This window comes from Pseudoalteromonas umbrosa (assembly GCF_030125375.1).
Lineage (GTDB): Bacteria > Pseudomonadota > Gammaproteobacteria > Enterobacterales > Alteromonadaceae > Pseudoalteromonas > Pseudoalteromonas umbrosa.
The window spans coordinates 115344-173014 of record NZ_JASJUU010000001.1 but is presented as its reverse complement, the minus strand read 5'-3'; the positions used below and the strand labels follow the sequence as shown (position 1 = coordinate 173014).

General features: G+C 40.3%; 55 protein-coding genes and 1 other RNA gene (1 of these 56 only partly in view). 16 read left to right on the top strand and 40 right to left on the bottom strand.

The window, feature by feature from the left end:
- The 8 genes from QNM16_RS00840 to QNM16_RS00805 all read left to right on the top strand — a co-directional run.
- A protein-coding gene (locus QNM16_RS00840; RefSeq protein WP_284018706.1) for a hypothetical protein crosses the window boundary here: on the top strand, nucleotides 1-538 show its 3' portion. The gene continues 83 nt to the left of window position 1, outside the view; 538 of the gene's 621 nt are visible here — the last part of the coding sequence; the start codon falls outside the window, past its left edge; it ends in the stop codon at nucleotides 536-538.
- A gap of 15 nt (nucleotides 539-553) precedes the next feature.
- A complete protein-coding gene (locus tag QNM16_RS00835; protein WP_284018705.1) occupies nucleotides 554-1174 on the top strand; it encodes a hypothetical protein in 621 nt (206 codons plus the stop codon).
- 250 nt (nucleotides 1175-1424) lie between these two features.
- A complete protein-coding gene (locus QNM16_RS00830; protein WP_284018704.1) occupies nucleotides 1425-1928 on the top strand; it encodes a hypothetical protein in 504 nt (167 codons plus the stop codon).
- A 45-nt stretch (nucleotides 1929-1973) separates the two neighbouring features.
- Nucleotides 1974-2594, top strand: coding sequence for a hypothetical protein (locus QNM16_RS00825; protein ID WP_284018703.1), 621 nt, complete (start codon nucleotides 1974-1976; stop codon nucleotides 2592-2594).
- A gap of 219 nt (nucleotides 2595-2813) precedes the next feature.
- On the top strand, nucleotides 2814-3059 hold the full coding sequence (locus tag QNM16_RS00820) for a hypothetical protein (protein WP_284018702.1): 246 nt from the start codon (nucleotides 2814-2816) through the stop codon (nucleotides 3057-3059).
- Nucleotides 3060-3403: 344 nt separating this feature from the next.
- Nucleotides 3404-4108, top strand: coding sequence for a chitinase (locus QNM16_RS00815; RefSeq protein WP_284018701.1), 705 nt, complete (start codon nucleotides 3404-3406; stop codon nucleotides 4106-4108).
- A 193-nt stretch (nucleotides 4109-4301) separates the two neighbouring features.
- Nucleotides 4302-4973, top strand: a complete 672-nt coding sequence (locus QNM16_RS00810; RefSeq protein ID WP_284018700.1) for an EAL domain-containing protein — start codon at nucleotides 4302-4304, stop codon at nucleotides 4971-4973.
- A 306-nt stretch (nucleotides 4974-5279) separates the two neighbouring features.
- Nucleotides 5280-6062 carry a hypothetical protein gene (locus tag QNM16_RS00805; RefSeq protein ID WP_284018699.1) on the top strand — a complete coding sequence of 261 codons (783 nt, stop codon included), beginning with the start codon at nucleotides 5280-5282 and terminating at the stop codon, nucleotides 6060-6062.
- Between the two features lie 216 nt (nucleotides 6063-6278).
- Here QNM16_RS00805 and QNM16_RS00800 read toward each other — a convergent pair whose 3' ends face one another.
- Nucleotides 6279-6413 (bottom strand): hypothetical protein, encoded by a 135-nt coding sequence (locus QNM16_RS00800; RefSeq protein ID WP_284018698.1) that lies wholly within the window; start codon nucleotides 6411-6413, stop codon nucleotides 6279-6281.
- A 127-nt stretch (nucleotides 6414-6540) separates the two neighbouring features.
- Between QNM16_RS00800 and QNM16_RS00795 the strand changes: the two genes are divergently transcribed.
- Nucleotides 6541-7161 carry a hypothetical protein gene (locus QNM16_RS00795; protein ID WP_284018697.1) on the top strand — a complete coding sequence of 207 codons (621 nt, stop codon included), beginning with the start codon at nucleotides 6541-6543 and terminating at the stop codon, nucleotides 7159-7161.
- Between the two features lie 790 nt (nucleotides 7162-7951).
- Nucleotides 7952-9403: a glycosyl hydrolase family 18 protein gene (locus QNM16_RS00790; RefSeq protein ID WP_284018696.1), complete on the top strand. Its 1452-nt coding sequence runs from the start codon at nucleotides 7952-7954 to the stop codon at nucleotides 9401-9403.
- 108 nt (nucleotides 9404-9511) lie between these two features.
- Here the strand turns inward: QNM16_RS00790 and QNM16_RS00785 are convergent, their stop codons facing one another.
- The 6 genes from QNM16_RS00785 to QNM16_RS00760 all read right to left on the bottom strand — a co-directional run bounded on the left by QNM16_RS00785 (nucleotide 9512) and on the right by QNM16_RS00760 (nucleotide 17349).
- Entirely contained in the window at nucleotides 9512-11053 is a 1542-nt protein-coding gene (locus QNM16_RS00785) for a mannan-binding protein (protein WP_284018695.1), read from the bottom strand.
- Nucleotides 11054-11397: 344 nt separating this feature from the next.
- On the bottom strand, nucleotides 11398-12597 hold the full coding sequence (locus QNM16_RS00780) for a DUF642 domain-containing protein (RefSeq protein WP_284018694.1): 1200 nt from the start codon (nucleotides 12595-12597) through the stop codon (nucleotides 11398-11400).
- 422 nt (nucleotides 12598-13019) lie between these two features.
- A complete protein-coding gene (locus QNM16_RS00775) occupies nucleotides 13020-13844 on the bottom strand; it encodes a sulfite exporter TauE/SafE family protein (protein WP_417709103.1) in 825 nt (274 codons plus the stop codon).
- A gap of 88 nt (nucleotides 13845-13932) precedes the next feature.
- Nucleotides 13933-14961, bottom strand: a complete 1029-nt coding sequence (locus tag QNM16_RS00770; protein WP_284018693.1) for a methionine synthase — start codon at nucleotides 14959-14961, stop codon at nucleotides 13933-13935.
- A gap of 24 nt (nucleotides 14962-14985) precedes the next feature.
- Nucleotides 14986-15972 (bottom strand): DUF1852 domain-containing protein, encoded by a 987-nt coding sequence (locus QNM16_RS00765; protein WP_284018692.1) that lies wholly within the window; start codon nucleotides 15970-15972, stop codon nucleotides 14986-14988.
- 468 nt (nucleotides 15973-16440) lie between these two features.
- Entirely contained in the window at nucleotides 16441-17349 is a 909-nt protein-coding gene (locus QNM16_RS00760; protein WP_284018691.1) for a LysR family transcriptional regulator, read from the bottom strand.
- A 117-nt stretch (nucleotides 17350-17466) separates the two neighbouring features.
- Between QNM16_RS00760 and QNM16_RS00755 the strand changes: the two genes are divergently transcribed.
- The gene (locus QNM16_RS00755) at nucleotides 17467-18249 is read left to right on the top strand and encodes a ferredoxin reductase domain-containing protein (protein WP_284018690.1); all 783 of its coding nucleotides are present in this window, start codon (nucleotides 17467-17469) and stop codon (nucleotides 18247-18249) included.
- A 128-nt stretch (nucleotides 18250-18377) separates the two neighbouring features.
- Here the strand turns inward: QNM16_RS00755 and QNM16_RS00750 are convergent, their stop codons facing one another.
- From QNM16_RS00750 to QNM16_RS00740, 3 genes are all read right to left on the bottom strand, one after another.
- A complete protein-coding gene (locus QNM16_RS00750) occupies nucleotides 18378-19502 on the bottom strand; it encodes a serine hydrolase domain-containing protein (protein WP_284018689.1) in 1125 nt (374 codons plus the stop codon).
- Between the two features lie 420 nt (nucleotides 19503-19922).
- On the bottom strand, nucleotides 19923-20447 hold the full coding sequence (locus tag QNM16_RS00745; protein ID WP_284018688.1) for a hypothetical protein: 525 nt from the start codon (nucleotides 20445-20447) through the stop codon (nucleotides 19923-19925).
- 110 nt (nucleotides 20448-20557) lie between these two features.
- Nucleotides 20558-20998 carry a hypothetical protein gene (locus QNM16_RS00740; protein ID WP_284018687.1) on the bottom strand — a complete coding sequence of 147 codons (441 nt, stop codon included), beginning with the start codon at nucleotides 20996-20998 and terminating at the stop codon, nucleotides 20558-20560.
- A gap of 620 nt (nucleotides 20999-21618) precedes the next feature.
- Here QNM16_RS00740 and QNM16_RS00735 point away from each other — a divergent pair.
- Nucleotides 21619-22836 carry an alpha/beta hydrolase family protein gene (locus QNM16_RS00735; protein ID WP_284018686.1) on the top strand — a complete coding sequence of 406 codons (1218 nt, stop codon included), beginning with the start codon at nucleotides 21619-21621 and terminating at the stop codon, nucleotides 22834-22836.
- A 204-nt stretch (nucleotides 22837-23040) separates the two neighbouring features.
- Here the strand turns inward: QNM16_RS00735 and QNM16_RS00730 are convergent, their stop codons facing one another.
- The 12 genes from QNM16_RS00730 to QNM16_RS00675 all read right to left on the bottom strand — a co-directional run bounded on the left by QNM16_RS00730 (nucleotide 23041) and on the right by QNM16_RS00675 (nucleotide 31668).
- Complete coding sequence (locus QNM16_RS00730) at nucleotides 23041-23385, bottom strand: hypothetical protein (RefSeq protein WP_284018685.1); 345 nt, start codon at nucleotides 23383-23385, stop codon at nucleotides 23041-23043.
- Nucleotides 23386-23478: 93 nt separating this feature from the next.
- Nucleotides 23479-24093: a hypothetical protein gene (locus QNM16_RS00725; RefSeq protein WP_284018684.1), complete on the bottom strand. Its 615-nt coding sequence runs from the start codon at nucleotides 24091-24093 to the stop codon at nucleotides 23479-23481.
- Nucleotides 24094-24215: 122 nt separating this feature from the next.
- Nucleotides 24216-24623: a GNAT family N-acetyltransferase gene (locus QNM16_RS00720; RefSeq protein ID WP_284018683.1), complete on the bottom strand. Its 408-nt coding sequence runs from the start codon at nucleotides 24621-24623 to the stop codon at nucleotides 24216-24218.
- Between the two features lie 767 nt (nucleotides 24624-25390).
- Nucleotides 25391-25870 (bottom strand): DUF1203 domain-containing protein, encoded by a 480-nt coding sequence (locus QNM16_RS00715; protein ID WP_284018682.1) that lies wholly within the window; start codon nucleotides 25868-25870, stop codon nucleotides 25391-25393.
- 134 nt (nucleotides 25871-26004) lie between these two features.
- Nucleotides 26005-26253, bottom strand: coding sequence for a hypothetical protein (locus QNM16_RS00710; RefSeq protein WP_284018681.1), 249 nt, complete (start codon nucleotides 26251-26253; stop codon nucleotides 26005-26007).
- Nucleotides 26254-26755: 502 nt separating this feature from the next.
- Nucleotides 26756-27700, bottom strand: a complete 945-nt coding sequence (locus tag QNM16_RS00705) for an ion transporter (protein WP_284018680.1) — start codon at nucleotides 27698-27700, stop codon at nucleotides 26756-26758.
- 45 nt (nucleotides 27701-27745) lie between these two features.
- On the bottom strand, nucleotides 27746-28951 hold the full coding sequence (locus QNM16_RS00700; protein WP_284018679.1) for a low temperature requirement protein A: 1206 nt from the start codon (nucleotides 28949-28951) through the stop codon (nucleotides 27746-27748).
- Nucleotide 28952: 1 nt separating this feature from the next.
- Nucleotides 28953-29507, bottom strand: coding sequence for a carboxymuconolactone decarboxylase family protein (locus QNM16_RS00695; RefSeq protein WP_284018678.1), 555 nt, complete (start codon nucleotides 29505-29507; stop codon nucleotides 28953-28955).
- Between the two features lie 12 nt (nucleotides 29508-29519).
- The gene (locus tag QNM16_RS00690) at nucleotides 29520-30164 is read right to left on the bottom strand and encodes a DsbA family oxidoreductase (RefSeq protein ID WP_284018677.1); all 645 of its coding nucleotides are present in this window, start codon (nucleotides 30162-30164) and stop codon (nucleotides 29520-29522) included.
- Nucleotides 30161-30526 (bottom strand): hypothetical protein, encoded by a 366-nt coding sequence (locus QNM16_RS00685; RefSeq protein ID WP_284018676.1) that lies wholly within the window; start codon nucleotides 30524-30526, stop codon nucleotides 30161-30163. The genes QNM16_RS00690 and QNM16_RS00685 overlap by 4 nt, the downstream gene beginning before the upstream one ends.
- An 8-nt stretch (nucleotides 30527-30534) precedes the next feature.
- The gene (locus QNM16_RS00680) at nucleotides 30535-31077 is read right to left on the bottom strand and encodes a peroxiredoxin-like family protein (protein ID WP_138566649.1); all 543 of its coding nucleotides are present in this window, start codon (nucleotides 31075-31077) and stop codon (nucleotides 30535-30537) included.
- 9 nt (nucleotides 31078-31086) lie between these two features.
- Nucleotides 31087-31668: an NAD(P)H-dependent oxidoreductase gene (locus tag QNM16_RS00675; RefSeq protein ID WP_284018675.1), complete on the bottom strand. Its 582-nt coding sequence runs from the start codon at nucleotides 31666-31668 to the stop codon at nucleotides 31087-31089.
- Nucleotides 31669-31788: 120 nt separating this feature from the next.
- Between QNM16_RS00675 and QNM16_RS00670 the strand changes: the two genes are divergently transcribed.
- Nucleotides 31789-32157 (top strand): winged helix-turn-helix transcriptional regulator, encoded by a 369-nt coding sequence (locus tag QNM16_RS00670; protein WP_138566647.1) that lies wholly within the window; start codon nucleotides 31789-31791, stop codon nucleotides 32155-32157.
- A gap of 588 nt (nucleotides 32158-32745) precedes the next feature.
- On the opposite strand, the gene ffs is transcribed toward QNM16_RS00670, so the two are convergent.
- An RNA gene (gene ffs / locus QNM16_RS00665) (signal recognition particle sRNA small type) lies at nucleotides 32746-32842 on the bottom strand.
- Nucleotides 32843-32989: 147 nt separating this feature from the next.
- Nucleotides 32990-33910 (bottom strand): DUF3014 domain-containing protein, encoded by a 921-nt coding sequence (locus QNM16_RS00660; RefSeq protein WP_284018674.1) that lies wholly within the window; start codon nucleotides 33908-33910, stop codon nucleotides 32990-32992.
- Nucleotides 33911-34272: 362 nt separating this feature from the next.
- Between QNM16_RS00660 and QNM16_RS00655 the strand changes: the two genes are divergently transcribed.
- Nucleotides 34273-35418, top strand: coding sequence for a patatin-like phospholipase family protein (locus QNM16_RS00655; protein WP_284018673.1), 1146 nt, complete (start codon nucleotides 34273-34275; stop codon nucleotides 35416-35418).
- On the opposite strand, the gene QNM16_RS00650 is transcribed toward QNM16_RS00655, so the two are convergent.
- Nucleotides 35415-37418: a monovalent cation:proton antiporter family protein gene (locus QNM16_RS00650; RefSeq protein ID WP_284019878.1), complete on the bottom strand. Its 2004-nt coding sequence runs from the start codon at nucleotides 37416-37418 to the stop codon at nucleotides 35415-35417. The genes QNM16_RS00655 and QNM16_RS00650 overlap by 4 nt on opposite strands.
- Nucleotides 37419-37614: 196 nt before the next feature.
- Here QNM16_RS00650 and QNM16_RS00645 point away from each other — a divergent pair, with 196 nt between their 5' ends.
- Entirely contained in the window at nucleotides 37615-38511 is an 897-nt protein-coding gene (locus QNM16_RS00645) for a GGDEF domain-containing protein (protein ID WP_284018672.1), read from the top strand.
- Nucleotides 38512-38553: 42 nt separating this feature from the next.
- On the opposite strand, the gene QNM16_RS00640 is transcribed toward QNM16_RS00645, so the two are convergent.
- Both QNM16_RS00640 and tilS read right to left on the bottom strand, forming a co-directional pair.
- Complete coding sequence (locus tag QNM16_RS00640) at nucleotides 38554-38895, bottom strand: hypothetical protein (RefSeq protein ID WP_284018671.1); 342 nt, start codon at nucleotides 38893-38895, stop codon at nucleotides 38554-38556.
- Nucleotides 38885-40207, bottom strand: a complete 1323-nt coding sequence (tilS, locus tag QNM16_RS00635; protein ID WP_284018670.1) for a tRNA lysidine(34) synthetase TilS — start codon at nucleotides 40205-40207, stop codon at nucleotides 38885-38887. The genes QNM16_RS00640 and tilS overlap by 11 nt, the downstream gene beginning before the upstream one ends.
- 668 nt (nucleotides 40208-40875) lie before the next feature.
- Between tilS and accA the strand changes: the two genes are divergently transcribed.
- Nucleotides 40876-41835 carry an acetyl-CoA carboxylase carboxyl transferase subunit alpha gene (gene accA / locus QNM16_RS00630; RefSeq protein ID WP_284018669.1) on the top strand — a complete coding sequence of 320 codons (960 nt, stop codon included), beginning with the start codon at nucleotides 40876-40878 and terminating at the stop codon, nucleotides 41833-41835.
- Between the two features lie 61 nt (nucleotides 41836-41896).
- Here accA and dnaE read toward each other — a convergent pair whose 3' ends face one another.
- The 13 genes from dnaE to frr all read right to left on the bottom strand — a co-directional run bounded on the left by dnaE (nucleotide 41897) and on the right by frr (nucleotide 57587).
- On the bottom strand, nucleotides 41897-45388 hold the full coding sequence (dnaE, locus tag QNM16_RS00625; RefSeq protein ID WP_284018668.1) for a DNA polymerase III subunit alpha: 3492 nt from the start codon (nucleotides 45386-45388) through the stop codon (nucleotides 41897-41899).
- A gap of 2 nt (nucleotides 45389-45390) precedes the next feature.
- A complete protein-coding gene (rnhB, locus tag QNM16_RS00620; RefSeq protein ID WP_284018667.1) occupies nucleotides 45391-45984 on the bottom strand; it encodes a ribonuclease HII in 594 nt (197 codons plus the stop codon).
- The gene (gene lpxB, locus QNM16_RS00615) at nucleotides 45974-47128 is read right to left on the bottom strand and encodes a lipid-A-disaccharide synthase (RefSeq protein WP_284018666.1); all 1155 of its coding nucleotides are present in this window, start codon (nucleotides 47126-47128) and stop codon (nucleotides 45974-45976) included. The genes rnhB and lpxB overlap by 11 nt, the downstream gene beginning before the upstream one ends.
- Nucleotides 47129-47241: 113 nt before the next feature.
- Nucleotides 47242-48012, bottom strand: a complete 771-nt coding sequence (gene lpxA / locus QNM16_RS00610) for an acyl-ACP--UDP-N-acetylglucosamine O-acyltransferase (RefSeq protein ID WP_237137295.1) — start codon at nucleotides 48010-48012, stop codon at nucleotides 47242-47244.
- 2 nt (nucleotides 48013-48014) lie between these two features.
- Nucleotides 48015-48467: a 3-hydroxyacyl-ACP dehydratase FabZ gene (fabZ, locus tag QNM16_RS00605; protein WP_284018665.1), complete on the bottom strand. Its 453-nt coding sequence runs from the start codon at nucleotides 48465-48467 to the stop codon at nucleotides 48015-48017.
- 11 nt (nucleotides 48468-48478) lie between these two features.
- Nucleotides 48479-49519: a UDP-3-O-(3-hydroxymyristoyl)glucosamine N-acyltransferase gene (lpxD, locus tag QNM16_RS00600; RefSeq protein WP_284018664.1), complete on the bottom strand. Its 1041-nt coding sequence runs from the start codon at nucleotides 49517-49519 to the stop codon at nucleotides 48479-48481.
- Nucleotides 49519-50037 carry an OmpH/Skp family outer membrane protein gene (locus QNM16_RS00595; RefSeq protein ID WP_063362929.1) on the bottom strand — a complete coding sequence of 173 codons (519 nt, stop codon included), beginning with the start codon at nucleotides 50035-50037 and terminating at the stop codon, nucleotides 49519-49521. The genes lpxD and QNM16_RS00595 overlap by 1 nt, the downstream gene beginning before the upstream one ends.
- Before the next feature lie 10 nt (nucleotides 50038-50047).
- Nucleotides 50048-52519, bottom strand: a complete 2472-nt coding sequence (gene bamA / locus QNM16_RS00590; RefSeq protein WP_284018663.1) for an outer membrane protein assembly factor BamA — start codon at nucleotides 52517-52519, stop codon at nucleotides 50048-50050.
- Between the two features lie 72 nt (nucleotides 52520-52591).
- Nucleotides 52592-53944, bottom strand: a complete 1353-nt coding sequence (gene rseP / locus QNM16_RS00585) for a sigma E protease regulator RseP (RefSeq protein WP_284018662.1) — start codon at nucleotides 53942-53944, stop codon at nucleotides 52592-52594.
- The gene (gene ispC, locus QNM16_RS00580) at nucleotides 53944-55152 is read right to left on the bottom strand and encodes a 1-deoxy-D-xylulose-5-phosphate reductoisomerase (RefSeq protein ID WP_284018661.1); all 1209 of its coding nucleotides are present in this window, start codon (nucleotides 55150-55152) and stop codon (nucleotides 53944-53946) included. The genes rseP and ispC overlap by 1 nt, the downstream gene beginning before the upstream one ends.
- Nucleotides 55149-56015, bottom strand: a complete 867-nt coding sequence (locus tag QNM16_RS00575; RefSeq protein WP_284018660.1) for a phosphatidate cytidylyltransferase — start codon at nucleotides 56013-56015, stop codon at nucleotides 55149-55151. The genes ispC and QNM16_RS00575 overlap by 4 nt, the downstream gene beginning before the upstream one ends.
- 11 nt (nucleotides 56016-56026) lie before the next feature.
- The gene (locus tag QNM16_RS00570) at nucleotides 56027-56800 is read right to left on the bottom strand and encodes an isoprenyl transferase (RefSeq protein WP_284018659.1); all 774 of its coding nucleotides are present in this window, start codon (nucleotides 56798-56800) and stop codon (nucleotides 56027-56029) included.
- 229 nt (nucleotides 56801-57029) lie between these two features.
- Nucleotides 57030-57587, bottom strand: coding sequence for a ribosome recycling factor (gene frr, locus QNM16_RS00565; RefSeq protein ID WP_023401853.1), 558 nt, complete (start codon nucleotides 57585-57587; stop codon nucleotides 57030-57032).
- Nucleotides 57588-57671 lie beyond the last annotated feature (84 nt).

Genomic DNA, 57671 nt, shown 5'->3' with positions numbered 1-57671 from the left:
AATCCCATCATTTAGCGCTTTACAGCATGGGATTGCTTGGAAAGTGATTGAAAATATTGGTCAAGACTCGATTTGTCGATTCGAATACCCTGTCGAAACACAAGTTTTCGCATCTTGGGATAATGACTGTAATCGAACAAAAACCCTTAACTGCTCAGTAGGTAAACGTTACACCGTAACAGAAAACAATTCTGGTATTGTGTTAATTGAAAACGGTAACGCACTTAAAAAAGATGAAATAGAGCTCACTAACAACATTAAAGTACAAAATGGTGTTAGTGCTTACCTTAGTAAAAACGGTAACAACCTAGTTAAGAAAAATACAGTCGCATATGGGCAAAAAGCCTCATTCAAAATACAACGAAAGCTATATTGGGGCATAGCATCTGAAATTGAACAGTCAGAAGCAATTAGCTCTGCGGTTCTGGATTCAGAATCATTTTTTGTACAGAACTTGGACAGTGTCTCCGCCGCGACAGTCTCTTTGAATGGCAACCCTAAAGAAGGCTACATGTTCAAAATTGAAGAACAAGAGTAACTTAAAGGACAAAAGATGACGACACGAATCAAATTTATCAACCGATCGATGAATTACAATTTACCTCAAATTTTTATCACTGCTGAAAATGGAATGTCTGCCATCGATACGATTACTGATGGCATTGCATGGCGAGTCATAAAAGGGATAGGTTGTGGCTCTGTATCACAATTTAACTTTAATTCTAGTTTTAGCATTAGGGCAAGTTGGGATAAAGGTAAAAGTTTAACTAAGACCTTACCAGCTCAATTCGAAGGGCAATATGCTGTAATGCAGAACAGCACGGGGATCATACTAGAAAAGGTTGGTAATGCAGCTACTCAAGGTTGTATTGAGCTAATCAATCACATTCATGAAGATAATGGCGTGTTAGCCCAGCTTTATAATGATGGCAAGCTAATTATGGGGAAAAAGAATGTTGGTTACAAACAGAGTGCCCTATTTAAGCCCAGCCAGAAACTTTACTGGGGCCTAGCGTCTGAAATAAAAGAAGGTAAATCACTGACCTCTAAGTCCGCTGTTTTAAACACTAACAGTCTGTTTGAATTGGACTTATCTGGCGTATCTGATGTCTTAGTATCCCTCAATGGCAATGCGAAGGAGGGTTACTACTTTCAAGTTGAAGAACAAAGATAAACTTGGCTTCAATTTACATGAACAGCTTAGAATTATGTGGCATTAAACTCAGCCAAATTAACCGGCTATGCCCCCAAAGTGGTGTCTGGTATTACAGTTTACTCAAAAATGGAAATATACAAATAAGCTCTGGACTTGCAGAGCTGAGCCAAACTGACATTAATACCATAAAAAAAAAGCAGCCCAATTAGGTGGCAAAGCCCGCCCTCTCTTTAAACAGAAACTCCAACAAAACCTAAGGAAACATCAAATGAGTAACTCAATCGTGATCAGCTCTAAGTATGTAGTAACAGATCCTGATAGCTTTAAAGCATCATTAACTGAAAGCCTAGGCTCAGAGGCCAATTTACAAAAAAGTATCAAATCTAAGTTAGAGCAAGTTGCACAAGAAGCCAAAGAATCCATGCCCCAAGGTGGTAAAGTCTCCATTGATTCAATGATTAAAACTGAGGCTAGTAATGGCAACGAACCTATTCAACTAGACGTCAAAGATAATGTATCCACTCTGACAGTCTCGGAGTCTTTCAATTTAACGCTTGAAGTAATAGTAACAGACGCATTGACGCTAGATAGCGATGTTAATACTAAGGTGTCTTACACCAAAAGCTACCCACTTAGTGGCCAATCAGTATCAGGCATCGCCAACGTGATTACCGCGTTAAATACATTCCCCGAAGGCAAGAAGTTTGACAACGAACTTATTTCGGTGGAGTTAAAACCTAGCGATACAAACAATAGCCAAACTAACCAATAACCTTATATTTATCAATATCCCAACTCAACACAAAAAGGAAATATTATGCCTTCAAATATTGAAATCACTTATATCAATAAATCTATGAACAAAGATCTACCTAAAATTTTTGTTTTCACTAAAAATGAAACTCCTACTTTTGATGCCTTGAAAGAAGGTGTTGCTTGGCGTGTTATACCTGATATTGGCCGTGCATCATCTAGCACATTTGTATTCCCAGTAGACACCAGCGTTGGTGCAACTTGGCAAAATGGTCAAAACAAAACGCAAAAGCTAGAGTCAATTATTGGTAAGCGGTATACCGTGAGTAAAGACGATACAGGTGTCGTACTTGCCGCCAATGGTAATGCATCAGATACTAAGTCAATTGATGTAAACAACGATGTCAATGTACCAAACGGTATCAGTGCTCAGCTATATAAAGATGGCAAGCTGATGATGGAAAAGAAAATCGTAGGCTTTGGTCAAAAAGCCACTTTTGTCCTCAAGCCTAAGCTCTACTGGGGTGTTGCCTCTGAAATCGAAGAAAGCCAATTACTTAATTCCGCTGTATTAAACACTGACAGCTTTTTTGAACAAAACTTAGAAGGAGTGAGCAAAGCAACCGTTTCACTAAACGGTAATGCCGAAGAAGGTTACAGCTTTAAAGTTGAAAGCCAAGAATAATAAAGCGTATTTAACCATAACCTCTATATCAATTAAAAACAGACATCATTCCCTACAACTTAGCATGCTTAACACAGCAGCTTATAGCCAATCAAAATAATACCTACTTGTAATAGCAAATTTTTGCTTGGTCCTTAGCCGAATTTTGTCTGAATTTTAGTTAGGTAAAAAAACTATTTATTGAAAGAAAAAAGTCTACTTGAAAATAGGAGAAACAATATGTCAACAATCACTGCTGCGAACTATGACCAAGATAAGTATAGAACGCCTATCGAACAGCCTAGTGATAACCAGTTAGTTGGTAACGTAACCATCACACTTAAAGAGCCGCCAATTGGTCAACCAAACTTTGTTGTAAATGATAATGTAATTGTCTATCGAGTGCATGATGGTGGAATGCAAAAAATCCGTGGCATCGTAAAAACTGTGTACGGTCCATCTAAATACAAAGTTGAACTCGCGTAATTAACAAAAGGTATAAATTCGCTACCGTTAGTCTAATTAAAGTGCGAAATTTCGTTTGTTAAAATATAAAAAGTTAAAATTAATATAAAACCTAATTTTAACACTAGAAACAATCAATCTATGCACTCTCCTCCCACGTATTATTACGTTAATTAAAAACTGCTAAATTTTATAAATTTTCAGCATGATTACTTATAATCAACCTCTGAGGAGAGTCGTAATCTATTCACATTGGGTAAAGATATATAACTTTTTCACTGAGCTTTGCATGATGAATTAAAAGTCAAACTAGTTGAATATAATCTCCCAATAAATAACACTCTAATGCGTTAAGGAAAAGACATATGGCATTTCCTATATCAGAAATACAATACAACAAACTATTTCCTAATCGAAATGACATTTTTACTTATCAGGCTCTAGTTGAAGCAGCCTCTAAATATCCAGAATTTCTCAATGAAGGAACAGATGATACGCGATTAAACGAGCTTATCGCATTTTTAGCAAATGTTTCTCACGAAACGACCGGCGGTTGGCCTACAGCGCCGGGAGGGCCATACGCTTGGGGATTACACTTTGCTCAAGAGGTTGGATGCGAAACAGGCAATTGTACTCAATACACTGATCAAAACAGCCGTTTCAAACCTGAACCAGGTCAAACTTATCAAGGGCGTGGTGCAATACAGCTATCATGGAACTATAACTACGGGCAAGCTAGCGAAGCAATTTTTGGCGACGCATCTGTCTTATTAAAGGAACCAAGCCTAGTTGTACAAGAGCCAATACTAGCATGGCAAACCGCTATTTGGTTTTGGATGACACCACAACCACCTAAACCCTCATGCCATGAGGTTATGGTTGGGAATCCTTCTGCTTATGATGGTGATCTTTTTGGTGAAACAATTAACATCATTAACGGTGGTGTTGAGTGCGGAAAAGGAATGAACCGACAACTTGAAAATCGAATTGGGTTTTACAAACATTTCGCAACTCAGCTAAATGCAAATGTTCCCCCGACATTAGGGAGTTATTGCGCTTTCAAAAAGTAGTTTTCTCCTAAGTCTGATCATATATGCCTAGTGACAACTAAAGCTCACTTTTGAGCTTTAGTCATTTTACTTTGATTAATAGTAATTACTTGCCGTCCCAGTCAAAGCATATATAAAGTTATACATATCTGAAACTTTAAATAAAAGCCAACAAACTTTGCGTATCATACTGTAATAATAGGAATTTAAATTTATGGATAAAGACATCCAGCTTGTTAGAATGCCAATTTTATCAACAGCCAACAATGAAATAATCGGCTTTGAAGTACTACTTAGGATGTTTCATGGCATTCCTGTTACCATATTTAACCTACACCCTGAATTATATGCAGAGCTATCATTTGAACTACTAAAAGCGATATTCACTAAGGACAAGCTAGGCTTAATTAGAAACTCTGAACAGTTATTGTTTATAAATTTCACAATTCCACAGCTCTTATCTGAAGGTACACTAAGATTTTTAATTTCTCTAGATGAAAAAGAAACAATATTAAATAATGTTGTTATTGAAATAACAGAACATGAACTTCTGAACCAAAGTCAGGAAGTTATAGAGAGGATATTACTATTAAAAAAGTTCAACTGCCGATTCGCTGTCGATGATTTTGGTAATAAAAACTCAAATTTTTATAATGTTTTTGAGCTAAAGCCTGATTATATAAAACTAGATGGAAACATGGTACATCGATATAGTATGGAAAAAGAACCTGCTCCACTGGCTAAATTAATTCAACTTTGCCATGAATTAAATATAGAAGTTATCGCAGAAGGAATTGAAAATAAAGAAATGTACGATACGCTCTCCAATATATCTTCTGATTACTTACAAGGCTACTATTTTGGCCTGCCAGAACAAATCAGATAGCTACAGGGAAATAATTTAAAATACAACTAATGCGCTGGACTCCACACCCAACAGTGACGCCCTCCTGATATAACATCAACCCAAAGCCATAGATGGTTTGCGCACTCTATCTACTCACGTGAGAGTAAGCTTACTCAAATACACTGTAAACCTAAACTGTAAAACAGACCGGACCACACAAGAGTTTAACTTAAAAAAAACAACTTAGAAACATAACATCTTACTTCCCAAATTAGGGATTGTTAATCGAGCCACAAAGCATTCCAGAATATAATTATTACAGCCTAAAATACTTTAAGGAAAAAAATGAAAATAAGAAAAACGCTAACGAGTTTAACTCTAGCTAGCGTGGCTTTTAGCCTAAGCGCATATGCAAAGCAAGATATTACATTCAAGTTAGCCGCTACAACTGATGGCGTAACGCACTCTGTACCTATGCCAATCATGGGGCAAAATGCATTCACATTTGACATATTGCTAGACTATCAATATCAAACTAATGGCGGTCGATGCATTATCTTGTATCATCAAGATTCTTGTACAATCGAAAATATGAACGGCGCAGTCACACTTTCAAACATTCACTGGGGCAGAGCGTCAATTAACGGGTCTATTCAACAGATCTCTAGCTGGATGTATGTTAATCCACAAGAGACAAGCTCAACTGTTTTAATTCCATCAAGTAACGTACACTTTTACTATATAAATAATGAGAAGCCGTCTTCAACATTGAACGTATACGGTCGTTCGTCTTTGCAAGTCAGCAATTACGGCAGAGCAAGCATGCAAACAACCAAAAATGCTAACAATGCGGGATTTGAAATTGCGCGTGTGCCAGCGAGCACCTATCAAACCGGCGTCAAGTTTCCTATGATGGCAGGCTGTATGAATTTAGCGGTACTCAATACAACCTCATCTAGCATTGCTAGCGTTAACTTTACGCAAGCAAATCAAACAACAGGCCCTATTACTACAACGCTGTGCGTACCAGGTAATGATACAACTACCTTCGTTGGTATAGATGCAAAAGCTGAGCGTATCGCCAATATAACCTCTAAAGTACCAACAGAGCTTAAACATTTATATTAAAAAGCCTTTTTAGGCATATTGCCAGCCTTCATCCATTGAATGTCATGTTGTCTAAATTATCGTTAAGCCAACATGACAACCCAAAAAGTCATAAATATTTATAAGTTATTCTTAAAGCGCTCAGTACCGCGTAATGTCTATGTAATGTAATTACTTTTGTCGTTCTTTTAAGCTATCAAAACACCATAGATAATCGAACGGAATAAATATGTGTACTCACCTCGTACTTAGCTCATCATTGGCACCACAAGATAATCTATCAAAAAGCTTAACTTCACTCCCCATCGTTTCTTGCAGAACACCAGACTGCAGTAATGTCTGTTCAAGTAATATCATAATTGCCGAATTCATATATTCCTCGAAGGCAAGAATTCAATAACGCACTTATTTCAGCAGAGTTAAAGCCGACGATAAAAATAATAGTCAGGCTAATCGAAAATCTAATATTTAAACACTTCCAACACAACAAGGAAATATTATGTCTTCAAATATTGAAATCACTTATATCAATAAATCTATGAACAAAGATCTACCTAAAGTTTTTGTTTTCACTAAAAATGAAACTCCTACTTTTGATGCTTTGAAAGAAGGTGTTGCTTGGCGTGTTATACCTGATATTGGCCGTGCGTCATCTAGCACATTTGTATTCCCAGTAGACACCAGCGTTGGCGCAACTTGGCAAAGTGGTCAAAACAAAACGCAAAAGCTAGAGTCTATTATTGGTAAGCGATATACAGTAAGCAAGGACGATACAGGCGTAGTGCTTGCAGCCAATGGCAATGCATCAGATACTAAATCCATTGATGTAAACAACGATGTCAATGTACCTAACGGTATCAGTGCTCAACTATATAAAGATGGCAAGCTGATGATGGAAAAGAAAATCGTAGGCTTTGGCCAAAAAGCAACCTTTGTTCTTAAGCCTAAGCTCTATTGGGGTGTTGCTTCTGAAATCGAAGAAAGCCAATTACTTAGTTCTGCAGTGTTAAATACTGACAGCTTTTTTGAGCAAGATTTAGAAGGTGTTAGTAAAGCAACAGTTTCACTTAACGGTAATGCTGAAGAAGGATATAGCTTTAAAATTGAACACCAAGAATAATATAACGCATTTACCCATAGTAATTTTACCAAGCAAAGCAGACATAATGACTAGAAACTAAGAATATTTAACCAAGCAGTTTATCGTAATTAAATGTAAATGTGCTGCCGACATTAGGTCGCTATTATGCTTTAAGAGCCTAGTTTTATCTATCATGTCTCCTTAATTACAGCTAAAGCTCAATTATGAGCTTTAGCAACTTGACTCTGTTTAACAGCAATTGCTTTCAGCCTGATTTAAAGCATATAAAAACTATAACCTTACTCAAAAGCCAATCAATATTTCCTTCCATACTGGGATTCTAAGCTTTTAGATTTATAACTTAACTTAGTACTTTTTAAAACATAACGCTTACCACACTTTGGGCGCTCGTCGATGCCTTTAAAAAACGTAGCCTGAGCTAATTTACTATCAATTCTATCGTTCAAGCCTCTAGAGTTATATTCACATTTAACTCGAAAATATTATTATAGAATTAATTTCATTATGTAAAACATTACATAGATGGCCTATAAAAAGCACATCTCAGCAAAACTGATGAAACATGTTACTTAAGCTTAGGCATGACATTGAAGACATCATGCATGCTCGATATACACTCACAGGAATAACACTGTCCCTTTATTGAATAATTTATTCGACCATAGTTCAACTTGGCAAACTAAAAAGTATAAAATATTCTCAAAAAGCTGATATCCAAAAGCTTTAATGTCGGCATTTTGAATACGCAACGATTCAGCATAAGCGCTTTAACAACGCTTTTGCTCGACAAACATGTAAAGGGATACTTATGAAAGTATATAAATTTAATAGCGCTGGGTTACTTGGCCTAATATTAATGTCTGTAACTCATTTTTCTTTTGCACAAGATCAGTATCAAGAATTTACTGGTACCCACCAGCCATTTAAGCAAACAAGCAACAAAGTGGTTGGTACCTACATTGCCAATTGGTCAGATCCAAGCTCAATTGATAACGTCCCTGGCGATAATTTAACCCATATTTTATACGCATTTTTAAGGGCATGCGGGCCAGGACAACTCCCAAATGACGCCACGGTATGTGCCAATAAACCCGACTATGTCCTCGCAGAGGACGGTACTACTGTAGATAAGCAATTTGCACCCAAATTTTTACAGTTAAAGCAAAAATACCCTCACCTCAAAATCCTACCTTCCGTCGGTGGCTGGGGCGGATCAGATACGTTTCCCCCTATGGCGAAAGATCCACAAGCGAGGCAAGTCTTTGTTCAGTCTGTTGTCGATTATCTGCGTGCACACCGTGCTTTTGATGGCATTGATATAGATTGGGAATGGCCAAATACACCAGCAGAAGGCGGTCACTATGCCGATTTAATGCAAGACTTAAGAGCAGCCTTCGATGCCTTAGAAGTAGAACTTGGCAGAAAGTACTCGATCACCAGTGCTATAGGTACTCATGCAAATAATGTCCGGAACATAGATTACGAACGTGCAGCACCTTATCTTGACTACATCTTTTTAATGACATACGACTTTTTTGGCGGCTGGTCTAAAAGTAACATTGGCCACCATACCTCTTTAGATGCACACAGTGAAAACATCGCCGCTCATGGGGTCATGCAAGGGGTGCAAAACCTGCTCAATAAAAGTGTCCCTGCCAACAAACTGGTTGTCGGTGTGGCCAAATATGCACGAGGGTTTGACGGTGTCAGTTTAAGTGCCTCAGGTACGCATATTGGCGGGCAAGCAACAGGGCTATTTCCTAAAGCGGTTCAGCCATGGGATGAAGAGGGGGTGGGCACTTACACACGCGTAGTCAATGAAGTCATCGGCCAAAACGGTCAAGGGATCAATGGCTTTACTATCCGTTACGATGCAGACTGTGATTGTCACTATGCTTGGAGAGAAAGTGATGCCGCCTTCGTCGGCTTTGACCACCCTGCCAGTGTAATTAAAAAAGCCCAATACGCAGTAACCAGTAATTTAGGAGGTATATTTGCTTGGGAGTACGCCCAAGACAATGGCGATATTCTCAGCGCGATGAATTACGGTATCGGAAACAAATGGTTAGGAAACTCCAATCCAGGAGATGGTGTGTGCCAAGGAGTTGCAAATTGGCGCGCCGAAGATGTCTATCTCAGAGGCGATCAAGTACAAGTGGACAATCGTTTATACGAGGCCAAGTGGTATTCAAGTAATCAACACCCTGCACAATATTCAGGCCGCTGGCAGGTATGGCAATTTATCAGTGCGTGCCAGTAACCTCTAATAGAAAACTTTAACGGCTCGTATTTGTATAAAAAAAGGCGAGTACGAGAATGTTTACCGCACCTCTACTCGCCTTACAAATTAGACTAATAAACCCGTGCTTTACTCAACTTCACAGCCACACACAGAGCCTGCCGATGTATTGATATTCGTCCAGTCCCCATTCCACTTAAGGTAGCTTCTGGCATTTTTACACGTGCCCTTACGCTTTGCCTTGTCTTTTTGCGATGGATCGCCACCACAAATGAGTGCCGCAAAATCATTTGACGTAATTTGGCTAATTGCATTCACATCTGCCGCTTTTCCTTGGCCTGTTACAATGTCGATAAAGCTATGGCTCAGTTTTTGGCTGGTAATGTTATTACTCATCTTTTGCCCTGTCCCTGAATACTCATGACAGCCAAAGCAGTTACTGGAAAACTCATTGTTCAAATTAACATGTTGAAAATCAGTTTCAGCGACACTATTTGCCAATCGTAAAGATCCGCGTTCATTAGGGACACCTATGCCACCAGAACTTTTCGCAGTATCACTCACCCAGATAGCACCCACATTGAAGTAATTGTTTAACCTCTGCATATCAGGAGAAGCGTTTGTCGATGAAAGTGCCTCATACAAATGCCCGTTCTGTGACACGATATTAGCTAAATTTTCTCCCGCTTTGTGGTCACCTGAAGCCGTTCCATATGGATAAACCACACAAATATTCGTAGGTGCTCCTGTCGCAGGCCCATTCTTTAACTCTGGTTGGTTGAATTTACACGTATCAGGATCACTGTTTAAACTGTCTGGTAAATTGGCTGTACAAGTCTTTTCGGCGAATAGCCATGGCATAGCCTGCTCACCTTGCGCATCACATGTCGGAGAGTTCGCTTTGTACTCATAAGTTGCCCAAACGAATTCAGGATGGTCCTCTGTCGCGACTGCAATATGCATCCCAAGCAATCCCAGTGTTTGTGGCTGACCATCAATCATTTGCTGTTGGGTAACAAAGCTATTCGAGTTTTTTTCATGCTCACTCAGTACTTTCCAAGCAAACTTGAGTTCTGTAGTACCGGATGGAAAATTGATAATCCCCTTTTTGCCCAGCTCCACAGCACTGGCAGACAAGTCACACAGTGATTTATTAAATCTCACGTCGTAATACACAACATTGCCATCTTGTGCGTAAATCGAAGCACCGCCTCCCGCTTGGCCAGTAGAAATCGATGACTTTTGTAGCGACGTTCTCAAGCTTTTCGGGCTTTTTAAATTGTCACAAGAGTTGGCTGGCGTATTGAGGGCGTCATCGTTAAATTCAAGCAACGGATAGTTGGCATCAACCTGAAAATTTCTCAGCGCCGGGTTTTCAGAAGATGGCGACATCAAGTACAAATAGGCTTGCGTCGAAAACTGATAAAAGTCACAAAAGTTTGATGAACCATCAGGTCCACTCTTTTTAACTTCCTGTGGAAACGAGGGGCTCGTGATCCAATTCGGGTCTACTTGGCAATCGTAAGTGTTTGCAGGCACACTCTGAACATAAGCATTTGCTGAAGCAGTCGTGTCTGTTCTCGTGTTTGCCGAATTATAGCATGCTGTAAGCTGCAAAATTGATAGCACGATAACGCTTGTGAACATTAATTTTTTAGACGGTGTTTTCATTTCAATATCCCAATTTCTAGTGGCTTGGCCAACTATGAACATTCCATAATGATGTGTATCTGACGGTTTGTAGCACTTATAAGATTTGCACCGATGGAATGAAAAAGGTATTACACGTAATTACATTAAGTTACGGTTTTGATTTGATTGGTGAAAAAGGACAATTAGGCAAAAAATGAAACTAACTTGGATGTATTAGCAATGTATTAAGAGCGTGGCCTAGTACCAGCTCTTAATACATGATGGGGTTTTATTATAAAGGAATGCTAACGCGAGTCTATTTCGATATATTCAAAATATCTTCTTGGTATAAAAACCTCATCTATATTTTTAACCGCAAACTATTAATTGCAGTAGTTGTCTACAAACGTTAAATCATTAATATGCTCTGGCGCATCCATAACAAAGGTAGCAACTGCTGTTTGAGGATTAACGCTATAAATTTTTGCGTTTTCACCTGAAACTCTTCCCGACACATACAATGTACCGTCATCTGAAATAGCTAAACCAGATGCCCAATTAATCCCATGATCTCCTATCCAAGTTAGCGCCATTGAACCATCATCGATTGTATACAAAGATTTACCCGTTAATACGTAAAGAGTGTTGTTGTCAGCAGAATATGCTATGTCACCATGAGAGAAAGTGTCGCCTGAGTAACGCATCTTGCCTAATACGGTTTTTTCGCCCGTTTGTAAGTTGTAGTCATACATGTACGTTTTGCTTGTGGCACGCAAAGTTTGCCCATTGGCTGTGACGGTAGAACGATAAATCGGCCAAGATTTAGCATCAACCTCAGCAATCTGCAAACCAGTTTCTAAATCTAATGACCAAAGCTTTGACGCTTTTGTGCCTGAGTCTAGCTGCTCCATAAAATACAGTTTGCCATTGTGACTAGCAATATTTGACGCCGTATTTTGGGCACCGGCTACAACACTATAAGTGTTTGTCTCTAAGTCAAACTTATAGACATATCCCGTTTGGGCTGAACCATAGTTATTAATACCAAAAATACCCGTGTGGCAAGCTTGCTTTTCAGTTACAGCGACGTCGTCAATAAAGCCCCCTAGACTATCATTTGTGCCAGTGCCAGTGAAACGGATCTCTGAACTACTTGAAGTCGCCTCTACAGACAAGGTGAAAGATTGCCAGCCTCTTTGCGTCGCGTTTAAATTTAATACAGTTGTACCATTCCACTTAACGTCCACTTTGTTTGTCTGACTATTCCCTTTAACTCGCGGCGAGTAATGAAATGACACTTCATATGTTTTACCGGCTTCAGTCGCTAGCGATTGAAATACACTGTGATTAGCCGTCGAGTCGAGCTCAATATATTGGGTACCATCTTGAGCACTAATGATACCAAGGCGAGATGTTTGAATTTCAAATCTCGCTCCTTCACGTTGCCACCCTGTCACCGAATCGAGTAATGTCCATTTTGACTTCACGACATCCTGCTCAAACGACCCGTTTGTTACTAAATTGCCTGCATTTGCAATGTGCGAAGCAAAAAGCGTAGATATTGCAAAAAGAGATAATTTCATAAAGTAGTTCTCCAATTTTTAGCTACGTTTGAAACACAACTGAAAGTAAACTTATCTATTAAATTCAGAACTTTAAAGTCATAAATAAAGTTCAGTTAAAGCTAGGTTGATATCTTCACTTATTATCAAGTTGCACAAATGATGCCTAAACTGAAAGAGGTGTTTATCAATCTGGTGCTTGCCAAAAAAAGCAAAGTATTGTCTGCAGCTTTTTAAACGCTTTCTCACTTGCAAAAAAGTGCACTGGTCCAGCGAATGTTGAAGGTTTTGATATTTAAAACTGAATAAATATTGGGGGACTAAAAATAGATCAGCGACTTTACAGTCGCTGACCTATCGAGAAAACCTAGCAGATAAAAGAGTCAGATCTTGTAGTTTGATTTTCCATACTCTTGAAGGTTAACTTTGGTGCCAGCAAGGCCCTACAGAAATAATTGTAATAACATACGTATGCCAGTGATAAGCAACACAATAGAAAATACTTTCTTAAGTTTTACTGCGTCTAATTTAGCTGCAAGTGATGCACCAACTGGCGCAAACAGCACAGTTAAAGGCACAATGCATAGGAACGCAACGAGGTTAACAAGCCCAAACGTACCGATAGGTGCATCAGCAGGTGATTGGCCTAAAATGAGCATGGTCGCAGCGCCTGGCAAAGAGATAATTAACCCGATGGCAGCAGCTGTCCCCACCGCTTTATGAGCTGGGTAGTTATATAGCGTGAGTAATGGAACAGAAATAGTCCCCCCTCCAATGCCTACCATTGAACTGAATAATCCAATTGAGGTACCCATTGTCGCTTGTCCAGCTTTACCGGGCAGGGATTGAAATAAAGCTGACTTGCCTGAACGAAACAGCATATTCAGAGCAGACAAGGTCGCGATAATACCAAATAATCCAGTCAACCAAGTACCATTGACGCGTGTTACCAACCAACTTCCTACCAAAACACCGATAAAGATAAACACAGCCCAGCGCTTTAACAGATCAAAATCGACATTGCCTTTCTGATTGTGCGATCGAATTGAGCTAATAGAAGTTGGAATGATCGTCGCTAACGAGGTTGCGGTTGCAATGACCATGGCTGATTCAGGCGATACGCCAAAGCCTTGGAAAACAAAAAATAGCACCGGCACGATAACAATACCGCCGCCTACCCCCAGCAAGCCCGCCAAAATCCCCGCAAATGCTCCTGTTGCAACCAGTGCGATGAGTGTTGAAATATTATTGCTTAAAAACTCTATCATAGTGTAAATCAACAACGTTTAATTAAAATAAATAAAACCAACAAACGGAAAACCCATTTGTTGGTTATGTAAGAGACAAACGAAGAAATTATGCAGAGAGCTCTTTTCTTACTATTTCTGCCCCAGCGGCTAAAGCCTGTAGTTTACCTCTCGCCACTTCTCGTGATAGCGGTGCCATACCACAGTTAGTACAAGGATAAAGCTTGTCGGCATCAACATATTTAAGTGCTTCGCGAATCGTATCAGCGACTTCTTCAGGCGTTTCGATGTCATTGGTAGCCACATCAATAGCGCCAACCATCACCTTCTTCCCTTTCAGAAGTGACAACACTTCAAGCGGCACTCGACCGTTATGACATTCTAAAGAAATAATATCGATACTAGATTGCTGAATAGCAGGGAATGTTCTTTCATAGTGGCGCCACTCATTCCCTAGCGTTTTCTTCCAATCGGTATTTGCTTTGATGCCGTAGCCATAGCAAATGTGTACAGCGGTTTCGCACTTAAGCCCTTGGGTTGCTATTTCAAGTGCTTCAATGCCCCATTCGTTCACTTCATCAAGGAACACATTGAACGCAGGTTCGTCAAACTGAATAATATTAACGCCAGCAGCTTCTAACTCTTTTGCTTCTTCATTCAATGCTTTAGCAAATTCAAACGCAAGAGTTTTACGATCTTGATAATAATCATCATAAAGCGTATCGACCATGGTCATCGGCCCTGGTAGCGCCCATTTGATTGGCTGATTTGTTTGCGAACGCAAAAACTTCGCATCATCAACAAATACCGGTTTTTGACGACTTACTGGACCAATAATGCCCGGTACACTGGCGTCGTAGCGATCACGAATTCTAACTGTCTTTTTGTTTTCAAAATCAACACCGCTCAGATTTTCGATGAATGTGGTGACAAAGTGCTGGCGAGTTTGTTCGCCGTCACTCACAATTTCAATACCCGCACGGTCTTGTTCTTGCAATGTCACTCTCAATGCGTCTTTTTTACCAGCAATCAGCTCTTCGCCTTCTAGTTTCCAAGGTGACCAAAGCTGTTCAGGTTGTGCCAACCAAGACGGTTTTGGCAGACTGCCCGCGGTAGAAGTTGGGAATAATTTTTTCATAATTAATACGTCTATACCTTAAAATCAGAATGACGGCTGAACAAAGTTAGCAGCCCACTTTTCCAGTGTTGACTGGTGTCGCTGAATGAAGTTATCTTCACACCATTTACCTTGCTCAATCGCAAGGCGGGCACGCTCTTCTCGGTCGTAAACCACTTGTGTTAGAGAGCAATCTAAGTTTTTCAGGCTTGGCTTATAAGTTTCACCAGCCGTAGAATTAGCGTTATAAATTTCTGGGCGATAAATCTTCTGGAATGTTTCCATCGTGCTCAGCGTGCTGATCAGCTCCAGTGTGCTGTAATCATTTAGTAAGTCACCGAAGAAAAAGAATGCATAAGGAGCAACACTGTTTTCAGGCATAAAGTAACGCACTTCCATGCCCATTGTTTTAAAATACTGCTCTGTCAGTGATGATTCATTCGGTGTATATTCAACACCTAAAATCGGATGTGTATTACTTGTACGGTGATAAGTTTTGTTGTCTGATACACTTAAACAAATCACTGGAGGCTTGCTGAAGTTTTCTTTATAAGCACTTGAACTAATGAAGTCTTGGAACATTTTACCGTGCAATTCACCATAGTTATCCGGCACAGAGAAATGATCTTTTCCTTCATTGTGTTTGCGCAGTAGCACGCTAAAGTCGTAGTCACGGACATAAGATGAGAAGTTATTACCCACAATACCTTCGATACGTCTGTTTGTGTGATGATCAACGATGTACGTCTTTAATACTTCGATAGTAGGGAAGGTTTCACCATTGCCCTCAACGTCAATATCAACATGCACAATATCAATTTCAACTGAGTAACGGTCTTTTTTAGGGTTATCCCAATTTGCCAGACTGTTAAAGCAGTTATTAATCATGTTAATTGCTTTACGAAGGTTTTCCTGACGTACTTCACCACGCGCCAAATTAGCAAAGTTTGTAGTAAGGCGCGTATCGTTTGAAGGTGAATAATGCTCATCAAATCGAATAGTCTTAATTGAATAGGTGAAATCGCTGCTCATAATATTGTGGGTCCTTAGCTTAAAATTAAATCTGACCTGAATGTCTTGAAGCCATTCTATGATGAATGACTCATGATTAATATTGATTTAATTTTATGATTCTATGAGTTTTGCTCATAGTGTTGTGTTAATGATTCGAATACAAGAATGCGAAAGAATTGTTAATTACTGTGTGGCACAAACTAAGATGGTAATTAATTCCATGTTTATAGATGCTATTTTATGAGCAAATAGCGTTGATTAGTTGATGTATTTTTAAAGCAGTATTTCGAAGTAGCGTGTTGTCACTGAAAACTGTTTACTGGGTGATGGGTCGCAGCCTAAGCGAACAGAAAAACGCCGCGTTTAGGCCATTTATCATTTATTTAAAATAGGTAAAACGAATGCTATAACTTTCTTGTGCATTTTATTTTTGTAGGCAAATTAAAAAATAACTTTAGCCATTAGGAAGTGCTAATGGCTGTTGATTTACTCTGGGCTAACTGCCACCGGATGCTTGTAACACTGTGCCATTTTGATAAAGGCGCTGAGATAATCAATATTACTATCTCCTTCTCGAGTCCCTAAATAAATCTGCTTCGCGATGCCGTTTTTACCTAAACGTACAACCGACAATGGTAGTTTTGTGCTGTACTCTTCTGCCAACCAACGGGGTAATGCTGCAACACCTCGACCACATGCAACCATTTGCAACATGATGTCGGTGGTTTCGACCGTTTTGTGTTGCTTAGGGATCACTTGATCTGGATTGAGAAACTGCGTGTAAATATCAAGGCGATCTTTTGATACTGGGTAGGTAAACAACACTTGGTCCCTGAGATCTTCAGCCTGAGCAAATTTTTTAGCCGTTAATTTATGATCTTTAGGAACGACAAGCACTTGCTCATAATCAAATACTGGCTCAAAGACTAAGCCACTTTTAAAATAGGGATCAGGTGTTACCAGCAAATCTATTTCATAATCTAGTAAAGCCCCTACTCCGCCAAATTGGAATTTTTGTTTAACATCCACGTCAACACCCGGCCAAGTCTCTAAAAAAGGTGATACCACTTTTAACAGCCATTGATAGCAAGGGTGGCATTCCATACCGATCCGCAATGTCCCGCGCTCGCCCATAGCGATTTGTTTAAGTCTTTCTTCAGCACCGCATAATAGCGGAAGCGCACGGCTTGCAATATTAAGTAGATAGTGGCCTGCTTGTGTTAGTCTTAAGCTTCTTCCGTCCCGTACCCAAACGGCAGTACCTAGGTTGTCTTCCAGTTTGCGCATTGTATGGCTTAATGCCGATTGTGTTACACAGAGCTCTTTTGCCGCAGCAGTGAGAGATCCTTGCTGATGGACAGCATGAATGATACGAAGGTGGATGCGTTCTAACATTTTTAATTATGAGTAAAATTAATAGATTGTTTATAATATATCATTTTCTCTCATCGATAAACTCACCTAAACTAGCATCAATTAAATAATCCATACGATTAAGTGTAAGTTTATAAAATGAAAAATGAAGTTAAAACGCCCCCCGCCGCACATTATGAGGTGTGTGTAACCAAGATCGAATCACTCAATAAACATACCTTTGAAATTGAGCTGTTAGCCCCAGAGGGAACAGTACTGAACTATAAGTCTGGGCAATATTTGAAGCTCGAATTGGATGTTAATAATGATGGCCAACCATTGTGGCTTTCATATACGATTTCTAGCAGTTTAGATGCTGATAAACCCAATAAAGTGTGCTTAATTATCCAAGTTGCGAGTGACTTTTCAGGCAAAGTGGTTGACTGCTTGTTTGCTGCTAAAGCCAATAACCAGCCAGTCAAGATCATGCTCGCCATGGGCAACGCATTTTTACAAACGAACCTTGAACAGCCTCATTTGTTTGTCGCCGCGGGCTCTGGCATATCCAAAATTAAGTGTATTACGGAAGATATTTTGCGTCGAAATCCTGATGCGAATATCGATATTTACTGGTCTAATCGTCATAGCGATGACTTTTTTCTTTTAGAACAGTTTCATAATTGGGCGACTACGCATAAAAACGTGAATTTCCATACAATTTTAGAGTCGGCTCAGTCTGGTTGGACAGGAAGAACAGGCTTTCTCTACGAAGTCATACAGCAGGACCATACCAACCTTAAAGAGACACATGCTTATTTATGTGGCTCACCAAAAATGGTTTATGGCACAATTGACCAGCTCAATGATTTAGGCTTAGAAGAGCGAAATTGCTATTCAGACGTTTTTGAATTTTCACCTAGAGCCAAAACGCAAGAAACCTAAAGCTATTCAGATAATTTAAAGATAAATGCCCTTTTAGGTCGCCGCCAAATATATTTTTGGCGGTAACTTGAAGCGATAAAAAATTGGTAGCTAACATACGCAGCAAAGCAGAGTCGAGCCAACGGTTACTAACCCGACTTTAACGCCTTTTTATATTCAATTAAATAATCAAAAACCTTATTTGAAATCGCTTCTAACTTTGGTTGAGTATTTTCCTCTGCAACATTAGTTACAATGAAAATACCAATTTTTTTCTTCGGATAAATGACCAGCCAACTAGATGTGCCCATTGAGCCGCCACTTTGATAGAGCATTAGCTCATTTGAATCATCTTTAGCTGTATACCAATAAAATGCCTTGCCATGACCCGTCCAACTCTCCTCTAAAAGTTGATGGGAAATAGCCACCTCAGGCTCTGAAGAAAATTGATGTCGAATATAGCGCGTAACAGACTCAACGTTTGAAGTTAATCCTCCACCAGCAAACCAATATGGACTCGCCAAGGGCATCTGATTGCCATTCCCATCTGATCCGACTGTCACTTCGCTTACTTCCAAGTTTGTACGCCTGAATTTTGTACCACGCTCTCCAGACTTGCTTGTGATCAATTCAGAAACCAGTAATTCAAAAGGTTTTTGGTAAACAGATTCCAGAATATATCCAGCTAAATTGGTACCGACGCTTGAATATAGATAGTCCTCGCCTGGTGTTGAATTCAGTTTTACTTTTTTAAGATCATCAAAATAGTCATCTCTAGAATATTTTGATATTTTTTCAAAATATCTACCTTGCTCAATATCTTCGCGACTGGCAGCAAAATTGCTAGGCAGACCACTGGTATGCGTCAAAAGGTGTCGTAAAGTTATATACTGATTGGACAGCTCTAAGTTTTTATATTCGTTATTTTTAAAGTAATGGCGGATATCTTTATCAAGCTCAACTTTCCCGTCGTGAATAGCCTTAGCAACAACTAAACCGGTATAAGTTTTGGTTAACGAGCCAATTTCGTATATTGTTTGGTTGTTAGGCTTATCGCCATTCCTTAACGTCCCTAAATGATATTGGTAAGTATTTTCTGAATCTACAACCGAAATTGAAACAACTTGCCCAGCATTTCCATCAATAAATTCTATGAGCTCATTTTTCGTATTAGATTCAAAATTAGTTGCATCATGACTTTTGCAAGAAGCCAACACTGTCATTAATGAAATAGCCAATACCGATGATATAGTTTGATTTATTAATCGGCTCATTATTTTCCTTATAAAATCACTAAAATTATTCTTTAGACGATAATATTGATTAAAAGGTTTAAAGGCTGGATGAATTTAGTGTAGCCACCAGAGCAAGTAATAAACATATTTTTTAATAAAGCCCATATGCGATCCCAAGCTATACCAAATAGCTGAATCATTAAACTGTTAGGTGCTTATTGGCTGCAACCTAGCAAATTACTTTTGCTAACTATAATCACAAATTTCTATTCTTGTTTTACCATCACTCATGAATGAATAATTATAGCTACCATCATTTTGTGAGAGTGAATGATAAATAGTGCTTTATTGTTTGTTTAAATAGAACCTAAGTTCGAACGACTATCATGCAGAAGAAAAGGATAGCCACAATTATTTGAATAAACAGGTTAATCAATCATCTCAGTAGCATATAGCACCCTAATTTGCCGAGCCGCTGTTTAGCGCCGGCTGAACTTGATTGTTATGTTCCAATGCATCTTTCATGGTTTGTTTAAATTTTGGGTTTTTAAGCAAGTCTTCATAACGATCAAGCATTGATTCTATTTTGCTTTGTGGAATTTGTTCATTGTTTGGTTTTGAATAAAATTTCATGGCCGCTTGAAATCTAGTCATAGAAACGCGCATAATTGAAGAAATCAACTCATTGTTATCAACAACTTCAGTGATGTCAAAACAACCTTTGAGTTTCGTTTTTTCTTCACCATCTTCACCTATATATTCATCGACATTCACAGTCCAAGCAGACCAATCAATATCTTGATCAGGAAAATGCTTATCCAAGCTCTCAAATAGTTGCGGTGCAAACACATTCTTTAATATAAGCTTGCCAATATCTTTATCAATTCTACTCACTTCATAAGACAGACATGAAGCGAGTGGAGCTGGTTGTTGCGCTTCACTGAAATAGCTAAAAAACATCAATGCAATATAGATTATATGCAAAATTCCTCCTCGTAATATAACGCCACGCTTAACCTGCGCAAATTAGCAGACTAAAATTAGTCACAAAGGAGCACCAAAATGCTTTTTGGTTCCTTTGGCTTAGCCGTTTATTATATTGCCTTGTGCCAAGCTCTCAAATGTTGTAACTCAACAATTGCTTGCTCTTTATCTACTAAATACCAGCCATATGAAATGTCTAAAATCATGTTATATTGAGTTTTAATTTCAACATCGTCAGCTGATTTTTCACTCACCGGCTGGTAAACAAAAAAGTAATCTTGGCCAGCTTCAAAGTCATAACTAAAATCCAAGTTTGAAATTTTGATCGGTGCATTGGGTGTAAAAGAAACTTTTTTGTTACCTGGATCAACACTTACTTTGGCATAACCAGGGTACCCGATACACCCTTTATACTTACCATCGATTCCAACTAGCAAACATGAGTTCACTCCGGGCATATTGAATTGGTAAAAATATAGGTTGGCCTTGCTATTCGATGTGCCTTCTGAGTAATTAAACACAGGGCCTTTTGGTACTATTTCAGTACTCATACAGCCTTGTAAAAAAAGGACTAATAGAGCAAGAAGTATTCTCAAAGCTGCGCTTCCTTCTAGTAATACAACATTAAGTTGATGCGAAATAACATTATTTCTGCGATAAACGTCACATAACAACGACTAAATATATACGCACTATATTACTATCAACCATAACAACAATTCAATTAAATGCAACAAAATTGCAAATTATCAAAGTGCGCTGATTGCCGCATAACCGCGGGAGTTGGGGTGCACTCAACACTGAATTTTTCAAATACAAATAAATCATAATGGAACTTACTAATAGCATGATTTAGTATAATATTTATGGATATAAATATTACTTGAAATACGGTAGCTAGAGATCTAATTGTTATTCAAAAACTTTAACGTGCTAGATATGTTCTATTCCCATACTTTTAAGTCACGCTGGATACTGATCAGCATAAGCAACTCGTAATGTTAGTGAGTTTCTTTTAAGGCAAAGAAATATATCTGCTTTATGAATGAGTAGCAGATCATAGTGATTAACCATGATGACAGGTATTACTACCTTTCCGACCAAATACTCGTTATAAAAAGATAATTACTGATCAGTACATAAAATCACAAACAAAACAGTGGGATGAATAATGAAGCCTGAACACCTAGCGAAGCTACTCTCTGTGGCAATTATTATTTTTCTAACAACCAGCAAGGTGCAAAGCTGCGAGTTTGCAACAGAAAATAATCTGTGTATCTACCAGCAGACAATATCATTACCTTTAAAGCAACCAGTCGGGACTTTTGTTGTTCACCTAGAAGATCACAGTCGCAACAGCCACAGAACGCTTGATTTAGGCCCCAGACAGCTAGGCGTTAGGCTTTTTTACCCTGCCGTAGTCGATCATAAGGAAACTAAACTGACGGCTTTTCCGGACAAGTTTGCACGAGTTAACCAGCTTATTTTCGATGAAGTAATAGAGCCATCGGAAATCGAAAAGTTAAGGTCGTTGAATTGGGACATCGCTGAAGCAGCTGACATAGATGACTCTTTGGGGTCTTTGCCCCTGATAATCTTATCTCATGGGTATTATCTCAATCCGGAACTGTTTGTCATCACTGCTTCATATATTGCCAGTAGAGGCTATCTCGTCGCTTCCATAAACCATACTTTTGGTTCATCCCACTACACTCCCCCTAATTCCGAGACTAAGCTGACCATAGAATTGCCCCATGCTGACCTAGGAAGTGATCTGGCGATGTGGAGCGCCGATCAGCTCTTTGTTCTTGAACACTTACAACAACAAAACCAAAAGTTAGAGAGTGTTTTATACAACAAAATCTCCGACAAAGTGGGCATTATTGGCCATTCTTATGGTGGAGCAGCCGCTTTTCACAGTGCAGCACAATCGGACAAAGTCGATGCCATCATTAACCTCGACGGAACGGTTTTCAATAGAAAAGGGCTGACTATCAAGCAACCCTTTATGTATGTGCACGCCTACGAGGAATATTTCAGCGAAATTTTCGTCAACGTAAAAAACAAGGGCTATGTTGCCATTTTTGAAGACCTCAATCACGTGTCTTTCACCGACTTTGTCGTCTTTAAGGAGATGATTCAGCAACCGCAATCGACACAGCAAATAGATAATAACTTCAAAGCTATTGTGGATGTGGCCAGCCTGAGCACAGGTTTCTTTGAGCATCACCTTGGTAACAATAAAGGCTATTTTAAGCCACCAGCTAATTTGTCCCGAGATAATTTAAGCTTCAAAGTTTTTGACTGCAATTCTGAAGAATCATCGTCACAACCGTTAATACTCTGTGCCTACTATGAATTGAAAGATTGGGTCATACAGGGTTTTTGAATACACACGCACTAGCTGTTTTTAACGCTGTGCTATTAGCAAAAAAAAGTGTTTATGTGGGTTAGGAATAAACAAGTAGTACAGGCGCTTTTTTTGTATATGACGCCTCGCATAAAGGGCTAATAATGCTTTACTTGAGTTAGTGAGCACGAACTAAGCCAAGCTTGATTAGTCCATGCGTTGACGCACTTTTTATATACACAATTACATATTAGGCTCGCAATATTTTAGCCTTGGTTTTGGATTAAAGTAAATTAAGAAATTATTGGTGTCATCGGCTAAATGTATTCTTAACACTTGCTCCCCGCCCCAAGCCTGAAACACAATATTCGTGACATTTTCTTTGTAAATATGAAATACCAACTCTCCACCCAAAAATAGTTTCACACTGACTGAGTTATTACCAAACGGTGAATGAGTAAATATTAATTTTTCACCAGTGTCATAATCCATCAGAAATGAAAATTTCCCTTCATCTTGATCATATTCACTAGAATAGCCAAAGCCTTTCTCAAAAAACTCTAGTTCCTCTGGAAATTCATAGGTCATGGTAACTCCTCACTTCAAGTAGATATACCGCCTCTGTTAAAAGGCAAAATGTGGTTGCCTAAAATTTGAAGCGAAGCGGAACCGAGCTAACTGTTACGAATCCGACTTTAAGGCCTTAATAATCCTCGTTTCATACTGAATTAGTTTTTCTAAAAACTGCTCAATAAAGTCTTTATCCGCTTGCTCAGTCACAAGTGATAAAGCAAACTTTGCTTCATTTCTTATATCTTCGCATTGCTCAATACTTGCGCCATCATTACCGTATAAAATACCGGCTGGCCATTCATGTTCACAATATGAAAACCAGTTTAAAATACTGTCAAGCAGTAAGCTATTCCCATGATTATTCTCGGGATCTATTTCGTGACATCTTTTATAAAAATCCATATCAACTAGAGAGCCAAGTTCTTCAAATAAGCCTTTGGTTTGGTATATATTTTGAATAAGCTTACCAAGCCACAAAGTTGAATCGTAATCACCAATCTCAAAACCTCTTTTCAGAGTAGGGTAAACGAGGTTTATGAATATTTCGTAGCGGATACAACTATGTCTGTTTTTCTCTAGATTAGGTAAATACGACCATACCCAGTTACGAACCTCTTCTTCTCCTTTAAATGACTCAACAAAAAGTTTCACTGAAGTTGCAGCTTGTTTCTTTAGCCCAGCTTCTAACTCTTTCTCAAATTTCTCGTAATACTCAATATTCATAAGAGACTTAACACCTTGTTAAGTAGCAGCTAACTACCACTAAACCAAACAGAGCGACAGTAATCACTAGGCTCAAATCAAACCCAAATCGCCGACCGCAAGCTGTATTCATAAACAATTTGTTAGGCGTTTTCACACCTTAATAGACGTATTCCGCCGACCTCTGCGGTAAAACCAAACTGCTCATAAAATGGTTCCATATCAGGCAAGCAATAGAGTTCAAAATGACGAACCTTGTTCAGTTTAGGATGATGTTTTATCAACTCCATTAACTTAATTCCAAGACCCTTCCCGCGCTCATCTGGTGCTACAATGACATCAAAAATGACAGCTTTATAGATAAAGTCACTCAATACACGTGCAAAGCCGACTAGTTCACCTTGCTCACTTACGATACCAACACAAACCTGCGAACCAGATACACATGCTTTTGTTTCAGCTAAAGTGCGAGTTTTCCCCCACCATACCTGTTGGTACAAAGCATGAACTTGTTTTACATGTTCACTAGAAAATTGATCAATTACTTCCATGCTGCCTCTCGATGCCTAATGTTATTATATTAGGAACAAAGTATTTGGTGATAATTATTGAAGTACGAACCAAACCAAGCTTTTTGGTTCCGCTCATAATGCGTTTGTTATGTTTCAAAGACACAAACCAAAAAGTTAGTTTGTCATGTGATGATGAGTAAACAGAATAACCCACAACAATATTGCACTACCGATAAAAATGAATAAACCTTTAAGGCTAAAGCTACTAATTCTATGTTTGCATACTGGGCATACGAAATATGACTTGTTCATTGCCACTTTAACTTCGAGAGGCACCATATCCGCTTTACATTTTTTACACTGAGCCATTTAAATTTGCATACCCTGATTGAAACATAACACTTGCCATAAACGCCGTAAAATAGCGGGCGACAAGGAGCGCAAGCCTGCTGTTTTGAGCCCTTTAGCTTAAGCGTTTGTTAGCTGCTGTTACACCAAGGCTAATTTGAGATCTTCAAGAAATGAAGGCAAACAAGTTTGGGCAGTTTTAAACTCTACAGCCAAATTTTGAGAATGTTCACTGTACTCTACGAAACAAGCACTGACAATTAAATGCCCTAAGTGATTAAGCTCAAATTTAAGGAAGTGATCGTTACAATTCTCTTTCAACTCAGCAGAACCTTTCATTGTAGAGTTCATAACCTCTAGGTCACTTAGAAACCTCTTAGGATTGTCAAAATAAACAGCTCCATGAAACCCAAAGCATAAAGTGACACAGTAAACTTTACCACCTATCAAATTGTAAGCTATGCCGCACGTTCAACTCTGAAACTGTAACAACCATAAGCAGCATATCTTGCAATCACAAAGCTTACCTCTTCATTGCTTAAAAACTCTTCAAGATCTGACTCTGCCTGTTCTGGTGATGTCAATTTAGCGTCTAATATACGCTCGTTTTCACTGTATGCTCTTAAAACAAACGTATGACCTAAATAATCGGTTGCAGATCCATTTGGCAATGGCAACTTGTTAACATCAAACTCCTGACTATTCGAGTTAGCCAATACAAAAATGGGACCATACTCTTTATACGGGCCTGCTTTCGTGAAAGGACAATAACTGGCCAATATTAGCTCTTCACCGGGCTTTGCGCCACGAAGCACATCTCGACATGGTTCACCGCCTTTAGCTTCCAATACTTCTACAGGTTGGTTTTGATCGTCAATACCTACATTTCTAACTTTATCTAAGAAATCCGATCTTACAGGCACAACTTTATATTTCATTTGACTCCCTCAATAACTAACATTTTTATCCACGAAAAATGTCGCATAACAATTGCGTATCCCCCGCCGCATAACAACGGCGACTCATACACATACTCTATTACTATCAACCATAACAATAACTTAATTAGATGTCACCAAATCAGAAAAGTAAACAAATAGGGCAGGCACATATTCTCTAGCATGTTGGCTTGCATGTACTCAAGTAACAGTTGGCAAGCAAACGTAATACGGATCATCCATGGCAAACTTTTGATGTGCGACTGACTTATAACGTAATCAAGTAACGGCTCAAATACACCATACTCGCTAAGCAACACAGGTACTTCAATCAATAAACCTGAATTATCTGTTTTAACTTGCGCAAGAACTTTGACTAACATGGTAACTAAACCAATTAGCTCGAATGAGTTTTAGTAGATTAGTATATGAAGTGCTATCGATATAATGAATAAAGAATTAGTTTTTAATTGGATTTATAAGGGAATTAGTATGTTTTAGTATAGTTTTGAGTATTATTAATAAGACTTACACTTCAAACAACAAAAGATGGAGTTTATAGCATAAGTTTGCATAAGGCGACCCGATTACTTCAATGACTTAGCTGTATGATTGAAGTATAACCTGGCATAAGAGTGGAGTCTAAAGTTGCAAAAAGTGACGCTTTTTAGTGTTCTTTTCAAAGTCCGCTTAGTACTAGAAGCGGACTATCAGCGTAACTCGTTACTGCCCCAAAGTGAGTTAGAGTTAAGGTCTCTATCGAGCTGTGAGTTCAACTGGTGGATGCAATGCTATCCTTAATTATGGAGAACGTTGCAATGAAACAAAGGAAACGTATTTACTACACACCTAAACAAAAAGCTTAAATATGGGGTCGCTAAAAAGCTAGGTTTTACCGCAATGTTCGCATTTCACTGGTTTAGAATTGTGTCTGTTATAGTTTAATATTACGTGCTCAAGTTCTTGAGATGTGATCCCCGTTGATTGAGATAATTTCTCAATCGCAGCTTGTTCTTCTGAAGTAATTATACCGTCCTTAAGAGCGTTCGCTACTTCACGTTCTAGAAGTTGCTTTCGCGTTCTCAGCTCATCACCGAACTTGGCAGCAAGCATAGCAGCAGGAAGAGCGACGATACCAACACCTAACAACATGATAAAAATGGATATAAATTTGCCTAAAAAAGTCACTGGTATAACATCCCCATAACCAACGGTTGTCATTGTCACTACAGACCACCAAATAGCGCTTGGAATACTATCAAAAACATCGGGTTGAGCCTCATGTTCAAGGCCGTACATAACACTGGCTGACATTATTACTAAAACACTCATTATTATAATTGCAGCACCTATACTGGGTAACTCCTTTTTGAAAACGTCTATGAATAAATGAAGCCCTTTGAAATAGTGTGTTAGTTTCAATAGTCGGATCATTCTTAGCATACGCAGATATCTTAGATCTATTGCAAATATGAATGATAAATAAAAAGGGGCTATTGCTAACAGATCAATCAGTGACACCGGGCTTAATAAATACTTAACCCTTGATTTTGTTGGTCCAGAACACTCACTGAGCGGTGACTCAACAGAAACCCATATTCTCGCGAAATACTCCAGCGTAAACACAACAACAGAAAAAATGTTAAACAAGAGAAACTCTTGATGATACATTTCTCCTATTGGTTTATAAGATTCAAGAATGATGGCACTTACGTTTAAAATGATGAGCAACACGATAAAGCCGCTAAATAATCGGCTAGTACTTGAACCATCGAACCCATGTTCAAGGATATCATATACCTTTTTTCTAGTTGTAAGTGCCTTGTCCATCAATTATTCCCGCTAATCATTGAGTTAACCGTTAGTGCGCAATTCTTAGGCATTATCCTGTTCTTCTTTGGAAAAGGTGATGTATGCTCTTGTTACCGGAATTGCTATTTGAGAGATTAAAGCTGTACCCCATAAAAGGTTACCTACTAGAGCTGGCACGTAGGGTAGGACCAATAATGTTACTAAAGCTAAAACAACACCAAACATTCGTACTTTTGCGGTAGCAAATCGATGGGCAATGCGTTCTTCGATATTAAATTGAATCCAAAGTAGACAGAGTAAATATGAGGCAAGTCCGATACAACCTATGGCGCCATATTTGAGCGGGTATGGGTCCCAAAATCCTACTTTTACTTCACCAGCCAGCGCAACACCCACCATCACAGCAGACAGCATTAGAAACAAATGCGCTAACCACCAGCTAACTAGCGTCCACTTTCTTTGATTTTTAGGTTTTCCATTGCCTACAAAATCGAAATAAATCCAGCATTGAACAAATACCGCTATACCTCCAAACATAAAGTTAAACAGTACCTCTGGAGTGACTTTATAAACGCCTTTTTCGGAAAGAGTGATCACGAGTTTAAAGAACCCTTCGCCAACAACAATGAGAAGTAGTAGAGCAAAACGCTCAGACATGTGCCCTAGTCTAGGTAAAAATCGTTTGCATTCTAAAACCCCAACTTTTGGAAGCATATACAGGAGTTGGATCGAAAGTATGGCAAGTGCAAATACCGCAAAATTATATGGTTCAGGTAGAAAAGCACTTATTGCGAATACGATAGCAAGAACAAAGAAGTTGCGGCTTACTGTTTGTGAAAGCACTGTTGCTTCAACACCAAGCCTATTTGTTCTGTGATACAAATAGGCGGTGATCATTCTATTGGCGGCATAAGCAAGGGCAAAATACATCCAGCCCTTATCTAAAACATGTGGAATCGACGCAGCCATCACCATTGCGCTTACAATTTGGCAAGACATAATGAGTCTATGTTTTACGTCAGTGCTGACATACAGCGAGTTATATACGCTAGAGTCTGCCCAGGCGAACCACACAGCGATAAATAGTCCCGCAAACGCTATGAAACCATCCACACTCAAGTGGTCACTTAAAAAGTTTCCAAGTAAGAAAATTATGACCACATGGATCAGATCATAAAATAGCTCAACCCAATGCACATGGTCATGGGCATCATCATGATCTAAGTGGTGCTTTGGCAATCGCCACATCGGATGATTTTCTAGTGACATACTATTTCTCCGGCTTTTCCCATGCGTAAGGCTTCATAGCATCGTCCACTTTTGTATGCGTTAATGCGTTTGTGAAGTTTGAGATTAGTTTTGATGCCAGTCCGGTGAGCACTTCCAAAGCTTGGCGCTTAGTATATCCAGCATTCAAAAACTCATTTAACTTAGCGTCACCAATGTGACCTCGGTTGTCTAATAAGGCTTTTGTGAAATTATGAAGCGCTTGAAGTTTTGCGTCTGGTAGAACAGTGCCATTTCTCAAAGCTTCAATAACATCATCTGGCATTTTAGATGACTTCATCATCCATGTATGGCCCGGAACACAATAGTGGCAATTATTCTCAAAGTTTGACGTCATGAAAACAACTTGTTGCTCAACTGGGCTAAACGTTGTTTCTTTCATGAAGCTTGTAAAGGTTTGGTTATACGCTTTATATGTTGCTGGCGCTTCAGCTAAAATTTTGTGAAGGTTTGGGATCATGCCAAAACCTGCTAAAGATTGCTCCATTAGTAGTTTCGACTCTTCTGGAGCCGTATCCGGTTCATAATAAGTAAACATGATAAGTTGTCTCTATTTTAAATATTGATTAAGTACATTTTCAAAGGTTGCGACTTCTTGCGCACCTGATAGTGCTTTTTCACTGTTAAAAATAAATAATGGCACGCCATGTATTCCATTTCGATGCCAGTGCGCTTCGCTTAACTTCACTTCTTCAGTACATGAGTTATTAGCTAATACTGACTGTGCTTGCTCGGTATTCAAGCCAACTTTACCCACGATATGAATAAGTTCTGGCTCTGTAAAAGTACCTCTATTACTAAAGAAATGCTCAAAAAATGCCTCTGCTAATTGGTTTTGAAAATCACTTTCTTTGGCCCAGTGAAGCAGTTGATGACATTGATGTGTATTAAGCATTTTCATTTCATCAAAGTAGTTAAACTTGAAGCCGACTTTTCTTCCTTCTTCAGTCAACATGGCTCTGGCTCTAATGCTGCCCTCTAATGTAGTACCATACTTTTTCGACAAATGTTGTCTTAGGTTTTCACCTTCTTTTGGCATATTGGGATTAAGCTCGTAGGGGTGCCAAACAATATTAATGTCGAATTTAGTATAAAAATTGGCTAATGCCGCTTTTAAGCGACCATAGCCAATTACACACCAAGGACAAACCACATCAGAAACGATATCAATGTTAATTTGTGTCTTTGACATCATTTTCTCTTTTCAACGATAATTGCAGTGATAGTTGTGTCACCAACATTTTTAACTTGGTGCTCCCATTGGTCATGCCACATTACATAGCCATTCGGGATCTCCAAAGTCATGTCTTTCTCACTGGTTGTTATCTTCGCCTTACCACCTTTTTCGAAGTAAACAGTCTCAGCATTGTGTTTATGCCAATTATCCTGTTCCCCTGGTTTTAGTGTCATCTTGAGCACGATGACTTCTTCATTCTCAAGCAGTAGTTTGTAATGTTTTGGTGATGCTATGTGCGCAGACTCGATTTTCGAGTCTTCAGCAAGCGCATTGCCAAATAATTGGGCTGAAAAGACACCAGCTAATACAACCTTTTTCATTTGAACTCCTATTTATGCATACCACGAATAGGATAGTTGTTTGCAGGATTTCTTATCCAATCTAAGCCACTAATCAATGACTGAAGTTCAGGTCTTACAAATGGATTGTTTGAAATGTCCACTACGTGAACTTTACCTTCATCATTGACGACGAATAGACCCGGCTCAGCAAAAGGATGATCCGTTTCTTCAGGCGATCTAGGATTTGATATATACAACCCAAGCTCTTCCATCTGTTCAACAGTGAGGCCATATGCGATAGGGAAAGTTACATTAAGTCTTTCCATATGACTTTCTAGTTGTTCTTTACTGTCACCTGAAACGGCGATCAAATCTACGCCTGTTTGAGCAAGAAGGTCTTTCGCATTTTCTAACTGGTTTAAGTAGCGGGTACAAAGCGGGCAATGTTGACCTCTGTAAACTACAACCATTTTCCAATCCAAACCATTTTCAGGAGTAGACAATTTTTTAATATTATCATTTAGTAGTTTTGCTTCGATTACAGGAAAATCAGCTCCTGCGTGCAATTTAGTCGTATATTCAACGCTCATGATTGTTCCTTAAAAGTGCTTGTTAATGTGTGCTTCAAAACGTTTTAAGTCATTTTCAACATCGGCATTTTTCATCACGTCAAAGCATGCAAATGTTTCCATTGGCTTCATACCAAAGAACTTGAAGTTCATATGCATAGGGAACAGAAGATCATCAACAGATTTGCCATCAAAGAACTCAGTTTCGTCATTAAATGACTCTTCTGGCGCATTGAAAGTCAATGACATCATGTATTTCGTATTCATTAGTGTGCCACCCATACCATAGTTTTCTTTAGGTGAGTCATGGTGGCGACCGTCACCATGACATAAAGCACCGCCCATTCCTGCTGTATACACTTCATCCATATATTTTTTAAAAGACCAAGTAACCCCCATCCAATTAATTGGTGATTGGAAAATAACGAAATCCGCCCACTGATGGTTCTCTAGTTCTTTTTCAACATCTATCGTTTCAGACATTGTTACTATGCGCGTATTGTGACCTTTTGCGTTCAATAAGCTTGCAGCTTTATCTACTAAGGTACTGTTAAGCTTACCTTCAGAAAAAGGGTAATACTGATGACCATTGATGATTAAAATATTGCTCATTTGTGTTTACTCCAAAATTAAAATTTATTTTGTACGGTTATTTATGGTATATTTTAGGTACCTTTTAACAACAATCAATTAGTATACTTTTAGTAACCTAGGCTAAATAAGAGGGGTTTCGTGGAAAGTTCATTAAAAACAGATAGTAAGGGAAGAAAAAAAGTTTATAACGCATGTATGGAGCCTTGTGCGATAGAAAAAGGCATGCGTTTAATCGGCGGTAAATGGAAGGGTTCAATTATCTACCATTTGAAAGATGAGCCTGTCAGATTCAATGATTTATCTAGAATGTTAGGTGGGGCTACTAAAAAAATGGTCGATCAACGCTTAAAAGAATTAGAAGAAGAAGGGATGGTCATTAGAAAAGTAATTAGTGATAGACCGATAGCGGTGACATATGAGCTGACAGATTTTGGCCGTTCTGCACTAAAAATATTAGATGACCTTAAAGTTTGGTCAGAAACACACAATATCGAAATATCTAAATAAATTTCTACAAAACCTGCTCTATTTTAACCCATCGTCTTTCATTAAAGTAATTCTGTACACAGAAGTTTTCTGAATAATTTTTGAAAGCTTCTGGATGTTTTTTTGTTAACTACTTCATACCGCTCATAACTTATTTAAGCAAATATATGGCGTGTGAAAACGTTATCTTTTAAATATTAAAAACATTCTTAAGGTTGTAAAAAAGTCCCTGTAAATTCTGTGGCTTTTGAATTGGACTCTGCCTATTCGGCAGGTCACTGAGTTTTTGCCTTCTTTGAATTCATATTCAAACCCTAACGGTTGCGCTTCAAAGGTTTTTATTTCACGAGAGTATTCAAAGTGAAAGCACGCATCGAACTCTAAGGATGATTCAACTAAGCAAGTAGCTTTGTTCTTTTGACTTGTGAACTTGTAGAGGTTTTTTTACTCTGGAGCGACTGATTTTGTGCCTCATCACAACCATCAGCGAATATGCGAGATGTTCTAAAAGTAGGTTATGCAGGGTTATAATTCAATTTTTATACGGGGTTTTACTAAAAATTTTCAGACTTACACTTCAAACAACAAAATAGGAAAGTTGGGTGGTAGTCTTACCAGCCACATCCCGGCACACAAGTCATCCGCTGTGGCTGCTTCCTTCCGGACCTGACCAGGTTCACGAACTATTGTTGCGAGAGGACCAATAAGACTACCATTGAGGGCCTTGTTTGGCGCGGGATGAATTATGGCGATTTTCTTACTGGGATGCAAGCGAAAACTAAAAAAGCTTGCTCGTTTGCTGTTTGTTTAAGCAAGTAAGCAAGCTTTTGATTATTTGAGTATTAAATTTGTACTAGTTGGCAATTGCACGCTGAAAAGCTTGTAAGCGCTTCTTCGCTTTTTTCATGTTTTCAGGACCCATACGTAAAAACAGTTTTTGTGCATCCGAAAGCTGTTCCCACTCTGCATAGGCGTACTTGTACGTCACAGATTCTTGGATAAGTGGTAAGTTTGACTCAGGAATAGGCGTTTCAAGTAGTTCACCTAAGGCTTCCTGTAGTGTGTAGTCAAACTCGTTCCCGTTATAGCCGATTTCTTCATATGCTTCGCTGATAAGTGGCTTGTATTGCTCATATAAACGAACAAGTTGGGCTGTGCTCATCGAATTAAGCATATTCACGTATGGCGTATAGCGCTCAAAGCTATTTGGATCTGTGATGATCAAATCATCTTCAATCACCATAAAGTTATCAGCTGGCTTGCTTACTGGGTAATGCTTTTTAGCCACTTTACCCTGCGCTAGGTTATCGATAAATACAACACTACGTCTCACCATGTCTTCTGTAACCAATAGCTCCATCGCTTGCTTGCTCAAGTAACTTGCCACTGAGTCACGCACACTGGTGTCACTTTCATCAAGGCTCGGCAGTACCGGTTCCACTGGCTCAACAGGTCTAGACTCTGGCTCGGTGACGGTCACAACAGGCTCTTCAATAGAGTCAGTTGTTGATTCTGGCTCGGCATTTGCCGTGATCTCTGCTTTTTTGGTTTCTTCAGCTTCTTGACGTGCGGTGTTAACTACGGTCTTAGGGGTTTCTTCAGGCACAACGACATCCTGTCGAAATTTTGTATTTTCTGCGGGTTTATTTTCTTTGTTCGCTAATACAAATACAGCCACAATGATCAAGGCCACCGCTGCGATTGCCGCAAGAAGTAACTGGCTGTTAGAAGGCTTTTTATTTGTCCTTGGTTCTGTTGAACTGTGCTCTGACATGGAGGCTCCGTAAAATTAGCTTAAAAAACTTGGCAACTAAGGAAAATGCCCTAGCAGCACCTAGTAATTAAAACACAAACTAAAAGATATCTCATCTGCGTCAACGCGCATTATCGAGAGTTTATCTCAAACTCGCATCTGTTTGCTGACAATTACATGAACGTAAGTACAAACAAGCGTCATTTCGACAAAAAGCCACATATTAATGACACATTTTTACCAAATTAAATTTGTCAAAATTGCGTAACAGGCTGATATTTATAAAAGATGTAAAATATACATTCATCCTTAATTGAGTATAGTATAAGTAAGCCTAAAGCTTTTACCTTTGTGACTAACAGCTAATTTTCGAAGGAACAAATATGAAAAAAGCACAATGTAAAATTGGCAAACCGCATATTGCGCTGTTACTCACCGGTGGCGGAGCTCGAGCGGCTTATCAAGTTGGGGTACTCAAAGCCATCGCTCTTAGCTTACCCCGCAGCGCTCCCTTGCCATTTAAAATCATCAATGGCACCTCAGCTGGCGCAATTAACTCGACGGGCCTTGCTTGCTACTCCTCCAATATGCATTTAGCCATTCGAAAAATTGAATGGATCTGGAAAAACTTTCACACCAGCATGGTGTACAAAAGTAGTTTATTTGGTGCTTTTGGACATCTGACTAATAATGTCATGCGCAGTTTTCAAGCTGACTATTTAAATCATCCACCAGCAAGTTTGCTCGATAATACGCCACTGCGCCAATTGCTCGAAGAGGTGATGGATCTGGCGCGAATTGACCGCAATATTCATCGCGGCTTTATTGATGCGTTGTCTGTAACCGTATCTAGTTATTCCAGCGGTAAGTCCGTGGCCTTTTTTCAAGCCAAAGATGCAAAACCTTGGCAAAGAGCCAAACGGGAGGGAGTTCAAACCCAGCTGAATATCGACCACCTTATGGCATCCAGTGCCATTCCTATGGTATTTCCAAGTGTACGAGTTAAACACAATTATTACGGCGATGGCTCTATTCACCAATTATCTCCACTTAGCCCTTCAATCCACTTAGGAGCAAGTAAAATATTCATTATTGGTGTTGAACAACCCAAGGTTCAAAAGCCGCTTGGCTACGAACCGCACTTCCCTGGCATGTCAGTGGTCGCAGGTCATTTGTTGGATAGTATTTTTAGTGACACTTTACAATCAGATTTGGAGCGTCTTGAACGTGTTAATCGCACCATTAGCTTACTTCCTGCAAGAGAAAAGCACAAAGAACTCAAACGCGTTGATACCTTGATTGTTAACCCATCCCATAACTTCAATGAACTAGCGCTCGACTTTTATGAAGATTTACCGATTGCGGTTAAGTTATTACTCAGAACCATCGGGGTAAAGAAGCACTCACAATCAAGTTTAACCAGTTATTTGCTATTTGAAAAAAGCTACACACAAGAGTTGATCAAAATTGGCTACGAAGATGGCCTTGCACGATTAGACGAGATAAAGGCATTTTTAGAGTTGGATTAGGGTAAACCATCTAAAATAAATTGTTCAGCACGCTCTACCCGTCTAGGCTTGCCTTTGAGTAGTAATACATCGCTTGCTTGTAAAATAATATCTTCATCCGGCATGGGGATTTCCGTACCATCACGCCTGAGTGCCTTAACGACAACTTTATGACGCACCAGTTGCAGCTCAGAGATTGTCTTTTCAACCGCGTAAGCGTCCTCAGGTAACGCCACTGCATGTAAGTATTCAAGTCTATCTGTCACAAAACTTGAATGAGAGTGACTGTGACCATATTCATTCATCTCATCACTGCTGCCAGCGAAAAAACCGTGCAAGTACTCATAGCGATTTTGTCGCTCTTTACTAACACGTTTGAAGATCCGACGCATTGGTACCCCTGACATATACAGCACATGGGATACTAACATTAAACTAGCCTCTAATGACTCAGGCACAACTTCCGTCACGCCGAGCTGCTTCAAATCCTCTAGATGTGTGTCATCTTGCATTCTTACGAGTATTTTTACTTCTGGTGCATAATGTTTAAGTGCATCGATAACAATTTGGCTTTGCTCGAAGTCATCCATGGTCACAATCACCAGCCTTGCTTTGTTAACGCATGCTGATTTTAAAATGGCTTTCTGTCCTGCGTGTCCAAAAATTACAGGCTCTCCTGCGGTTTGTGCCTCCTGCACAATTATGGGGTTACGCTCAATCGCAACATAGGGAATAGCTTCTGGTTTTAAGAAACGCGCAATTGTTTGTCCAACTCGCGCATAACCAAATATCACCACATGATCTTTAACAGATTCGTCTTTTATACCTGCGTACGTAAAATCGGGCTTGTGATCACCATCAAGCTTAAACAGCTTTAATAGTCTCTCAGTCTCACTCATCAAATAAGGTGTAAGAGCCATAGATAAAACACCAAGCGCGATTAAAAATGAGGCGGTATCTGGGGCTAACAAGTGGTGCTGTCCAGCCAGAGCAACTAACACAAAACCAAATTCCCCCATTTGCCAAAGCATAATACCAGAAGAAAGTGCGTCGCGCTTTCGCTCTCCCATTACATGCGCACTAAAATAAATAATGGCGACTTTAGCCACTAACAGAACCGCCATTGCAGCGACGATATAACCAAAGGTACTAATTACATAAGCGACATCTAGCTGCATACCCACGGTTACGAAAAATAACCCCATGAGGATGTCTCGAAACGGCCTTATCTCTGCCTCTAATTGGTGTCGGTATTGACTCTCACCTAGCATCATCCCCGCTAAAAATGCGCCTAACGCCATAGACAACCCAAATGCATACGTTAACGCGCCCGCACACAAAGCGACGACTAGCGTAGTTAATACAAAGAGCTCATCCGTTCTGGCCAGAGCCACTTCATTAAACACTTTTGGCAGGATCCACTTTCCTATTGCCCAAAGTAACAAACAGACAAATGCGCCTTTTGCCAACGCCAATATTAAGGCACCGACTAAAAACTGGTTGTCAGTACTGGCCATCAAAGGAAAGACTATCAGCATTGGCACCACTGCAATATCTTGAAAAAGCAAGACGCCTATAGATAGCTGCCCTTTGCGCATATTCAACATGCCTGACTCTTTCATGATCTTAACGACCACAGCGGTAGATGACAGAGAAACGATACAAGCAATGATCAGTGATTCAGACCAGCCAAAACCGAAAGAGGAAACCAAAAAGGTCCCAAGCAATATGGATAGCAATACTTGCGTGCTACCAAGCCCAAATACAACACTGCGCATTGCCATGAGTTTTGGGATAGAAAATTCCAACCCAAGACTAAAGAGCAAAAATACAATTCCAACTTCAGCGATTAAATGGATCTCATGGTTGTTATCCATTAGACCGTAACCTGCAGCAACTAAACCAGTTAGCAAATAGGCAAGAATGGGCGGCAGCACTACTCTTTTAAAAGACCAGACTAAGATCACAGCGCAAAGCAGCAATGCAACAACATCTGTAAAATGACCATGTATTGCGGTCATAAAGACGGTAACGATTCTATCGGAAATAAATCCGGCAAAATTTTGCTGCAAATGGCCCCCTAGGCGTCAAAGAAATGTTTTGGTTTATTTTTTGCACAATCTAACTATAGCAACCAACTGTTTTTCAGCCAGTTTAATTTTTTGGCACGAAACTAGCTTATATGTTCGGGAATGTTGTAATTAGGGGAATTACCAGATGGAAAATGTCCATATTTTGTCGCAGCGAACGCCTTCGCGCGGTGATTACGTTCCGTTCACGACTGAACAATACGTAACACAGGCGCCTGAACAACCGAATGTGCTCGTTGAAAAGCTGCAAACAACGCTAGACGTCAACGGTATTTTAGATATCTTTGCATCTTACGTTAAACGCATTACCGATCTTGCAGGATTGCAGTTTCATTCAAATCAAGGACTGTTTCAAACTCACCAAGGTGATAACCAGCTTAAACCGTATACATTTGATCTCGATATAGAAGGGCAGCATTTAGGGCAGTTGGTCTATTTTAGCAAATACAGCTTTAGTGGCACAATACGCGCGCGCTTAATGCAATTGCATACATGCTTATTGTATCCGCTAAGAAATGCATTGATGTATCACCGAGTACTTCAACTAGCAACAAAAGACACGCTCACAGGGCTTTACAATCGTAGTCAGTTTAATGAATATCTTGAAACCAAGCTAGAGCGCAGTCGTAGGCAACACAGAAACTTTAGTTTAATGTTATTGGACTTGGACAACTTTAAACAGGTCAATGACGAATTTGGACACAAAAAAGGTGATGAAGTGCTTATCGGTTTTGCCAATATACTAACCTCTAGCATACGAGCAACAGATGCGGTATTTAGATTTGGCGGAGATGAATTTGCTATTCTGATTGACGATCCTGCGTTTACAACCAACAAAGTTATCGCTGAGCGCATTATGGAACGTGTTAATAACAATAGCCTTTTGCTTAAGCATGACGTAACGACCAGCATTGGCTTTACGCTGGCATCGAGCCAAGATTGTGCCAATGAGATTTTTGCCAGAGCAGACAGAGGCTTATATCAAGCTAAAGAAGCGGGAAGAAATTGCGCACGCGCAGTTTAGTTTTACAGGTACTTATCATCCCCTAATGATAAGTACCACCTTTTAATTCTGACTATTTTTTAACTTAAATAACCAAAGTAAAATTGCAAAACCACAAAAGAAGCCATTTATCACCCAGCCTAACGCCCAAAAATCAGGAAGCTCACTAAATAATATGGACAACATGGGCGCAGCCAATCCTAATATAAAATAAATTCCGCCCCTGCCATGCCAGTACGCCAGCAATAATACCGCTGATAATGTGCCAACACTCAAAGCAACGAACAGATTCGCAAAGTTGATCGCGGAGCATAAAAATAGTAACAAAAAAATGACGGCACATATCATAATTGCTATCGGCGACTTATTCGCCAAAGACATGCCTATTTGTGTGTTATTCTGCATCTTGTACCTGCCAAAAAACGCCTGATGATGCTTTATAATCGGCATTGACAAAAAAGCCGACCACAGCCACTAAGGCATCATTGTAATAAATCATAGGAATAGAGGGCCTTTCCCAGCTCGGCACTTTGGCCTCTTTAAGCCAATGTTTTACTGTATTTCGGCCGGGCTTACCTATCGGTTTTATTTTCTCATTAAGTTGCCCAAAGCGGATGGTAACTTGTTCATCAGCTAAAGGGCGTCGCACCCCCTTCCCTACAAAAAGAGTCAATATTCTGCCATCAGCCAGTTCAACATCTGATGTTAATTCGGTACATAGTATTTCAGCCAAAGTGACTTCTGAATTTACCACCCAATACATAAGTCCGTTATAGCACTTTATTGATCCTGCTTGGAGCTGAACATTTACTTGTGCATCTTCTTTGGCATTAAGGGTTTGATTTAAAATTTGACCGAGCTGCTTTTGTGAGGGCATATTAACGCCTTTATTGCCAAGCCATAACCTAACTACATTACTTTGCCTAAGCTCAGAGAGCGCTGCCAAGTCCACCACACTGATATTTTTATCGCGACGGCACACAGCCAAATCACTCATTGCAATTTCATCTATCAAAGATTGCTGGGCTTGCAGTAAAGAGATTGACCTTAAAACACTGGGTATAAACCCTTTAAAACGGGACGTTAAAAGTGGGATCACTTGATTACGCAAAAAGTTACGATCAAATTCATCACTTTTATTGGATTCATCTTCAATATGAGACAATCCAAAAGTTTGCGCGAATGCTTCGATGTCTTTGCGCTCTAGGTCGATTAAGGGTCTTACACAATATCGGCCGCTATTAAGTTGCGTTGATGCTCGCATTGCTCCTAGCCCCTGTAAACCTGAACCGCGCTTTAAACGAATAAAGAACGTTTCGACTTGGTCATCAGCATGTTGACCGAGTACGAGAGTAGAACTCGCCATTGCGTGTCTATCTAGCGCCGCATAGCGTGCGTCTCTTGCTTGTGCTTCTAAACTTGTTCTGGTTTTCGCTTCAATACTCACACCAACAGCTTGAAAAGAGATATTTAACTGTGCACACAGTTCAGTACAAAACTGCTGCCACATATCTGCATTATCAGATAGGCCATGATTTACATAAATGGCTTCAAGCTGTATTCCTGAATGTAATTGGGAGAATTGCTGGCACAGATGCAGCAATACCACCGAATCAACGCCACCAGATAAAGCGACGGTAAGCCCCTGCCCGATACGATCACCGCACTGCTTCTCAAGCGCACTGGCAAATTGTTTAAATACGCCTGTCGATTCCATATTCTTTCCTCATGCAATTATCTGGCGTTATACCCGATCCTAATTAAAATGCAACGTGCGCTTAATCAATCACATACTAATCGTGAGCAAGATCACCCAAAGATTAAAAATTCAGCCAGTTAGTATCATTTAATTTATTCTTAAAATTGCCCCTCGAAATCATTAAAAAGTGCCAATATTTTGCACTAAATGAGCAAAAACCAATAAACAAAACAATTTTAATCACTTACAGTGACTTGCCATTTAATTATCACAAAAGTCGTTTGCAAGTTTTACATTGATAAAACAAACCCGAAATTAATTGACATTAGTGCTAAAATCTAGGTAAATCCCTACTTATGTTTAAAAAGTCACATTATCTTGCTGGTCTGTTTTCCAGATCCAGTTCGGGGCAGTATAATGTGCGTAAAATTGTATGTGATGACAGAGAACGCGCCTTCACGAAGGAAAAACAGTTAAAAAATGAAGAAGAAAAATGTCGCTAAAATGCGCCATCTTCTGCAAAAACTGACTTAAATAAGCAATATTAACACTTAGTTTAAGCTCCATTTAGCAAAATAGACTACGCTAAATAATATGCTAAAAATAACTGAGTCACGGCATTTTGAATCTGTACTCTCTACATAAAACCGAGACAAACTTTAAAAAATTATCAGATAGGTTAGAAAATGAGCTTAAATTATCTAGAATTTGAACTTCCAGTAGCTGAATTAGAGCAAAAAATTAAAGAGCTACAAGCTGTTAGTCGCTCAGGTTCTTTGGACCTAAGTCTGGAAGAAGAGATCAGTAAGTTAAAAGAGAAAAGTGTACAACTTACTGAAAAAATTTACTCAGAACTTAACCCTTGGCAGCTACTTCAACTAGCTCGTCACCCAATGCGCCCTCATGCAAGTGACTACATAAAGCGCATGTTTACTGAATTCGATGAGTTCGCAGGCGATCGCGCATTTGCAAACGACCCTGCAATTATCGGCGGTACTGCAAGACTAGACGGTAAGCCTGTAATGGTTATTGGTCAAGAAAAAGGCCGTGATACTGCAGAGAAAATTAAGCGTAACTTCGGTATGCCACGTCCAGAAGGCTACCGTAAAGCTAAGCGTCTTATGGAAATGGCTGAGCGTTTTAAAATGCCAGTGATCACGTTAATCGATACGCAAGGTGCATACCCTGGGATCGGCGCAGAAGAGCGCGGTCAAAGTGAAGCGATTGCAATGAACTTAAAAGTCATGGCGTCTCTAAAAGTACCTACAATTTGTAGCGTTATCGGTGAAGGTGGTTCAGGTGGTGCACTTGCAATTGGTGTGGGTGACCGCGTCAACATGTTGCGTTACAGTACTTACTCAGTTATCACTCCTGAAGGCTGTGCTTCAATCCTTTGGAAAAGTGCTGAAAAAGCACCTCTTGCAGCTGAAGCAATGGGCGTATCTGCACAGCGTATCAAAGACAACAACCTTATCAATGAAATCGTTGCCGAGCCTCTAGGCGGTGCACACCGTGATTACGATACAGCGGCAAGAAACCTAAAAGCACAGATCATCAAAGATCTAGATAGCGTGTCTAAGCTTAGCCAAGAAGAAATGCTTGAGCAAAGATACCAGCGTCTAATGTCTTTTGGCTACTGTGACTAATTTAAGTTATAAAAAAGGCCACCCAATGGGTGGCCTTTTTTTATATACTGTTTTTGTAGACTTAATCAAAGATTAACTCTACATCTTGGCCAGTTAACTTTTTCAAAGATCTGATCAGCTCATCGCTTGGTGTCACACACCACTGCGTACCGAGTGTTAATTCCGCTGTGGCATCAGGACGCTGATATTCAATAATCACCTCACAAGTACCAAACTTATAAGGCTCTAATACACGCTTTAAGTTCTCACCAAAGTTCGCATCTATTTGCGCCATATTTAGTGACATCTTAAGAGAGCTAACCCGCTTCTCTCGCGCCTGAGCTATCGTATTGACGTCTCTGGCAGTCATAGTGATACCGCCTGAGAAGTTATCAAAGCTTACCTGCCCTGAGATCACTAGGATCTGGTTAACCTGAAGGAGCTCTTCATACATTTCAAATTGTTCAGGGAAGAAACGTACATCGATCCGCGCACTCTTATCGTCTAGCGTGATAAGTCCCCAACGGTTACCTTTTTTATTTATCAAGGTACGGGCGTTGATCACCAAACCAGCTGCGGTCGACTGCATATCTCGGTTAGTTGGCTGTAAGTCCACTAATTTACCCGAGGTATAATGCTTAAGCTCTTTACGATACTGGTTAATTGGATGTCCGGTCAGGTATAAACCCAGCGTTTCCTTTTCTCCGTTGAGCCACTCATTGTCACTCAATGGTGGTGCCTGAATAAAGGCTTGTGCCACTTCTTCAGGTTCAACAGCAAGTAAGCCAAATAAATCCGATTGTCCTAACTGTTCCGCTTTATGATGCTGTTCAGCTGACTTCATCGCATCTTTTAAGCTTGCAAGTAATGTCGCACGTCCGCCTTGCTTTTTCTCTGGGCCTAATTTGTCTAAGGCACCAGCGTAAATCAGCTTTTCGATTACACGGCGATTAAGACGCTTCAAATCAACACGTGCACAGAAATCGAATAAGTCTTTAAACTCTCCGCCTTGCTCACGCGCTTCAAGGATGGCTTCAACTGGGCCTTCACCTACCCCCTTGATGGCACCAATACCGTAGACAATCTCACCTTGTAAGTTTACCGCAAATTTATAAACACCCGCGTTCACATCCGGTGGTAACAAGGTCAATTTCATGTTTTCACACTCATCAACCAAGGTGACAATCTTATCGGTGTTATCCATATCCGCAGACATTACCGCAGCCATGAATTCTGCCGGGAAATGCGTCTTCATCCAAAGCGTTTGGTAAGAAACCAGTGCGTATGCTGCCGAGTGAGATTTGTTAAAACCATACCCTGCGAACTTTTCTACAAGATCGAAGATCTTCATAGCAAGTTCACCGTCGACACCGTTATTTATCGACCCTTCTTCAAAGGTTGAACGCTGCTTTGCCATCTCTTCCGGTTTTTTCTTACCCATCGCACGACGAAGTAAGTCAGCGCCGCCTAGGCTATAACCTGCTAGGACCTGCGCGATCTGCATGACCTGCTCCTGATACAGGATGATCCCGTAGGTCGGCTCTAGGATAGGTGCTAAACTCTCATGCTGATACTGAGCATCAGGGAAAGAGATCTCTTCTCGACCATGCTTACGGTCGATAAAGTTATCTACCATGCCCGATTGCAACGGTCCCGGTCTAAATAGTGCAACCAGTGCGATCATATCCTCAAAGCAGTCCGGTTTAAGGCGGCGGATAAGGTCTTTCATACCGCGTGATTCTAACTGGAATACCGCAGTAGTCTCGGCCCTTAGCAGCACTTCAAAACTGGCATGATCATCAAGTGGAATGGCGTTGATATCTACAAACGGCTTTTGCTCACGCGCTAAACGCTCGTTGGCCATATCAAGTGCCCACTGCAAGATAGTAAGCGTTCTTAAACCTAGGAAATCAAACTTAACTAGACCGGCCGTTTCTACATCGTTTTTATCGAATTGAGTAACTGGGAATTTACCCTCTTCGTCACAGTACAAGGCGGCAAAGTCTGTAATGCTGGTTGGCGAGATAACAACACCACCGGCGTGTTTACCAGCGTTACGGGTACAACCTTCTAGAATGCGGCATTTATCAATGAGCTCTTTTACTTCATCATCACCGTCGTAAGCTTCTGGAAGTCTTGGTTCCACGTCAAAAGCTTTGGCAAGAGTCATACCCGGATCGCCAGGTACTAGCTTCGAAATTCTATCAACAAATCCATATGGGTGACCTAGAACACGGCCTACGTCACGAATTACCGCTTTGGCCGCCATGGTACCAAAGGTGATGATTTGGGATACTGCCTGTCGCCCATAAAGTTTAGCAACGTGATCTATCACCTCATCTCGTCTATCCATACAGAAGTCGACGTCAAAGTCAGGCATCGAGACACGTTCTGGGTTCAAGAATCGCTCGAATAGTAGATCAAATTCTAATGGATCAAGATCTGTGATCTTTAATGCATACGCTACCAAAGAACCTGCACCAGAGCCTCGACCCGGACCTACAGGGATATTATTATCTTTACTCCACTGAATGAACTCCATTACGATCAAGAAGTAACCTGGGAATCCCATCTGGTTGATAACGTCTAACTCAATTCTTAAACGATCATCGTACTCAACCCGCTTAACTTTTCTGTCTTCTTCATCTGGGAATAAAAACTTCAGACGTTCTTCAAGGCCATCTTCAGATACCTTGACCAAGAAATCATCAATTTTTAAATCGCCCGTTGGGTAGTCTGGTAAAAAGTAAGTACCGAGCTGGACAGTAACATTACAACGCTTAGCGATTTCAACCGTATTTTCCAGCGCTTCTGGAATGTCACTAAACAACTCAGCCATCTGCTCAGGTGTTTTTAGATACTGTTCCTTAGAAAAGCGTTTCGGTCTGTTTTTATCCTCTAGCGTGTATCCATCGTGGATAGCAACACGGATCTCATGGGCTTCGAAGTCTTCTTCATGTAAAAAAACAACTTCATTGGTGGCAACCACAGGTAAATTGCGATCAGAAGCAAGAGCGACCGCAGCATGTAAATAGTCTTCTTCTTGTTCACGGTCTGTACGGTGAAGTTCTAGATAATAATGATCCGCAAAATGTTCTTCATAGAAAGCCAGTGTTTCTAAAGCCAGTTGCTGGTTACCTTTAAGCAAGGCTTTACCGACATCGCCATCTTTTGCGCCAGAGAGTAAGATTAATCCCTCTTTGTATTGCGCTAACCATGCTTTATCAACCACTGGTCGATGAAATACATGACCTCTTAAAAAAGCTTCTGAGATCAGTAATGTAAGATTTTTATATCCTTCATTATTTTTGGCAAGTACGACAATTCGACAAGGCTCATCAGGAAACTCATCACTTTTTAGCCATAGATCCGCGCCCACCATGGGCTTAATACCGGCACCATGAGCACCGCCATAAAACCGCACTAAACCACATAAGTTCATTTGATCTGTAATGGCAAACGCAGGCATCTCAAGCTCTTGCGCTCTGGCGACAATAGGCTTGGTCTTGGCCAAACCATCGACCATAGAAAAGTCACTATGCACACGTAAGTGTACAAAATTAGGCGTTGGCATGGTTACGACTGCTCCGCGATAATTTTTTGTACTGGCTTAAAGCTCTTTCGATGATGGGGGGTAATACCATGTTGTGCAAGTGCTTCAAAGTGCGCCTTAGTAGGGTACCCCTTGTGGCCCGCAAAACCGAAATCAGGATACTGTGCATCTAATTCAATCATTTCATTATCACGCGTGACTTTAGCTAAAATTGATGCGGCACTGATTTCAGCAACTAGGCTATCGCCTTTCACAACCGCTTGTGCAGGGACTGTAATATCAGGCACACGATTACCATCAATAAAAACAAATTCAGCAGGAATTGACAGCCCTTCAACGGCGCGCTTCATTGCCAGCATTGTAGCGTGCAGAATATTTAGCTCATCGATTTCTTCAACCGACGCGCGAGCAATACAATAACACAGAGCTTTTTCTTTAATTTCTTCCGCCAACGCATTACGCTTTTTCTCTGACAGCTTTTTTGAGTCAGTTAAACCGTCAATTGGCTTACTTGGGTCTAAAATCACTGCTGCCGTTACGACGTCACCCACTAATGGTCCACGACCAACCTCATCTACACCTGCAATGTAGTTAACTTTAGGGCGTTCAATTTGCATCTATAACCTCCGCAACGGCAATTGCTGCTTGTTCACTGGCATTTAAGCGAATACCTTTATGTATTTCGTAAAAACGTTCTATAAGTGCTGAGTTGTCCCCTCTTAACAAGGGAAGCAGTGCATCCGTCAGCGCATCAGGGTTACAATCTTCTTGTAAAAACTCTGAAACAAGTGGCGCATCAGCAAGTAAATTTGGCAAGGAAAAGTGTTTAATATTGAAAGTAAAAAATGTGCTAAATATTTTATAGCTCAGGGTTTTTAAGCGATAACCTACAACCATTGGCTTTTTATATAACATCGCTTCTAGTGTTGCCGTACCGGAGGCCAACAAAACCACGTCTGAAGCTGTCATTGCCAATGAAGACTGACCGTCTAACATAATAGGACGAAGTTCTGGAGCTACTTTATTTAAAATCTGAGTGAACTGCTTCTTGCGCTTTTCATTGACTAAAGGTACAACAATTTTAAGATCTGGCATCTTATCTACTAATTGCTTAGCAGTTTGCAAGTATGTTTCACTTAGCAGCCCAACTTCAGAGCCTCTACTACCTGGCAACAAAGCCAAAACTGTATCAGACTCTTTTAAACCTATCTCTTTACGTGCAGCCAAGGTGTCTGATTCCAAGGGTATTTCATCCGCAAGCGTGTGACCTACAAAAGTGCAAGGAACATCATACTTATCATAAAATGCTTTTTCGAACGGCAGCAAAGATAACACCAAATTGGTAGCCTCTGCTATGGTATGAATACGCTTTGGTCGCCAAGCCCAAACCGACGGACTCACATATTGAATTGTCTTAATACCAGCCGCTTTCAATGGCTTTTCAACACGTAGATTAAAGTCAGGTGCGTCAACGCCAATAAATACATCTGGCGGGTTTTGAATAAAATAGTTAACTAATTCTTTTCGAATTTTAAGTAAGCGAGGAAGTCGGCCTAATACTTCCACAAGACCCATCACTGCAAGCTCTTCCATATCAAAGAGGCTCTTGCACCCTTGCGCTTGCATTTTCGGACCTGCAATGCCAACAAATTGGGCATTGGGAAAGCGCTTTTTCAGTGCTTTAATAAGGCCAGCGCCAAGAATGTCACCAGATAATTCACCCGCAACAATCCCGACAGTAATTGATTTTTCGTTTGCCATTTTTGTTCTTCTAGAAAATAAAAAAACGCCATACTAAGTATGGCGTTATTATATCAGAACCCGCTCTTTGTTATTCGATAAATTACGATAAGGCGACAAAGAGCCTGATTAAGTTAGCGTACCAGTCCACGTTCTGACGTTGCGATAAAATCAAGCATCTGCTGAACAGCTGGGAACTGTTGTGCTTCATCTTGCAAAGCGGCAATCGCTTCATCTAGTTTTAAACCTTTACGGAAGAGCGTTTTGTATGCTCTACGTGTTGCCATAATTTCGTCAGATTCAAAACCGCGACGCTTGAGACCTTCTGTATTAATTGCAACAGGTCGAGCAGGCGTGCCTGTCGTTGTTACAAATGGCGGCACGTCTTGGTTCACACCAGAGTACATACCTACGAAAGCATGTGAGCCGACTTTACAAAATTGATGTACGCCTGAATTACCCGCTAAGATAACCCAATCGCCGATATGGACATGCCCAGCTACACTTGCATTGTTAGCAAATATAACATTGCTACCAATCACAGCATCGTGTGCAACATGGGTGTAAGCCATAAATAAATTATTACTACCAATAATGGTAACACCTTGATCTTGAATAGTACCACGGTGGATAGTCGCACATTCTCTGATCACGTTATTGTCACCAATAATAAGTTTCGTTGGTTCATCCTTGTACTTTTTATCTTGGCAGGCCTCGCCTACAGACGCGAATTGAAATATGTGGTTACCAGAGCCTATTTCACTCGGCCCTTTTATAACAACATGCGATTCAATTTTACAATCATCACCGATAACCACATCGTTACCGATATAACTGTATGGTCCAACGGAGACGTTATTTCCTAGTTTAGCGCCTGGCTCAATAATTGCGGTAGGATGGATCACGCTTAAAACTCTCTTCTCGCACACATTATTTCTGCACTACACACGACATTGCCGTCTACCTTCGCTTCAGCTGAAAACTTCCAGATATTACGGCGCTCTTTAACGAACTGCACGTGTAAATGCATCGTATCACCAGGGACAACCGGCTGCTTGAACCTTGCGTTGTCAATGGCTGCAAATAAGTATAGCTCATTGTCACTGCGATTCTCGACCGTTTTAAAGCCAAGAAGACCTGTTGCCTGTGCCAATGCTTCTAAAATCATTACACCAGGAAAAATAGGCTGTTCTGGGAAGTGACCTGTAAAGATAGGCTCATTTGCCGTTACATTCTTCACGGCATGTAGATACTCCCCTGGCTTGTGATCAATAACTTTATCAACAAGCAACATAGGGTAACGATGAGGAAGTAACTTCAAGATTTCTTGAATATCAAAGCTGTTTAATTCGTTGGCCAAAATAGTACCTTTTATTTATCCGTATGTTGTAACTGCTCGGTAAGATTTTCAAGCGCTTTAATTCGCGCTTTAAAATCAGAAAGATTGCGCAAATGAGCGATATTCTTACGCCACTCTTTATTCGTTGTATGAGGCATACCCGATGAGTAAATTCCAGGCTTAGAAATGCCCTTAGTAACCATGCTCATGCCAGTAATGACAACGCCATCACACACTTCATTGTGGCCATTTACTGCCACCATGCCACCGATTTGACAGTACTTTCCAATTTTTACACTGCCCGCAAGTACACTGCACCCTGCGATGGCAGTGCCGTAACCAACTTCAACGTTATGCGCAATTTGAATTTGGTTATCTAAAATAACATTATCATGGATTATAGTGTTATCTATTGCACCTCGGTCGATAGAAGTACATGCTCCTACCTCGACTCGATTTCCGATGATAACCGTGCCGATCTGTGGAATTTTAACCCACTCACCTGACTCATTGGCGTAACCAAAGCCATCACTGCCAATGACACTACCCGACTGGAACAAACAATGTTCACCGATTTCAACTTCGTGATAAATTGTCACATTAGCCCATAACTTAGTGCCTGTGCCAACGCGTGCATGTTTACCAATGAAACACCCAGCGCCAATCTCAACATTGTCACCGATAACAGCACCAGCCTCAATAACAGCATTAGCAGCAACTTTGACGTTTTGGCCAAGAGATGCACTTTCATCAATTACAGCTGTACTATGCACTGAACTGGCTGCACTTGGTGTAGTATCCATATACTGTGCAAGTTTCGCATATGCTACATATGGATTATCACAAATTAGTTTGTTACCTGAAAAGTAATCTGCATCGTCTGCAGATAAGATAACTGCGCCAGCTTGAGTAGACTCAAGCTGGCTGCGGTATTTTTTATTTGCCAAAAACGCGACTTCTTGCTCATTCGCATTTAATAAAGTGGCAATTTTAACAATTGACTGTTCAGGATCCCCTTCAAGAGTTGCACCCAAATGCTCAGCCAATTGCGACAACGTATAGTGTTTAGTCATTACTTTTTGCTAACTGCTTCAACAATATCATCCGACAGATCGCTAACTTTATCAGGGTTAAAGTAGATTGTCGTTTCTTTTAATCTAACTTCGTCAAACTTTCCTTTTTTAGCAACATTTTCAATTGCATCTAGGATCATTTTTTGTACTTTTGCCAACTCCTGATTCTGACGTTGTTTAATTTCTTGCTCTAGCGGACGGCCTTTCTCTGCAAGCGTTTTTTGCATGCCTTGAATTTTTTCACGCAATTGAGTTTTTTGTTCTTCGCTCATTGTTGCGCTTTCACGTTTAAACTTTTCAGCTTCAAAACGGATATCGCCTTGTAGTTTTTCAAGTTCTTGGCGACGCTCAGAGAATTCACTTTTTAAAGTTTGTTCAATTTTTGCCATTTGCGGTAATTGAGAGTAAACAGTCTGCATATCAACAATACCCACTTTGTGTGCGAAAGCGTTGATAGAGTTACCCATTAATAAAGCCGCTAAGATACCCATAGCAGAGGTTTTAAAAATCTTTTTCACAATAAACTCCTTAGAATGTATTACTGATATTGAAGCTGATGTTCTTAGTATCATCGTCATCTTCTTTTTTCAGTGGATACGCAAAACTAATTAACATTGGTCCCATCGGTGATATCCATTGAATAGACATACCTGTAGAAACCCTAAAACGACTTGGGTCAGAGAAATCTGAAAGTTGTTTGTATTGATGCTCTGGTAAGTTTGAATAACGATCTACATCGAATTCAGTATCCCAAACGTTTGCTGCATCGACGAAGAAGCTAGTACGCACTGAAGTGGTATTATCTTCATCTAAAAATGGGGTTGGTACAATCATTTCAGCACCAAACACAGCCTTGGCATTACCACCAATTCGACCACCAGTGATTATTTGGTCAAACGCTGGGTCGCCACTAATCGCACCACTTTCAGTGCCATCAGGCAGCGATGGACCAACAATAGATTGCGGTCGGCGCTGAATAGCAAGTGGTAAGATAGTATTTCTTTCGAAGCCTCTTAGCTCCATTTCTGTAATACGGTAGAACTCTTGGAATGGCAATACTTGGTCAAAGCCATTCTCTTCTCCATAACCATTGCCATAAGCAAGTGAAGCTCGCGTTGAGAACACCCAACGATGGTCATTACTTACAGGCCAATAAAAACGAGAGTCATAACTTAACTTAAAGTAGTTTAAATCAGAATTAGGCGTCGTAACTGTAAAGTTTGCATTCTGGCGAGAGCCATCTGTCGGGAACATACCACGGTTAACCGTAACACGAGACCAACCAAGACCTAACTCATATTTAGTGAAATCATAGCCACCATCAGGATCATCTGGATCTTGGAAGGTTAACCTTAAGACTCGTGTTTGTTCATAATCGGCTATGCGATCTAATTCTTCTTCAACCCACCTAAAACTAAAGTTCAATCTGTTAACCGGATTGATAGGGATACCGAAGTGAGTACCAATACCATAACTACGAGAGTCATAGTCAATAAGACCTATTTCTGAACCATCAAACTTACTAAAGAAGATGCTACTACCTTGCGAGATCCCATCAGGTGTAAAATATGGATCTGTGTAAGAAACACTATATCGTGTAGATGCCTTCGATGTATTTACATTAAATGCAACTTGGTCACCAGAACCTAAGAAATTTGATTCACTGACACCAACATTGAATTGCAAACCAGCATATGAGCCATAAGCAACACCTGCTTGGAAACTACCCGCAGGTTGTTCTTTAACATTAAAATCAACGTCTACTTGGTCATCAACACCAGGGATTGGTTTCACCTCAAAATCAACCGATTCCATATATGGTAAACGCTGAATTTGCAGCTTAGAGCGCTCAAGGCTTTGATTAGATAACCAGGCACCCTCTAATTGAGTCATTTCTCTTCGAACGACATGATCCGCGGTGCTTTGGTTTCCGTTAACTAGAATACGGCGTACGTAAACACGTTGCCCAGGGTCAACGGAAAGCGTTAACTGCACTTCTTTATTTTCGTCGTCTATGTCAGGAATAGTGCGTACTTCAGCATTCGCGTAACCGAAACGAGCTAAATAACTTTTGATAAACTCTTCCGATGAAGTAACTAATGAACCGTTGTAAAGCTCTCCTGATTTTAACGGGATAACGCTTCTAATCAGCTCTTCTCTGCCAAGCAAATCACCAATAAAGTCAAACCCTTTAACAGTATACTTCTCACCCTCAGAAATATTTGCGGTCACATAAACTGATTCACGCTCAGGACTTACTGATACTTGTGTAGAGTCAATATTGAAGCGTAAGTAGCCTCTATCTAAGTAATAACTGCGGATTTTCTCTAAATCACCCTCAATCGTTTGCTTTTGGTAGCGATCGCTAGATAAAAACTTCCACCAAGGCAAATCTTGTTGGGACTCAACTAGACGCAGTAATTGCTCATCAGAAAATAATTGGTTACCAACAAGGTTGATTTGTCGAACAGAGGCTGCATCACCTTCATCAAACTCAAATTTAAGCTTCACGCGGTTACGAGGCAGCTCAACAATACTCACCTCAATTTTGGCATTATATTTACCGATACTGTGAAAGAACTCGATCAGCCCTTTTTCAACACCATCAATCGTTGTTCTATCAAGCGTTTCGCCGGTTCGAATATCTTTGCCGTCTAAGCTTTCTTGTAGCTGTTCATCTTTGATGTCTTTATTGCCATCAAACTCAATGGAAGCAATAGTGGCACGCTCTTTTACTTTAAAAACAATCTGGTTGCCATCCCTATAAGCAGAAATATCGTCAAAATGGCCTGACGAAAATAATGCCTTGATGGTTTTAGAGACTGTGTAGTTATCAACTTCATCGCCAACGTTAATTGGAATATGAGTTAAGGCTGCACCCAGTGCAACACGTTGTAACCCTTCAACTTTTAAATCTTCTACGATAAAGGAGTTTTGCCCTAAAGCGGCAAAACTAGCGCCAAGTAAACTCGTTACAGCTAAATGTTTTTTTATAGGCATTTTTTTATCTTTATCCTTTACAGCTTACGGCGCGCAAAGCGCCACGTGCGCTATCACCCTTATTTTAAGAGCCTAGAGCCTCGATACATCATTAAACAGTGCAAAACAGGTCAATACTAACAGCATCATCGCTCCCAGCTTATAACCTAACTCTTGTGTCTTTTCAGAGACCGGTTTTTTTCGAATTAGTTCAATTAAGTAATACATCAAATGTCCACCATCCAGCATGGGCAGTGGTAAAAGGTTGAAAACCCCCAAGTTGACGCTAATTAGAGCTAAAAAGCTCAAAAAGGCAACTAATCCATAACTAACACTATCTCCTGCCCCTACAGCAATACCTACCGGTCCGCTGATATTTTTGACAGAGACTTGCCCCGTAATCAGGTTACCAATCATTTCGAAGCTTAACTTTGTAAGAGCATAGGTTTTCTGGACGCCAAGCAAGATACTATCGAATACACCGTACTGTCTAGTCTCAATATACCCTGCAGGCCAACTTTTCTGCTTAGGCACGACCCCTAAGTAACCTATCTTTGTCCCCTCTGCAGTTTCTCGTGCATCTGGTGTGATATTTAGAGAAACTTCATTTCCGTTTCTTAATACAGTCAAAGTACTTTGTTCATTCGGAGAACGCTGTACAAGTTCGACAAATTGCGACCAACTTTCTATTGGCTCTTGGTTGAACGACACAATCACATCACCGGGTTTCACACTTGATCGCTCTGCAGCTGAACCCTCAGCGATAATAGCAAGTTCTGTTGTGATATTAGGTCGATAGGGTGTAATACCTATGGAAGTCAGAGGGGCGACATCACGTTTGTCCAGTTTCCAGCCATCAACATCTAGGGTACGAATTGCGATTTGCCCATTAGCATCAGTCACTTTGATCTCTAACCTTTGCTCACCCAATCCTGACATCACCGCAAAATTCACTTCTTGCCAAGAGGACACATCCTCATTCCCTATACGCTTTAACAAATCACCTGACTGAACGCCAGCACGATCAGCAATAGAGTTGTGTGTGATGGAACCCACAACAGGTTTAACGTTTTGAACACCAACAACATACATAATAGCCAGAGCAAAGACAGCGAATATAAAGTTTGCAAGTGGGCCCGCTGCGGCAACCGCCATGCGTGCATAAACTGATTTGCTGTCGAGCGTATTAGCTCTATCTTGTTCGGAAACTTCATCCACTCTCGAGTCAAGCATTCTGACATAACCACCGAGTGGGATAGCGGAAATCGCATACTCGGTGCCCAGCTTGTCATACCAAGTGAAAAGAGGCTTACCAAACCCGATAGAGAAACGCAGTACTTTCACACCTGCTTTTCTGGCAACCCAAAAGTGTCCATATTCATGTACCGCGACAAGTATACTCAACGCGACGACAAACGACCCAAGATTCCAGAAAAAGTCAAACATTAGCGTGCCTGCCCTGCTATAAGCTCATTTGCAACTCGACGAGCTTGTTGATCCATATCCATGATTTCGTCCAGTGAAGTTAGTTCTCCTAATGCACTGGCGGTGAGCACTTGCTCATTGATTTTATAAATATCCATAAAGCCAATTTTACCCTGCAAAAATGCAGCTACCGACACTTCATTAGCAGCATTTAGTGTCGTTGTCGCGGCTTGCCCTAATCGACATGCTTCGATGGCAAGTTGCAAATTCGGATAGCGGTTATAATCTGGCTTTGTGAACGTAAAGTCTTTCATAGTTGAAAAATCGAGCGGTTTAACGCCTGCATCGATACGCTCAGGATAAGCCAAGCCATAGGCGATGGGAGTTCGCATATCTGGCTGTCCCATTTGTGCTATCACAGAGCCATCTTGGTATTGAACCATAGAGTGGATCATACTTTGCGGGTGAATAACAACTTCTATGTCATCAGGTTGACAGTCAAACAGCCATTTGGCTTCTATGAATTCAAGCCCTTTGTTCATCATTGTTGCAGAGTCAACAGAAATTTTCTGTCCCATTGACCAGTTTGGATGTGCGACGGCTTCTGCGACAGTAACTTGAGATAGAGTATTGATGTCACGATTAAGAAAAGGGCCGCCAGAGCCTGTCAGCAATATTTTATGAATACCAAGGGGTGAAAAACCTGTCGTTATTCCTTGCTGCATATCGCGAGGCATACATTGGAAAATTGCATTGTGCTCACTGTCGATTGGCAGCAACGTAGCACCATGCTGTTTGACCTTGTCCATAAATATCTTACCGGACATGACCAAAGACTCTTTGTTGGCAAGCAGGACTTTCTTACCAGCCTCCACTGCCGCAAGTGTAGGCAGTAGACCCGCAGCACCAACTATTGCGGACATAACGATATCAACTTCACTGTGCGCTGCTATATCACACATGGCTTGAGTGCCACTCATGACTTCTGTCTTTAATCCGCTTACGCGCTCTCTAAGAGACTGTGCAGCACATTCGTCGTTCATCACAACATATTTCGGGCTGTGTAGTACAATCTGTTGATATACAACATCAACATTTTTTCCTGCAACCAAAGCAAAAACGTTGTATCTGGATTGATTACGGCTAATAACGTCCAACGTGGAAGTGCCAATGGAGCCACTAGAGCCAAGTATTACAACTTGTTCTGGTTGCAATGTAGCTATGCTCATAGAGTCACCGTCCAAGCATAAAAGAGCGCAAACATAGGTGCCGCAGCCGTTAAGCTATCAATTCTGTCTAAGATACCACCATGGCCGGGTAAGCAACTTCCGGAGTCTTTCAAACCAGCTTCGCGTTTGAACATACTTTCAAGTAAGTCACCAATTGCAGAAAAGAGTGCTACCACAACCGTCAATAAGCCATATAGGAGCCAATGCTTATAATCAACCTCAGAACAATAACAAAAAATCATGACAAATATTACTGCTGTAACCAGACCACCAATTAAACCTTCAATGGTTTTGTTCGGACTAACATTTGGCATTAACTTTCTCTTACCAAGACTTTTCCCAGCAAAGTAAGCACCTATATCGGCACTCCAAACAATACCTAAAACAACCATAATCAACACAGAGCCAAATTGTTCTGAAGATTGATAATCTGCACTTCTCAAGACATTTAATGCAAGCCACAGTGGAACCAATGTCAAAAACCCAGCAACTGCAGGCATTACATAACCCTTACTCCATGACTTAGCCATCTTCGGATAACGCAAAACTAGTAAAGTAGCCACGATCCACCATGCAGCAGCTAATGTGAATAGGTAATTCGCATCTGCCACCAACTTTCCAGACTGCCATAGGCTCTCAATTGGCCAGTGAAAATGCAAGGTGGCGATTAAAGCGCCTGTTATTACAACATATACCAATCGATATAACGGCTTTGTGATCCCCATAAGAGATGCCCACTCCCATGCACCTAGCAGTACAATAGAAGCTGCAATAATACTAAAGAGGTTTAGAGGTGTATAAAATACTAAAATCAGCGCCAGCGGTGCGAGTACAGCTGACGTCATAATACGTTGTTTTAACAAACTGAATACCTTTAACTTGTTGTATTGCTCTCGGCGAGTAGTTGTTTTATTTGTTCACCTGTGCAACCAAAGCGCCTCTCTCTAGAAATATAGCAAGCGATTGCTTCTGAGAAAGCCTCTTCGTTAAAATCAGGCCAAAGAGTTTCTGTGAAATATAGCTCTGCGTAAGCAGCCTGCCATAGCAAGAAGTTACTGATCCGATAATCACCGCCAGTTCGAATAAGTAAATCTAGCGGGCTTTGATCTGCCATTGACATATTATTAGTCAGTGCCTCTTCAGTAATATCCGTCACCTGCAACTCACCCACTTTTACTTTTTCAGCAAGCGTCTGAGCTGCATTGATAATATCCCAACGACCACCGTAATTTGCCGCAATATTTAACTGCAAACCCGTGTTTTTGCATGTTAAAGCATGTGCATCATGCACTTTATCCTGCAAGCTTGAGGGAAACCTTGATATATCACCAATAATATTTAACTTTACATTATTTTTATGTAACTTTTTTACTTCTTTACTCAAGACAAAAAGGAATAATTCCATCAGAGTGCTTACTTCGTCTTCAGGTCTTCGCCAGTTTTCACTGCTAAACGCAAAAAGAGTAAGAGACTCAATACCTAATTTTGAGCAAAACTGCACCGCGCTGCGAACAGAGTCGACACCTTTTTTATGACCATAAGCTCTCGGGCGCTTGCGGGCTTGGGCCCAGCGTCCATTGCCATCCATTATTATGGCAACATGCTTAGGTAGTGATTGTTGAGAAATCGCGTCAGCGTTTAAAACCATAGTACTATTTTAAATAAAAAAAACGCCGCCTAGTATAGCGCAGTCATCGCTGCAAACCTAATAAAATTCTTTATCTGCAATTCCCATACGAATTGTTTGAATTTTGTACTCAATATTGAATTGTAAGTAAAGACAAGATGCTGCAACTAGCACAATCTAGGCATAGTCCTAAAAGTAACAAAAAAGCCGCTATAAAGCGGCTTTTAATAACGAAACAAATTATTAGAAATTAGATTTCCATTAACTCAGCTTCTTTTGCACTCAATTGAGTATCCATTTCTTTGATGTGTGCATCAGTGATCTTCTGGATTTGATCTTCTGCCTGACGCGCTTCATCTTCAGAAATTTCTTTATCTTTTAATAGTGCTTTAATGTCACCGTTCGCATCACGACGAATATTACGAACTGCAACACGGCCACCTTCAACTTCACCGCGCACGATTTTAATTAAATCTTTACGGCGCTCTTCAGTTAATGGAGGTAGAGGAACACGAATCACTGTACCAGCTGACATTGGGTTCAGACCTAGATCTGAAGCCATGATCGCTTTTTCTACAGCTTGCGCTAATGACTTATCAAAAACATTAATAGCAAGTGTACGTGAATCTTCAACCGTTACGTTCGCAACTTGGTTCAATGGTGTATCTGCACCGTAATAAGATACTGAAATACCATCTAGTAATGCAGGGTGTGCACGGCCTGTACGAATTTTAGAAAGTTGGCTAGCTAGTGCTGCCACACTTTTTTTCATGCGCTCTTGAGCGTCTTTTTGGATATCATTAATCACAGTTGCAATCCTATTTTTACTGTTCCAGCCTCAGCTAAAACATGTTAGCTGGCTGGGTTATTCTATAAGAATGGGGCTTCTAGC

Bases quoted from the DNA above. Each gene is read 5' to 3' on its own strand.
- QNM16_RS00825 (WP_284018703.1), top strand. From the start codon at position 1,974: ATGCCTTCAAATATTGAAATCACTTATATCAATAAATCTATGAACAAA.
- QNM16_RS00810 (WP_284018700.1), top strand. From the start codon at position 4,302: ATGGATAAAGACATCCAGCTTGTTAGAATGCCAATTTTATCAACAGCC.
- QNM16_RS00740 (WP_284018687.1), bottom strand. From the start codon at position 20,998: ATGAGTACTGAAATAGTACCAAAAGGCCCTGTGTTTAATTACTCAGAA.
- QNM16_RS00680 (WP_138566649.1), bottom strand. From the start codon at position 31,077: ATGAGCGTTGAATATACGACTAAATTGCACGCAGGAGCTGATTTTCCT.
- QNM16_RS00760 (WP_284018691.1), bottom strand. From the start codon at position 17,349: ATGTTAGAACGCATCCACCTTCGTATCATTCATGCTGTCCATCAGCAA.
- QNM16_RS00820 (WP_284018702.1), top strand. From the start codon at position 2,814: ATGTCAACAATCACTGCTGCGAACTATGACCAAGATAAGTATAGAACG.
- QNM16_RS00780 (WP_284018694.1), bottom strand. From the start codon at position 12,597: ATGAAATTATCTCTTTTTGCAATATCTACGCTTTTTGCTTCGCACATT.
- rseP (WP_284018662.1), bottom strand. From the start codon at position 53,944: ATGTTTGACTTTTTCTGGAATCTTGGGTCGTTTGTCGTCGCGTTGAGT.
- QNM16_RS00755 (WP_284018690.1), top strand. From the start codon at position 17,467: ATGAAAAATGAAGTTAAAACGCCCCCCGCCGCACATTATGAGGTGTGT.
- QNM16_RS00655 (WP_284018673.1), top strand. From the start codon at position 34,273: ATGAAAAAAGCACAATGTAAAATTGGCAAACCGCATATTGCGCTGTTA.
- QNM16_RS00765 (WP_284018692.1), bottom strand. From the start codon at position 15,972: ATGAGCAGCGATTTCACCTATTCAATTAAGACTATTCGATTTGATGAG.
- ispC (WP_284018661.1), bottom strand. From the start codon at position 55,152: ATGAGCATAGCTACATTGCAACCAGAACAAGTTGTAATACTTGGCTCT.
- QNM16_RS00725 (WP_284018684.1), bottom strand. From the start codon at position 24,093: ATGAATATTGAGTATTACGAGAAATTTGAGAAAGAGTTAGAAGCTGGG.
- QNM16_RS00690 (WP_284018677.1), bottom strand. From the start codon at position 30,164: ATGATGTCAAAGACACAAATTAACATTGATATCGTTTCTGATGTGGTT.
- QNM16_RS00835 (WP_284018705.1), top strand. From the start codon at position 554: ATGACGACACGAATCAAATTTATCAACCGATCGATGAATTACAATTTA.
- QNM16_RS00805 (WP_284018699.1), top strand. From the start codon at position 5,280: ATGAAAATAAGAAAAACGCTAACGAGTTTAACTCTAGCTAGCGTGGCT.
- accA (WP_284018669.1), top strand. From the start codon at position 40,876: ATGAGCTTAAATTATCTAGAATTTGAACTTCCAGTAGCTGAATTAGAG.
- QNM16_RS00695 (WP_284018678.1), bottom strand. From the start codon at position 29,507: ATGTTTACTTATTATGAACCGGATACGGCTCCAGAAGAGTCGAAACTA.
- QNM16_RS00640 (WP_284018671.1), bottom strand. From the start codon at position 38,895: ATGCAGAATAACACACAAATAGGCATGTCTTTGGCGAATAAGTCGCCG.
- QNM16_RS00775 (WP_417709103.1), bottom strand. From the start codon at position 13,844: ATGATAGAGTTTTTAAGCAATAATATTTCAACACTCATCGCACTGGTT.
- QNM16_RS00685 (WP_284018676.1), bottom strand. From the start codon at position 30,526: ATGAAAAAGGTTGTATTAGCTGGTGTCTTTTCAGCCCAATTATTTGGC.
- QNM16_RS00710 (WP_284018681.1), bottom strand. From the start codon at position 26,253: ATGTTAGTCAAAGTTCTTGCGCAAGTTAAAACAGATAATTCAGGTTTA.
- QNM16_RS00650 (WP_284019878.1), bottom strand. From the start codon at position 37,418: ATGACCGCAATACATGGTCATTTTACAGATGTTGTTGCATTGCTGCTT.
- tilS (WP_284018670.1), bottom strand. From the start codon at position 40,207: ATGGAATCGACAGGCGTATTTAAACAATTTGCCAGTGCGCTTGAGAAG.
- lpxB (WP_284018666.1), bottom strand. From the start codon at position 47,128: ATGGCAAACGAAAAATCAATTACTGTCGGGATTGTTGCGGGTGAATTA.
- QNM16_RS00795 (WP_284018697.1), top strand. From the start codon at position 6,541: ATGTCTTCAAATATTGAAATCACTTATATCAATAAATCTATGAACAAA.
- QNM16_RS00750 (WP_284018689.1), bottom strand. From the start codon at position 19,502: ATGAGCCGATTAATAAATCAAACTATATCATCGGTATTGGCTATTTCA.
- QNM16_RS00660 (WP_284018674.1), bottom strand. From the start codon at position 33,910: ATGTCAGAGCACAGTTCAACAGAACCAAGGACAAATAAAAAGCCTTCT.
- bamA (WP_284018663.1), bottom strand. From the start codon at position 52,519: ATGCCTATAAAAAAACATTTAGCTGTAACGAGTTTACTTGGCGCTAGT.
- QNM16_RS00800 (WP_284018698.1), bottom strand. From the start codon at position 6,413: ATGAATTCGGCAATTATGATATTACTTGAACAGACATTACTGCAGTCT.
- QNM16_RS00715 (WP_284018682.1), bottom strand. From the start codon at position 25,870: ATGAAATATAAAGTTGTGCCTGTAAGATCGGATTTCTTAGATAAAGTT.
- QNM16_RS00570 (WP_284018659.1), bottom strand. From the start codon at position 56,800: ATGGTTTTAAACGCTGACGCGATTTCTCAACAATCACTACCTAAGCAT.
- QNM16_RS00730 (WP_284018685.1), bottom strand. From the start codon at position 23,385: ATGACCTATGAATTTCCAGAGGAACTAGAGTTTTTTGAGAAAGGCTTT.
- rnhB (WP_284018667.1), bottom strand. From the start codon at position 45,984: ATGCAAATTGAACGCCCTAAAGTTAACTACATTGCAGGTGTAGATGAG.
- QNM16_RS00720 (WP_284018683.1), bottom strand. From the start codon at position 24,623: ATGGAAGTAATTGATCAATTTTCTAGTGAACATGTAAAACAAGTTCAT.
- QNM16_RS00675 (WP_284018675.1), bottom strand. From the start codon at position 31,668: ATGAGCAATATTTTAATCATCAATGGTCATCAGTATTACCCTTTTTCT.
- QNM16_RS00770 (WP_284018693.1), bottom strand. From the start codon at position 14,961: ATGAAAAAATTATTCCCAACTTCTACCGCGGGCAGTCTGCCAAAACCG.
- QNM16_RS00790 (WP_284018696.1), top strand. From the start codon at position 7,952: ATGAAAGTATATAAATTTAATAGCGCTGGGTTACTTGGCCTAATATTA.
- QNM16_RS00700 (WP_284018679.1), bottom strand. From the start codon at position 28,951: ATGTCACTAGAAAATCATCCGATGTGGCGATTGCCAAAGCACCACTTA.
- QNM16_RS00705 (WP_284018680.1), bottom strand. From the start codon at position 27,700: ATGGACAAGGCACTTACAACTAGAAAAAAGGTATATGATATCCTTGAA.
- QNM16_RS00645 (WP_284018672.1), top strand. From the start codon at position 37,615: ATGGAAAATGTCCATATTTTGTCGCAGCGAACGCCTTCGCGCGGTGAT.
- QNM16_RS00735 (WP_284018686.1), top strand. From the start codon at position 21,619: ATGAAGCCTGAACACCTAGCGAAGCTACTCTCTGTGGCAATTATTATT.
- QNM16_RS00785 (WP_284018695.1), bottom strand. From the start codon at position 11,053: ATGAAAACACCGTCTAAAAAATTAATGTTCACAAGCGTTATCGTGCTA.
- dnaE (WP_284018668.1), bottom strand. From the start codon at position 45,388: ATGCCAACGCCTAATTTTGTACACTTACGTGTGCATAGTGACTTTTCT.
- QNM16_RS00815 (WP_284018701.1), top strand. From the start codon at position 3,404: ATGGCATTTCCTATATCAGAAATACAATACAACAAACTATTTCCTAAT.
- QNM16_RS00830 (WP_284018704.1), top strand. From the start codon at position 1,425: ATGAGTAACTCAATCGTGATCAGCTCTAAGTATGTAGTAACAGATCCT.
- lpxD (WP_284018664.1), bottom strand. From the start codon at position 49,519: ATGACTAAACACTATACGTTGTCGCAATTGGCTGAGCATTTGGGTGCA.